Below are 57,671 nucleotides of genomic sequence, written 5' to 3' on the forward strand. Positions count from 1 at the left end.
GGGGCGAAGGAGACATCCTCATAGGGAGGATATCGTTTCCCGCCGGAATATATGGAGAGTATAGGCGAATAGCAAGCTAACAATAGAGGATGCTGTCCGGGGGCATTACTGCCAGGACGGCATGACAGGAGGGTACACGATGAAGAGCAAACCGGAGCTGCTGGCGACGGCCGCTTCCCTTACGGAAGCAGCCGCGCTGCTGGATGCCGGAGCCGACGCGCTGCTCATCGGCGACGATCGGTTCGGTATGCGGCTGGCGGGACATTTCAGCCTGGAAGATACGGCGGCAGCCGTGGAGATGGCCCATGCGCGCGGCCGCAAAGTATATGCCGGGCTCGGAGGACTGATGCCGAACCGGCTGCTGGACGAGCTTCCGGCTTATATCAAGGCCATCGCGGAGATCGGCGTGGATGCGGCCGAGTTCGGCGATCCGGCCGTGCTGGCCGCGGCCCGGCGCGAGGCGCCTGGCTTTAAGCTTCACTGGAACGCGGAGATGACGTCGACGAATTTCGCGACGGCCAATTACTGGGGGAGCAAAGGCGCTTCCCGCGTTGTTCTCGCCCGGGAGCTGAATATGGACGAGATCACGGAAATGGTGCCGAAGCTTGAGGTGGAGGCCCAGGTTCAGGTTCACGGCATGACCAATATTTATCACTCCAAGCGAAAGCTTGTAGAGAGCTATATGGCTCATCAGGGACGTCCGATCACTGGCGGAAGCCTTGGGAAGGAACGCGGCCTGTTCCTGATCGAGGCGGAACGGCCTGACGAGAAATTTCCGATTTACGAGGACGGAAACGGCACCCATATTATGAGCTCGGACGATATTTGCATTATGGAAGATTTGCATGTGCTGATGGAGGCCGGCGTACACAGCTTCAAAATAGAAGGGCTGCTGAAGCCGACGGTTTACAACGTTGCGGCAGTCAATGCTTACCGCCAGGCGATCGACGCCTATGCGGCGGACCCTGCGGGTTATACCTTCCGGGAGGAGTGGCTGGATGAAGTCCGGGCGCTTCAGGACCCGGAGCGGGAGCTGACCTTCGGCTTCTTTTACAAGGAGCAGGTTTATTGAACATCTAATTTTTTGGACAAAAGGAGAGGAGAAAAGGTATGAACACTGTGGCCAAGCCGCAATACAAAGGCAAGCGTTACCGCTTGGACAAACCGGAGCTCCTGGCTCCGGCGGGCAATCTGGAAAAATTGAAATTCGCCGTGCATTACGGCGCGGATGCGGTATATATTGGCGGGCAGAAATACGGCCTGCGCTCGAATGCGGATAACTTCAGCTTCGAGGAAATGCGCGAGGGTGTGGAATTCGCCAAAAAATACGGCGCCAAAGTATTTGTGGCGACGAATATTTACGCTCATAACGAGGATATCGCCGGGATCGAGGAGTACCTGCGCAATTTGCATGAGGTCGGCATCGCCGCCATTATTGTGGCGGACCCCGCGATTGTGGACATTGCCCTGCGGACCGTCCCCGGTCTGGAGGTGCACCTCAGCACCCAGCAGTCTACGCTGAACTGGCAGGCCGTGTCCTTCTGGAAGGAAGAGGGGCTGCCGCGCGTCGTACTGGGCCGCGAAACGAGCCTTGAGGAGATCGCGGAGATCAAGAAGCATGTCGACATCGAAATTGAGGCTTTTATTCATGGAGCGATGTGCTCCTCGTATTCCGGCCGCTGCGTGCTGTCCAACCATTTTACGGACCGCGACTCGAACCGGGGGGGCTGCTGCCAGTCCTGCCGATGGAAGTACGATTTGTTCGAGGATGCGCGCGAAGGTGAAGTCTGGGTCTCCGAAGAACAAAGCGCTGGACAGCCGCCGCAGCGCCTTGTTCCGGGCGTAACGCAGCTTCCGCTGCATCAGCCGGAGGACAATCCGTTTACGATGGGCGCCAAGGATCTGTGTATGCTGGGTAGCATTCCCGATCTGATCGAGGCGGGGATCGACAGCTTCAAAATCGAAGGGCGGATGAAGTCGATCCACTATGTAGCTACCGTGGTCAATGCCTACCGGAAGGCAATCGACGCGTATATGGCCGATCCCGAGCATTACGAGCTGAAGCCGGAATGGATGGATGAGCTGAACAAAGCCGCCAACCGTCCGCTGAACACGGGATTTTTCTACGATACGCCTGATCATGAGGATCATATATACGAGCCGGAAGAAAAGGCCGCTCCGTTTGATTTTGCCGGCCTTGTGCTGGACTATGACGCGGAGACGGGGACAGCACTGATTCAGCAGCGCAATCATTTCAAACCGGGCCAGGAAGTCGAATTCTTCGGACCGGACCGCAGCCCTTTTAAGCAGATTGTGGGCGAGCTGCGGGATGAGGAAGGCACTGTACTGGACGCCGCGCGTCATCCTTTGCAGCGCATCCGGATGAAGGTCGAGCAGCCGGTGGCTTATTTTGATATGATGCGGAAGAAGAAATAACAAAGAAAGCTTAGGCTTAGAACGGGCGGGTTTCCGGAATGCGGGAACTCGCTCTTTTTTTGAGAATATCAGAAAGTATAAGCTTCGCGCTTATCCTTAACCTGATATTTTTACGAGAAACGGATGCCTTCCTCTTCCAGAGGACGGCGAAGCCGTTTCTTCTTAAATATTACAATTTGGAAGTTGAGTAGGTCTATAGACATAAAAAAAATGTAGAAAGGTATAAGAAATATCTACCAGTCTGCCGATATATAAGATAACGCTTACATAATGTAATGCAAATTCATCAGGCAGGTGATCAGGAATGGGAGAAGCTGAAAGAGAGAGAAAACGAGTTCAACGCAAAGAAAGGTTAGCGAAAGGTCAGCGGGATGAAAGCCGGCCAGGCAAGAACCTGACGACAAGAGAGAAGCCCAGCGGCAGGTTTACGGGAACAACGTCACGCCAGATATGGAAGCGGTTTCTACCCCAATCTGCAGGGCAATTCAGAATGGTCAATCCCGCCAAGTCGGTCGGCGTAAAGCTGTTCCTTATTTTTTTATCGTCCATAATCGTCGTGGTTATGTTCCTGGGATTAATGTCTTATACGAAAGCCAAGAATACGATCAAGGATAATGTGTCCGAAGCAAACCACCAGACGATTATTCAAAATGCCGAGAAGCTCGATATTATTTTGAACCAGTACGAGACACTGGCTTTGCAGCTGTTCTTTGATCCGGAGGTTCAGGCGCAAATCTCCACTCTGAAGAACGCCAAATCATTCTATGATCAATTTGTGGCGATGGATAACATCGGCGACAAGCTGACCAATCAGACGACCGCGGATTCCAATATCATCAGCTTTTCGCTGATCCCGGACAATACTAAAGAGCAAGTCATGACAAGCGGTAACTCCAAGCTGATTGCGGAGGATATGCGTGACAAGGACTGGTACAAGCAGATTGTCGCCAATACCGAAGCCTATAAACCAACGTATGCCGGCGACTCCTTCAGTTCGAAGTTTTACTGGTTTCCGGTGAGTGATGTTGTGAAGGAAAGCACGAATATTGCCGTTGTGCGAAAGCTCCAGAATATGGGGGACACGTCGGGTTACATCGTTGTGATTGAAATTAAACAAGATGTACTTGAAAGCGCCTTCCGCAGCGTAAATTTGGGGGACGGCTCGCATATTCAGCTTGTTTCTCCGGGAGGCACCGTAATCGCTTCCTCGGTCAAAGAGGAGGACGGACAAGCGTCGGCCCATGCTTTTATCAAAGACAGCAAAGCCAATAATAGCAGCATCGAAACCCGGGACGCGAAGGGCCGTGACCTGCTGGCCGTGTTCAGCCCGCTCGCAAAAGCCGACTGGAAGCTTACGGGCATCGTTCCGACCGATGCGCTCGTGAAGGACGCGAAGCCGATCCTCTTCACCACATATATCGCCGCCGGTGCGGCAGCCCTGCTTGCGCTCTTGGTAGGAATATGGATGGTGCGCATGATTGCCCGTCCGCTCGCGCGGCTTAAGGATCTGATGGGCGAAGGCGCCAAGGGAGATTTGACGGTTCGCACGCCGTATACATCCTCGGATGAGATCGGCCAGCTGTCGGCTTCCTTTAATCTGATGATGGAACGTATTACAGAGCTAGTCTCCCAAACGACGGAAACGGCCCGTGATGTGCTGGAGACGGCAGGCGAGCTCGGGGAAGCTTCCCGGAAGACGGCGGTTTCCGCCAAGGACATTGCGACCGCAACCGAAGAGATCGCCGAGGGAGCGGGCAGTCTTGCGCTTGAAGCGGAGAAAGGAAATGCATTGACCGACGCCTTGTCGGTCCAAATGGAGGCGGTCATTCTCTCCAACCGTGAAATGGATGACAGGGCGCATATTGTCGGTGAATCCAGCGGCAAAGGGATGAAGCAGCTCGAGGAGCTGCTGAAGCAGACGGGGCGTACGGGCCAGATGACCAAGGCACTCGTCGATAAAGTGGACAACCTGAAGCAGACGGCTCTGTCCGTCCTGAAAGTGCTTGACGTGATGAAAAATATTACCCAGCAGACGAACATTCTCTCGCTGAATGCGACGATCGAAGCGGCGCGCGCAGGCGCGGCCGGCCGGGGCTTTATGGTGGTGGCGGGCGAAATACGGGCGCTTGCCGATCAATCGAAGAACTCAATCGCGCTGGTTGCGGACATAACCGACAAGATCATGACAGAAATGAACGAAACGGTGGATGTGCTGTCAGAGGTGACGCCTATGTTTGCGGAGCAGATGAATTCGGTCAAGAACACCAGTGAAATTTTTGTATCGGTCCGTGAACAGATGGATGGCTTCATTGCCAGCCTGCAATCGGTAACGGCTTCAATCGACAGTCTTAAAGCTTCGCAGACGGTATTGTCGGAAGCGATGGGAAATGTAAGCGCTGTTGCAGAGCAGTCGTCGGCAACCTCGGAGGAGGTGGCGTCGCTCAGCAGCGAGCAGCAAAATGTGAGCGATCAGCTGGTCATGCTGTCGGCCAACCTGGAAAGCGTTTCCGGTCATTTGAAGGAAAAGCTGTCGCTGTTCAAGGTTTAACAGCAGAAAAATTTATATAAGGCAGCAGTCAATGTTGATATGAAAAATAGCCAGGCCTTCGCACTAATCGTGCGGAGTTTTTTTTGAAATATCAAGAAAGTATAAGCTTCGCGCTTATCCTTAACCTGATATTTTTACGAGAGACGGATGCCTTCCTCTTCCAGAGGACGGCGAAGCCGTTTCTTCTTGAATCCTAAGCGAAAACAACCGACTGCGGGGATTCTTTTTGTGGCCGCTGGACATAATAGGGAAAAATTACGCTCCGGAGGCAGTCCGATGCTTAGTAAACGCCATCAACGAAACAAGCGAATCTATATTGCCCTGTTTCTTCTTGCCTCGGTCTTCGCTCTGCTTGCGCTGCGGCTCGCCTGGATTCAGTTCGTGATCAGCGGGCGCCGGGTTCCGGGAGGGCAGTATCCTCTCGCCAAAATGTCCAAGATTCAGAGCGAGCGGGAGGTTGTGCTTGATACCGGGCGGGGACGGCTGTACGACCGCCATGGACTGCCGCTGGCCGGAGAAACGGTCTGGACGGCGGCTTTTTATCCGCAGGAGGAAGAACAGCGCGGAGCGGATGGCTCCGGGAATGCGGATTCTCTTCGTTCTCTCCGCCGTCTGGCTGCGATTCTCGGCGTGCCCTTTAAACAGCTTCAGGAAAAAAGAGAGAAGCTTGTCCAGCCGTTCCTGTGGCCCGCGAAATCCGGCGGCGGTCCGCTTGCGCTTACGCCGGATCAGGCCGCCGAGATCGGCGGCCTTCAGATTGACGGCGTCCGGGTTATGCCGTTCGCGAGCAGACCGGGCGGCAGCCTTACCGGGCGGCAGTGGCTAGGCCATTTGTCCGAAGCCCGGCCGAAGAAGGAGAGCCGCGGGCAGGGCGGCAGAACGGCATCCCGCGGAAATGACGATTCCGGTCTGCGCGTAACGATGGAAGGAACGACAGGACTGGAGAAGACGCTGGAGCCGCTGCTGCGGGGTGTCGGACATACCGAAGTCTATGCCAGAGTCGACGCGGATGGGAAACGTCTGCCGGGCAGCGAATTGACGGTGCGGACGCCGTCCAATCCCTATTATCCGCTGTCGCTGCACACAACCGTCGATCTGAAGCTTCAGGACAAGATTGAAAGGCTGGCCGCCGGAAACGGCGTGAAGGAAGGAGCGGTCGTCGTGCTGGAAGCCGGGACGGGCGATGTGACGGCGATGGTATCGCTGCCGTTCTACGATCCCGGCAACGTGTCGCCAGAGGGAGGCGAGTGGAATAACCGCGCGCTCCAGGCGGCGGCACCCGGCTCGATCTTCAAAATCGTTACCGCCGCCGCCGCGCTGGAAGCGGGAGTAACTTCGCCTGACGAGACGTTCCACTGCCATGGAGCCTACGGCAGATACGGATTGTCCTGCCATAAGGAAGCCGGACATGGAGCGCTCACCCTGGAGCAGGGCTTTGCCCAGTCCTGCAACAACGTATTCGCTTCGCTCGCGGAGCGGCTGACCGCAGGCCAGCTCCAGTCGGCTGCGCTGGCGCTCGGCCTTGGCCGGGACATCGGCTGGCGCCAGGAGCAGGTTCTCGGCCAGCCAATGCTGCAGCCGCTCTCCGGCGAACAACGGGGGACCGTCTTTCGGACCTTATCTCCCGATGACGGGGGAGCCCGGGTGCAGACGGCCATCGGCCAGCGCGACTCCATGGTGACCCCGCTGCAGGCGGCAAACCTTGTCGTCACGCTGCTGCACGGCGGCGAGGTTCGCGCCCCGCGAATCCTGCGCGAGGTCAATTTTGCCAATGGGCAGAAACTGATGGATCTGCCCCCGCATCTGGCTCCCGCCGCGGAAGGACGCATCTCGGAGCGGACCGCTAAGCAGCTGCGGTCCTGGATGCGCCGGGTGGTGACGGAAGGCACCGGACGGTCGCTGCGCGGCGCGCGCTGGGCGCTTGCCGGCAAGTCCGGCACGGCGCAGACGCTGGTCAAGGGAGCCCGGCGCAACAATCAATGGTTCATTGGCTTCGGTCCGGCGGAGCAGCCTCAGTATGCGGTGGCGGTGCTGGTCAAGAGCGCGGCTCCGGGGAGCCCCCACACCGCCACCCGGCTGTTCGGCGAGATCATGGACCTTCTGGCGGAGCCTTCCGGTAGCTGATCTCCGCATCGCTGTCTGCGGCTGACTCTCCCGGCGCATCCCCGTTTCCATCTCCGTATGCGAACGGAGAAACGATGAATTCCTCCTGCGGCAACGAAATCCACTTCTGGAGATAGCCCTGCTGCAGCAGCTCCTTTAGCAGAATCAGTAGAATGGGCGAGAGAATCAGCCCTGCGACGCCAAAGGCGGAAGTCGACAGGATAACAAAGGACAGCATCAGGAACGCCGAAGAGACGCCGATGGAATTGCCGGTGATTTTCGGCTCCAGCAGCTGGCGGACGAGCAGCACGACAGCCAGCAGGACGAGAAGGCCGATTGCGAGCGGCGTGCTGCCTACGATGAACAAATAGACAATCCAGGGGATAAGAATCGTCGATACCCCCAGCAGCGGCAGTACGTCGAACACCGCGCAGACAAGCGCCATCGTGATTTCATTTCCGGTCCGAAGGATGAACAGGCCGACCAATACAATGACGAATGTAATTGAAATCAGGATCAGCTGAGCTTTTAAATAGTAGCCGATGGCTTTGAAGACGTTGCCCTGCAGGAAGCTATAAGCCGTCTTGAACGTCTTCGGCATTTTATCATGCGCGACCCGCCGCCAATCCTTGATCTCCATGCTCAGGAAGAACGCGAGGATGATGGCGACCCCGAAATTGGCCATAAACGAGGAGAACGTGCCCAGAAGCCGGATCATATATTTAAATAACACAATCAGCCAACCCGACAGCAGATCGGTAGCCGTTTTGAAATAGCCGTTCAGCTTGTCGGTGATGTCGGGCGGAAGATTCGCTATTTTTTGCTGAAGCCAGGTCGTCAGTTCCATAAATTGCTGCTGCACCACATATGTATAATGGGGGAGATTTTCCTGAAGCTGCAGCGCCTGCGATGCAATCAGCAGTCCGGCGCCGAACAGTGTGCCGAGCAGCAGAATCAGGAACAGCAGCACGGAGATAGCGGAAGCGAACGGCTTGGGTAGCCCCCTGCGATTCAGGAAGCGCGCCAGAGGTTCGATCAGCATAAATACGAAAAAGGACAAAAACACGGGAGCGGCCATTTGGTACAGCTTGCTGAAGGCGAACATGACTAGATAGACGGTAAGCACGAGCAGTCCGATATCGAAAAAGGTACGCCAATATTTTTTGTAAAGCGGCAGCATGGATTTAACGACTCCTTTGCGATTGGGATGGCATTCTTTCACAGACCTGATTTCCATTGTACACGATTTTACCAAAAAACCGTCTTTTTCTTTAACAGCTGTGGTAAAATGGGGAGTAACGGTTTTTAAAGAACGGCACCGCCGCTTCTTCTTGCCATATCGCCGTTTACGCGGCAGTCATCTCTACTTGGCCGTCTCCCGCCTGTCAGCTAGCAGACGAAAGAGCGGCTCTCAAGTCAACTTTAGAGAAAAGCGGGGAAGAAAAATGCAGACTTTGCTGCTCTGGTTATTCTACATCTCATCATTTTATGCTTTTATTCCCGGCATAATCAGCCGGATCTTCGGTTACCGCGTCTTTCGAAAAGGAATCGGAGTGCAGGATTTTGCCCTTACCTTCGACGACGGGCCTGACCCGCAGTACACGCCAAGGCTGCTTGATTTGCTGAACAAGTATAATGCCAAGGCTACCTTTTTTGTAGTCGGCTCCCACGCGGAGCGCTGCCCTGAACTGATCCGCCGCATGCATACGGAGGGCCACCTGGTCGGTATTCACAATTATGTCCACAAGAGCAACTGGCTAATGCGCCCCGGCACCGTCCGCAAGCAGATTCAGCTCACCGACGACATTATTTACGGAATTACCGGCGAGCGCAGCACGTACTACCGTCCGCCTTGGGGCATCGTCAATCTGTTCGATTTCTCAAAGCGCCGTCATGTCAAAATCGTGCTGTGGTCGGCCATGTTCGGCGATTGGCGCAAGAAGCTCGGAGTGGAGCGGCTGACGGAAAAAATGCTGGCCCGTCTGAATCCCGGCGAAGTGATGCTGCTGCATGACTGCGGCTTGACGCTGGGGGCCGATCCCGAGGCGCCGGAGCAAATGCTGGCGGCGCTGGAACGCACCTTGGAAGAAGCCAAGGACCGGGGGCTCAGCAGCATCCGGATCGACGATATGATCAGGGCGGCCGAGAAATCCCCGCTGGCCCGGATGTCCTTCGGCAAACGTCTGCTTGTCGGACTGTGGCTCCTTTGGGAACGGTGTTTTCACTTCCTGTTCCGCCTGCGGACCGTTACGCCGGATCTGCCTTTCCTGCATTACCGCCTGCGCCCCTACCAGGGGCATACGGTTTCGCTGGATGACGGAACGACGCTAAACAAGGGCGACCCAATCATCGAGCTTCATATCGACAACCGGCAGCTGTTCGAGCTCGGCATGCGGTCACGGTCGGCGGCCCAGCTCGCAATTCGGATGATTCGCCGGATGGATAAGGAAATGCCGTTTCTAGCGGAAATCATCGCCGAAGACGAATCTCTTTCGGAAGCCAAGGCGCTGTACGGAGTCACCATGATCAACCGGGGGCCGGAGAAATTCGGCTTTACCGTTAAGGATCTGCCGAAAGGGCTGTTTGCGAGCCTTACGAAATTCTATCTCAGCATTCTTATGAGCGTTATTCACCCGGCGGGCGGAGCGCGGCTCAAGGAACGCAGCGAAGCGCTTGTTCCCAAGATCATCCTGATGCCGGTATCGCAGCTGCTGGATGCCAACGGACAAAAATATACCGGAGCAAAGCTCCGGAGACGGCAGGATGCCGGAACGGAACTTGAAGCCGATATAGCGGAAGCCGAGTTCCCCGGCGCTCATGCGCATTGATTTAGCAATCATCCGGCGAAATAACCGATCCCTTTCTTGAAGACGTGAACAGACCCGCTTTGGCGGGATTTAACGGCGCCTGACGGAAAGGGTTTTTATTTAGTTTCGGATGGAAAGGCGCCGGCAGCGCTTTGATTTATTAGTCCATTCTCATAGACTCTTTTAAAAGGTAATATAGAAGTGTGAAAGTATTCATTATTGTCAGCCTAACGATAACAGGAGGTTCATGCTAATGAGACCCGTACAGTTTCCACAGGATTTTGCCTGGGGCGCAGCCACCGCTTCGTATCAGATCGAAGGCGCATACGATGAAGACGGCAGGGGAATGTCCATTTGGGATACGTTCGTCCGCATTCCCGGCAAAGTCGCGAACATGGACAACGGAGATGTCGCCTGCGACAGCTATCACCGGTTCCGCGAGGATATCGCCTTGATGAAGGACCTCGGTCTTAAAGCTTACCGGTTCTCCATTGCCTGGCCGCGGATTTTTCCGGAAGGCGCGGGAGAGCTCAACCCGAAGGGGCTCGCGTTCTATGAGACTTTGGTTGACGCTCTGCTAGAGAACGGAATTGAGCCTGTATGCACGCTGTACCACTGGGACCTGCCGCAATCGCTTCAGGATGCGGGGGGATGGGAGAACCGGGACACGGTCGATGCGTTTGCCGCTTACGCCGAAACGCTGTTCCGCAGCCTTGGAGGCAAGATCAAGAAATGGTTAACGGTGAACGAGCCATGGTGCGTGTCGTTTCTGTCCAATTACCTTGGACAACAAGCGCCCGGCAATAAGGATTTGCAGTTAGCTGTTACCGTCTCCCATCATCTGCTGCTGGCCCACGGACGCGCCGTTCGAACATTTCGGGAATTGGGAATCCCCGGAGAGATCGGCTATGCACCGAACGTAACATGGATGGAGCCATACAGCGGCCGGAAAAAGGATGTGGAAGCCTGTAAACGGGAGAATGGCTGGTTTGTGGAATGGTTCATGGACCCGGTGTTTAAAGGCGAGTATCCGTCTTTCCTGGTCAAATGGTTCCGGGAGAAGGGTGCGAAGGTTCCTGTACTGGAAGGCGATATGGAAATTATCCATGAGAAAATCGATATCCTGGGCATCAATTATTACACCGGATCCGTGGCGAAATACGGAGAAAGCGCGGGTCTTATGGCATGCGAACCGGTGGACATGGGCTACGACCGGACGGATATCGGCTGGCCGATTTATCCGGAAGGCTTTTACAAGGTACTGAGCTATATTAACGGCCGTTACGGCGATATACCGATCTACATTACCGAGAATGGGGCCTGCTACAACGACGGACCGGACAAGGGGATCGTGGCGGATCAGAAGCGGATCGATTATCTGTACAAGCATCTGCTTCAGCTTCACCGCAGTATCGCAAACGGCATTCCGGTCAAAGGTTATTTTGCCTGGTCGCTGCTCGATAATTTCGAATGGTCTTACGGATACAGCATGCGGTTCGGTCTGGTTCATGTGGATTACGATACGCTTGCCCGTACGCCCAAGGACAGCTTTTATTGGTATCAGGATGTAATCACAACCGGCGAGGTTTAAGGCTGAAAGGCGCATTTCATGGATCGAATCGACCGCGAAGTGTGAGCGGAGGCTGCCGGCATAAGGGAATCGGCAAAAAAATAAGCCCGGAAGGCATCGTCAATCGACGAACGCCTTCCGGGCTTATTGCTGCTTGAATTGTGGCAGTCTGTACCGCTGGCTGCGCGGGAATTAAATTTTCAGTACGCCGCCTTTGCTGGCGTTGGTAACAAGCTTGGAGTACCGGGCGAGATAGCCCGTCTTCACCTTCGGCTCGAACTCTTTCCAGTCTTCACGGCGTACCGCCAGTTCCTCATCGCTGACGAGCAGCTCGATTTTGCGGTTGTTCAGATCCAGCTCGATGATGTCGCCGTTCCGTACAAATGCGATCGGTCCGCCTTCCGCCGCCTCCGGCGAGATATGGCCGATACTGATGCCGCGGGAAGCGCCCGAGAAGCGGCCGTCCGTAATCAGACCGACCTTGGCGCCGAGTCCCATGCCGACGATCTGCGAGGTCGGGGCAAGCATTTCGGGCATACCCGGTCCGCCTTTCGGACCTTCGTAGCGGATAACGACGACGTGGCCTTCTTTGACCTTGCCGCCCGCGATGCCTTCCAGCGCTTCCTCCTGGGAGTCAAAGCAGATGGCCGGACCTTTGTGGTAGCCACCCACGGACGGGTCTACCGCTCCGACCTTGATGATGGAGCCCTCCGGAGCGAGGTTGCCGTACAGCACGGACAATCCGCCGACCTGGGAGTACGGGTTGTCAAGCGGATGGATAACGCTTGTATCCTGGATTTCATGTCCGGTGACATTCTCGGCCAGCGTCTTTCCGGTAACGGTCATGCAGTCGCCGAACAGCGTGCCCGGCTTCTTGAGCAGTTCGTTCAGTACGGCGCTGACGCCGCCCGCACGATCCACGTCCTCGATAAAGATGTCCGAAGCAGGAGCCAGCTTGGCCAGGTACGGCGTGCGGTTGGCAACTTCGTTGATCCGCTCCAGCGGGTATTCGATGTCGGCTTCCTGCGCCAGCGCGAGGGTATGCAGCACCGTGTTGGTGGAGCCGCCCATTGCCATGTCCATGGCAAATGCGTTGTCGATCGATTCTCTGGTCACGATATCGCGCGGCTTCAGGTCCAGTTTGATCAGCTCCATCAGCTGTTTGGCGGACTTCCGTACAAAATCCTTGCGTTCTTCCGCCACGGCAAGAATCGTTCCGTTGCCCGGCAGCGCGAGACCCAGTGCTTCGGCAAGACAGTTCATGGAATTGGCGGTGAACATGCCCGAACAGGAGCCGCATGTCGGACAACCGTATTGTTCCAGCTCCGTCAGTTCCGCTTCGTTGATCTTGCCGACCTGGTACGCGCCGACGCCTTCGAATACGGAGGTCAGCGAAAGCTTGCGGCCCTTGCTGTCAACGCCGGCCTTCATAGGTCCGCCGCTGACAAAGATGGTCGGGATGTTGACCCGCAGGGCTCCCATCATCATGCCCGGTGTAATCTTGTCGCAGTTCGGGATGCAGACCATGCCGTCGAACCAGTGCGCGGACACGACCGTTTCCAGAGAGTCGGCGATAATCTCGCGGCTGGGCAGCGAGTAGCGCATGCCGATATGTCCCATGGCGATACCGTCGTCAACGCCGATCGTATTGAATTCAAAAGGAACGCCGCCCGCTTCGCGGATCGCTTCCTTGACGATTTTGCCAAATTCCTGGAGATGCACATGACCCGGCACGATGTCGATATAGGAGTTGCAGACCGCGATAAACGGTTTGCCGAAATCCTCTTCTTTCACGCCGGCCGCCCGCAGCAGACTGCGGTGCGGAGCCCGGTCGAAGCCCTTCGTAATCATGTCTGAACGCATTTTCTTGGCTGCCATTTTAAACAGTTCCCCCTTTTAATCAATTGTAATTCCGTATTTTGCCGCATTAACGCGCTGCTCTCTGAAGAGCCGCGAATCCGCGGTTTATAGAAAGAACAGGGTCCAACTCTATAGAAGAGGGTGGTCGACGCTGTTTCTATAAAAATATAAAGGCTGCAGTCAGCCTGAAGGACAGGCTTTGCTTATTTATTAGTTGAGTCTATCACATAGGGCCGTTTTTTTCTACCGGGCGATGTTAAGTTTACCGCAAACGGCTGCGTAAAAATTTGCCACTCATTGCGGAGCATTGGCTTTCAAGGATAGGAACGCAGCTGATCCTTCTGGAAATATCAAAAAAGCCCGCAATGCGGGCCAAGGACCTTTAGGATCATTGATCGTTCGCTGCCGGTTTGGAGGCCGGACGGCGAAGCAGGCGGTGAAGAGGACGGTGAAGCATGCGGTGAAGGGAAAGAACCGGCTCGATTCCAGGCTCCACAAGGGGATGCAGCGCACTCTTGACGAAGGGTTGGGCGAGCAGCAGGGTAAGCAGGACGGCGGCGGCCGGAACGAGAACAGCACCGGCAGGGTTGCTCAGATAAGAATAGATGCCGGATGCCGCAGCGAAGCGGACGATCAGTCCGTGCAGCAGGAAGACGTACAGCGTGCGCCGCCCCAGGCTGGTCATCCGGCCCTCCCTAAGCGGCACCAGACCGAGAAAAGCGAGGGAGGACGCGAGCTGGAGGCCGTAGAGCGCAAGCCGGTACAGTCCGGCGTACCAATGCTCGGCCCCAAGCTGGGTGTAAGTCATGCTGCCGTACAGCCATCCGGCAGGTATATTCCCGGCAGCGCCAGTCGACAGGATAGCCAGCAGCACAGCGGAGAACAGGGCGGCGGCGATTTTTACTCCGGGTACAAACAGACGGGCGACGGCGGCGAACGAAAGGTGATAGCCTATAATAAAGAAAGGGAGATATACAAAGGTGCGGCTGATGCTGAACCAAATGCCGTCCACCGGCAAATAACCGACGGCTATGCCCGCTGCGGCGGCGAAGGCCAACTGGCAGGGCGCCTTCCATCTGCGCATACCGAGAAGCAGCAGCCGCCACATGGCGTGGCTCGCCAGAAACCAGAGCAGAAGATAGGGCGCAAAGAAGGAATGGTGAATGCCGCCCACACGGAAAACGGTTGCATCAAGCAGGGAGTAAAGGCTCTGAAAAATAAGGTATTGCATGCTGATCTGCAGCAGCAACTTTCGTCCCGCAGCGCCTGTCAGGCTGTTTTTGGCAAAATATCCGGTAACCAGTACGAACAACGGCATATGGAAGCTGAAAATCCACAAATACAGGCTGTGCAGACCACCCATTTCAGGGGTTATTGGCTCTATGGCGTTGCCGACAAAAACGGTGACAATCAGCATAAACCGAAGATTCAGAAAAAAGGTTTCTCCCCGATCCTCCAACGATTGGCCCTTCATACTTCCACCGGCTCTCATTCCATTATTTTAATTTTAAAATACGTATTTTCTCCTCAAACGGTTGTGACTTTGTTTACTATTGTGAAGCTATCGGCAAGTCCGATTGTGGCAAATTGTTGAAGGTTGTTTGCTTGTGGCGATTCCTCTATAATTTTCCTTAAGAATAAAAGCGTCGTATGCGGTATATCCGGGAGTGGACAAATTGATTGAAACTCGTACGAAGCGCGGTTTTGCACTATTGGTATTGGCGTTCATTGCGGCTGTGGCGTTGGCTCTCTGGGTCTATTTGAAGCCTTACGCCCCGATAGGCCAGGCCGAAACGGCTCTCGTCTCCGGGAAGGGAATCACTGTGGAGCTGAACGACAACTGGATTTCCCTTGAACCTTCAGCCGCGAGCGGTACAGGCGTCATTTTCTATCCCGGCGGTCTGGTGAAGGCCGAAGCTTATGCGCCGCTTGCCAGAGGATTGGCCGCAGCCGGACATCCGGTCTACATCGCCCGCATGCCGCTCAATCTCGCGTTGACCCGAAGCGATGCGGCGGAGGACATTATCCGCGTGCATCCCAAGCTGTCTTTTGTGCTGGGCGGACATTCGCTGGGTGGCGTTATGGCTGCGCGGTTTGCCGCCAAGCATCCGGACGAATTGGCCGGTGTGTTCCTTCTGGCTTCCTATCCCGACGAAAAAGGGAGCCTGAAGTCGACGACGCTGGCTGTGCTGTCGGTGCTTGGCACGGAGGACAAGGTGCTGGACCGGAAAAAGTACCGTGAGGGCAGGGCCTACCTGCCGGACAGCACCGTGTACTACTCGCTGGAAGGCGGCAACCACGCCCAGTTCGGCAGCTACGGCCCTCAAAAAGGAGACGGAGAGGCGACGATTTCCGAGAGTGAACAGCAGGGGCAGACGGTTCAGGCACTGCTTGATTGGATGAGCAATTTACGGTAATCCCGGATTTACCGTCAGCTTCGGCTGCGGCATCCGGGATGCGGGGCCGCAGTACATACGGACGAAGGGAGAAACGAAAGTGCCTCTATTGCACGTAAACGGCATTTCGGTGCCCTGCAAAGCCATCCTGTTCGACAAGGACGGCACGCTGCTGGATCTGATGGAGATGTGGGGGACATGGGCCGAATCGGTGCTTCGCGATATGGAAACTCATCTGGCCCTGGCCGGTTCGGGCTTTACGGGCGACAAAAGCCTGCTGCTCGGCACCGTTCAGGATGCTAAAGGCCGGATCACCGGCTACGATCCCGGCGGGCCTCTCCCGATGGCGACGGTGGAGCAGACCTACGGGATTCTGGCCTGGCAGTTCTATGCCGCGGGCGTTCCCTGGAATGATGCGGTAACGCGGGTAATGGGCATCGCCAAGGATGCGATGAACGGGCTGCGCGAGCGCCGCTCCGCAAGGCCTCTGCCCGGGCTGCTTCCTTTTCTAAGGCAATGTCAAGAGGTTTCACTGCGGATGGGCGTGGTCACGTCGGATGAATCGCAGACGACGGCCGAGCATCTAGAGTGGCTCGGAATTTCCGGCTATTTCGGCTCGGTGGTGACGAGGGACAGAGTGCGTAAGGGAAAGCCAGCCCCGGAAATGGCTGAAACCGCCTGCCGGGAGCTGGGCGCCCTGCCCGAGGAGACGGTCGTCATCGGCGACAGCAACGCCGACATGCAGATGGGCAGGGGAGCCGGACTTCGCCTGGCTATCGGCATATCATCGGCGGCGGGGACGGCGGAGCATTTGACGGACGCCGATATCGTCGTCCGCGATTTTACCCAGTTATCCGTTTCGCTATAACTCTATAAGAACAGAAAGGATGGTAGCAAGCTATGGATTCTTTGCAGACCTTGGCTTCCTGGATACAGGAAAGCGGCAGCATCGTCTTCTTCGGAGGGGCGGGAACGTCCACGGAAAGCGGCATTCCCGATTTTCGTTCCGCGGCGGGGCTGTACCTGACGGAGAAGCATTCGCCGTATCCGCCCGAGCAAATGCTCAGCCACAGCTTTTTCATGTCCAAGCCTGATGTCTTTTTTGATTTTTACCGTACCAAGATGCTCCATCCCGACGCGGAACCCAATGGCTCCCACCGCCTGCTGGCCCGGCTGGAAAGCGAAGGTCGGCTGAGCGCGGTCGTGACGCAGAATATCGACGGGCTTCACCAGAAGGCGGGCAGCCGGCGCGTGCTGGAGCTTCACGGGTCCGTGCACCGCAACCACTGCATGAGCTGCTCCCGCTATTACGGATTGGATGCCATTACAAGCAGCGCCGAAACCGTCCCCCGCTGTCCGGCCTGCGGCGGCATCATTAAGCCGGATGTTGTGCTTTATGAGGAACAGTTGGACGATCAGGTGCTGAATGATTCCGTCCAGGCGATTGCAAACGCAGATCTGCTTCTCATCGGCGGGACTTCGCTGACGGTTCAGCCTGCCGCAAGTCTGATCCAATATTTTCATGGCAAGCATACGGTGCTGCTCAACGGAGAATCGACGCCTTACGACTCCCGCGCAGATCTGATTATTACCGATCGAATCGGCCAGGCGATGGACAGAATAGGAGAGCTGTTGTCCTGACCGTTCGTGCTGCTCTCCGGCAACGGAGATTATGATGGCCTGCGGCAGTTTAAGAACAGGGTAGACACTAGACCGAGAGGCAGGGATACGCATGGTATATGTGGCAAGCGACGAGCGCTATGAGGCAATGAGGTACAACCGCTGCGGTAAATCCGGACTCAAGCTACCGGCCATCTCGCTTGGACTGTGGCATAATTTCGGCGGAATCGATGCTTATGAGAACGGCAGGGACATGATTACCCGGGCTTTCGATCTGGGCATCACCCATTTCGATTTAGCGAACAATTACGGTCCTCCCCCGGGTTCCGCGGAGGAACTGTTCGGCAGGGTACTCGTCAGAGATCTGGCGCCTTACCGCGACGAAATGGTGATCTCAACCAAAGCCGGCTTCTATATGTGGCCGGGACCATACGGAGAGTGGGGCTCCCGTAAATATGTGCTGTCGAGCCTGGACCAAAGCCTGAAGCGGCTCGGGCTGGATTATGTGGATATTTTTTATTCCCATCGTCCCGATCCGGAGACTCCGCTGGAAGAAACAATGGGCGCGCTGGACCAGGCCGTCCGCTCCGGCAAGGCCTTATATGTCGGATTGTCCAATTATTCCGCCGACCAGACGGAAGCCGCTATCGCCATCCTGAGGGATCTTGGCACTCCGCTGCTGATCCACCAGCCCAGATATTCCCTCCTGGACCGCTGGATCGAGAACGGGCTGCAGGATGTGCTGGAACACAATGGCGTCGGCAGCATCGCCTTTACGCCTCTGGCGCAGGGAATGCTGACGAATAAATACTTGAACGGTATTCCCGGCGATTCCAGGGCGGCCAAGCCTTCGACCGCGCTGAACGAAAGCCAGATTACGCCGGAGGCGCTGCGCAAAGTGCGGCTGCTGAATCAGATGGCCTCGGCGCGCGGCCAGAGCCTGGCGCAGTTCGCGTTGGCCTGGGTGCTGCGCAGCGGCAGAGTCTCCTCCGCGCTGATCGGCGCGAGCCGGGTCAGCCAAATCGAAGAGAATGTCGCTGCTCTGTCCAATCTGGAATTCTCGCAGGAGGAGCTGGAAAGGATCGAGGTCATTCTGGGAGCGGAGAACGGCGGTTAACCGCCAGGATGGGGCTTAGTTGTCCTGCTGCCGTGCCGTGAATATTCGGTAAGCCGTCGGCGACTGTCCGCAGAAGCGCTTGAACTGGCGCGAGAAATACAGGGCGTCGGTCAGGCCGACCGAGGCCGCCACCTGCTCCACAGACAGCTCCGGCCGTTCGCGCAGCAGCTGGCGCGACTTGTCGATCCGCAGCTTGAGCAGATAGGTAACGGGCGACAGGCCCGTCTCCTCCTTAAAAATGCGCGACAGATAAGCCCGGTTGTAGCCGAGACTCGCGCACATCTGCTCAATGGAGACGGGATGGGCGTACTGCGAGGACATGTAGTGGATCATCTGCTTGACGGTCCGTTTCACCTGCGAGTCCTTACCCTGGGGTCCCGACTCAGCCTTAAGCATTCCCGCCGCCTCGCCCAGCGTCAGATACAGCAGTCCAAGCGAGGTCAAATGACCGCTCTCCCGGCCTGCGAAGAACGTTTCCATAATGCCGGCCAGCGCTCCCGGAATGACGCTTCCTTCGCCGCAAGCCGCCACCGGCTGCTCGGGAGAGAAGCCTGCCTCGCGGACGGTACTGTCCGCCTCCTTGCCGGAAAAGGCCGCCCAGCGGTATCTCCACGGATGCTCGGAATCGGAGACATAGCTGACCAGCTGGCCGGGATGAATGAGAAAGCAGTCCCCCGGTCCAAGCTCATAAGTGCGCTGCTCCGTACGGAACACACCTGCTCCCGTTTCAATGCAGTGCAGCAGGAAATAATCGTAGATTTTTGGTCCGACCTGGTGCGTCGGGGGTGTCTGGCTTTCGCCCGCGAACAATACATGAAGGTTCTGCTCCTCGTAATACACGGGGTTGGAAGCGACGGAGTAGGATTGTTCCATCCACTGATCCCTTTCTTTCTATGCTTGGGTAAAGTCACATTTATCCATACATTACACACATGATTGCATTACAGTCATAGAACCCTTTTATTATACTATAAGCATAAAGGAACTGAATATTCAGTCTGGAAGGATAAGCGGCGAAAGGGTGGAACTTATTTATGAGCGTGCAGGAACTCAGAGCAGCATTTATTGAAAAATACGGGGAAAGCGGCTTGGAGGAGAAAGTGTTTTACGCTCCGGGCCGGGTCAATCTGATCGGCGAGCACCTCGACTATAACGGGGGATACGTGCTGCCGGCGGCGCTGGAATTCGGCACTACGCTGATCGTACGGCCTCGCGTGGATGGAAAGCTGACGTTCGCTTCAACTAATTTTCCATATGTATTATCCATCGACTATACTGATGTCGGCAAAGAGAAGACCGGTGAATGGGTGGATTATCCAATCGGCGTCATGATGGAACTTAAGGAACAAGGGCATCCCGTGTCTCGGGGGTACGACCTGTTCTTCCACGGCGATATTCCGAACGGTGCGGGCTTGTCGTCATCGGCTTCCATCGAGGTCGTTACGGCATACGCCTTCCTGACGCTTGAGGGCGGTGACGTGAATACGGTGGAAATCGCGCTGCTGTCCCAGCGCGCGGAGAACCGTTACGTCGGCGTGAATTCCGGCATCATGGACCAGTTCGCCGTCGCGGTCGGCAGACGGGACCATGCCATTTTGCTGATGTGCAACTCGCTGGAATATGATATGGTGCCTTTTATTACCGGAGCTTATAAACTGGTTATCGGCAATACGAACAAGCGCAGAGGGCTGGTGGATTCAAAATACAACGAACGCCGCCAGCAGTGCGACGAGGCGCTCGCCGCGCTGCGCGAAGAGATTCCTTCGCTCGGATTCCTGGCGCAGCTCAAACCGGACGAGTTCGGGCGGCATGCGGACAAGATCCAGGATGAGACCGTAAGACGGCGGGCGCGCCATGTGGTCGAAGAGAACCAGCGTGTGCTGGATTCCGTCCAGGTGCTGAAGAACAATGATTTGAAGCAGTTCGGCCGGTTTATGAACGACTCGCACGCTTCGCTCCGCGATCTGTATGAGGTAAGCTGCAAGGAGCTGGATGTTATGGTCGAAGAAGCTCAGCGCATTCCCGGCACGCTCGGCTCTCGTATGACAGGAGCGGGGTTTGGCGGCTGTACCGTATCGCTGGTGCATGAAGACGACATCGACCGTTTTATTTCGGAAGTTGGCAAAGCGTATGAGGAAAGAACGGGCCTTAAGGGCGAATTTTACGTATGCGGCATCGGAAACGGTGTTAATCAACTGGAAGGAGTGAAGTAAGATGGCAATTTTGGTAACAGGCGGAGCGGGGTATATCGGTTCCCATACGGTGGCGGAACTGCTGGATCGCGGCGAAGAGGTAGTGGTGCTGGACAGTCTTGTGACGGGGCATCGGGAATCCCTTCTGGGCGGCAAGCTGTATGTAGGCGATTTGCGGGACAAGGAGATACTCGCCAAGCTGTTTGCCGAGAACGACATTGAAGCGGTCATTCACTTTGCCGCAAGCTCCCTCGTCGGAGAGAGCATGAAAGACCCGGTAAAATATTACGACAACAACGTTTACGGCACGCAGTGCCTGCTGGAAGGCATGCAGAAGGCGGGAGTGGACAAAATTGTATTTTCCTCCACCGCTGCAACCTACGGAGAGCCGGAGAAGGTGCCGATTGAAGAGACGGACCGCACCCAGCCGTCCAATGTCTACGGGGAAACAAAGCTGACGATGGAGCGGATGATGTCGTGGTTCGATAAGGTGCTTGGAATCAAATACGTGGCGCTGCGCTATTTCAATGCCGCCGGGGCCCACGCAAGCGGAAAAATCGGCGAGGATCATCGTCCGGAAAGCCATCTGATCCCGCTCGTTCTCCAGACCGCGCTGAAACAGCGCGAAAACATCGCCGTATTTGGCGACGATTACCCGACCGAAGACGGCACCTGCATCCGCGACTACATCCATGTCAGCGATCTGGCGGACGCCCATATCCGGGCCGTGACCTACCTGCGAAGCGGAAGCGGAAGCAATGTGTTCAATCTCGGCAACGGCCTCGGCTTCTCCGTCAAAGAGGTGATCGAAACGGCCAAAGAAGTGACCGGTCTTGACATCCCGGTTGCCATCCAGGAACGCCGCGCGGGCGATCCCGCCGTGCTTGTGGCTTCTTCGGACAAGGCCCGCAGCGTGCTAGGCTGGAATCCTTCCCGCGCCGATCTGAAGGAAATTATCCGCAGCGCCTGGAATTGGCATTCGTCCCACCCGCAAGGGTACGGAGAAGCCTGATGAGCTCCCTTGATACGGTATCTGCAATGAAGGAGTCTAACGCCATGACCAGCGAAAATTCATCGGCCTCCTCGGCCAGCCGGGCACTGCATGCCATCGAACAACTGGTGCTGTTCACCGCCAGGCGGCGCCTGTTCGAACCCGCCGACACCGATTACAGCCGCAATCTTCTGCTGGAGCAGTTCCGCTTCAGCGAACCATATGCCGGCGAAGTCGATGAAACGGAGTTGAACGGACCGCAGGGCCCGCTGGATATTCTGATTGATTACGGCTTCGAAATTGGACTGATTCCGGAGAACAGCGATACGTACCGGGATCTGCTAGACGCTAAGATCATGGGACTGCTAATGGCGCGTCCGTCGGAAGTGAACGCGGAATTTTACCGGCTGGGCGCCGAACAGGGCGTCGCCGCCGCGACGGACCGTTTCTATCAGCTCAGCATCGATTCCAACTATATCCGCATGGACCGCATTTCCAAGAATGTCTACTGGCTGCAGCCTTCGCCTTACGGCGATCTTGAAATGACGATCAATCTGTCCAAGCCGGAAAAAAACCCGAAGGAAATCGCCGCGGCGCGGCTGCTTCCGCCTCCGGTGTATCCGAAATGTTTGCTCTGCCGGGAGAATATCGGATATGCCGGGCGGCTTAACCACCCGGCCCGCCAGAATCTGCGCGCTATTCCGATAGAGCTCAATCACGAGAAATGGTTTTTTCAATACTCGCCTTATGTGTATTACAACGAGCACTGCATCGTATTTCATCATGATCATGTTCCGATGAAACTGACGAAGGATACGCTGAAGCGGCTGCTCGGATTTGTGAGCGAGTTCCCGCACTATTTTATCGGATCGAATGCGGATCTTCCGATTGTGGGCGGCTCCATATTGACGCATGACCACTTTCAGGGAGGCCGCCATACCTTTGCGCTCCAAAAGGCGCCGATTGACCAAGCCTTCGAGCATCCAAAGTATCCGGGAGTGGGCCTGGGGCTTGTTAACTGGCCGATGTCGGTGATCCGCCTGCAAGGCGATGAGCCGGGCATCCTGCTGGAATGCGCAGACGACCTTTACGAAGCATGGAAAAGCTACAGCGACCCCGAGGCCGATGTTCTGGCCTTCACCGAATTTGAGGGCGAGCGGCAGCCTCATAACACGGTCACTCCCATTGTCCGGCGCAGTGAAAGCGGCGGCTATGAGATCGATCTGGTGCTTCGCAACAACCGGACCAGTGAAGAGCATCCCGAGGGCATTTTCCATCCGCACCGGGAGATGCACCATATTAAGAAGGAAAACATCGGCCTCATCGAGGTCATGGGCCTGGCAATTTTGCCGGGAAGGCTCAAGAAGGAGCTGGACGACATCGCCGACATTCTGGCCGGCAATACGGCGGAACTGGAAGCGGTGCGAAGCGGAGAGGACCATCCTCTGGCCCAGCATGCGGATTGGATCGCGGAGCTGGCCGGACGCTTTGGCACGGCAATGGACCGCGAAGAGGCCGTTCGGACGGTCCGGAATGAAGTCGGCATCAAGTTCGCACAGATATTGGAGCATGCAGGCGTATACAAACGCACATCCGAAGGCCGCGAAGCTTTCCGGCGTTTCGTGAAGAGCTTTGGCGCGGTTGAATAAGTCTTGCGAGCGGTAAGGCCGGTTTCTCTTTGCGGAGAAGCCGGTTTTTTTGCTCTGATCCGGTTTGCTTTGATCCATTACATGAACTTCCGCCCGTTTGAACGGCAAAAATCAGAGGGCTATAATAAAGGGATGCAGGACTAATCTAATATGCGGAGGTCTACCTATGCGTAATTTCCAATTTTATAATCCGACGAAGCTCATTTTCGGCAAAGGCACGCTGGATGCATTATCGGCCGAAGTTCCCAAATACGGAAAAAATGTGCTCCTTCTCTATGGAGGAGGCAGTATTAAACGGAGCGGCCTATATGACAAAGTAACCTCGCTGCTTCAAAGCATCGGCGCGAACGTAACGGAACTGGCCGGAGTCGAGCCGAATCCCCGCCTGTCCACTGTACATAAAGGCGTGGAATTATGCCGGAATAACGGCATTGAGCTGATTCTGGCTGTCGGCGGCGGCAGCGTGCTGGACTGCGCCAAGGCGATCGCCGTGGGCGCGAAGTACGAAGGCGATATGTGGGATTTCGTGGAGCGCAAGGCGGTTCCGCAGGGAGCCCTGCCGCTCGGCACCGTTCTGACGATGGCGGCGACAGGCTCGGAAATGAACAGCAACTCGGTAATTACGAACGAAGCGACCATGGAAAAAATAGGCTGGAGCAGCCCTCATGCTTTCCCGGCATTCTCCATTCTCGATCCCGAGTTTACCTTCTCTCTGCCGCGAGACCAGACCGTGTACGGCGTTGTGGATATGATGGTGCATGTCCTGGAGCATTATTTCCACACGGACGGCAACACGCCCGTTCAGGACGGTTTCTGTGAAGCGCTGCTGCGGACCATGATGGAAGCCGGCTCTAAACTGGTGAATGACCTTGAGAACTACGAGCTGCGCGAGACGATTCTGTACTGTGGCACGATGGCCCTGAATGGCATGGTGAGCATGGGCTTTGCCGGAGACTGGGCGACGCACAATATCGAGCATTCCGTCTCGGCCGTTTACGATATCCCGCATGGCGGAGGCCTTGCGATTCTGTTCCCGCAGTGGATGAAGTACAACCTGGACGCCGGCCCCGAGCGGTTCCGCAAGCTTGCGGTGAATGTGTTCGGCGTAGATCCTTCCGGTAAAACCGACCGCGAAGCCGGCCTGGAGGGCATCGAAGCCCTGCGCGGCTTCTGGAATTCCATCGGCGCTCCGGCCCGCCTGGCGGATTACGAGATTGACGGCAGCCATATCGATGATATGGCCGACAAGGCGGTCCGTTTCGGACCGTTCGGTAATTTCCGCAAGCTTCAGCGGGAAGATGTGGTTGAGATTTACAAAATGTCCTTGTAAGTTCTTTAGCTTTTTGAATAACAGTACTTGCCGGAAGCAGCCGCTTCCGGTTTTTTGCGCTCCTAAACAGCCGGATGCCTGACAATAAACTTTTTAGGTAAAAATTCACAACTTGTGAAACCTATGTCATGCGGTATACGTTAGTATTGGTATAGAGTCGGGAACCAAGATCGGAGGAGAAACAATGCAAACGTTATATATGGGCTGCTTGTTTCTGGGTGTGTTATTTGCCTTGGTCAGCTTGCTGGCAGGGGATTTGATCGGGCATGCGCTCGGGGGAATGCTTGATTTCCTGTCCTTCGATGCCCTGAGCCCCTCGGTTCTGGCCGGGGGAATTACCGTGTTCGGAGGCGCGGGGATTTTGCTGACAAGGTACAGCGGGCTTACGAATGAGGCCATTCTCGTCCTGTCTTTGCTGATCTCCGCTTTTTTGAGCGTGCTGCTGTATCTCGGTTTTGTGAAGCCGATGAACAAAAGCGAAATGTCGACCGGCTTCTCCATGCGCGAGCTTCCCGGCAAAATCGGCGAAATCACCGTTCCTGTTCCCGCGCAGGGTTTTGGCGAAGTGATGGTGAGATTTGGGCCTGCAAATACGCTTCATACCGCCGCAAGCTTTGACCACAGGACGCTGCCTGCCGGGACGAAAGTGGTCATTGTGGAAGTCAGTGAAGGTGTGGCGCTCGTGTCTGAACTAGAATTACCAATGAGAAGAGGAGAGGATTCATAATGTTTGGGTTGCCTGATTATTTATTAATTCCCGTAGTCGTTATCGCCGTTTTGATTGTTCTTGGCCTGGCTTTTTGGGCGCGTTACAAAACGGTGGGTCCCGATAAAGCAATGATCGTAACCGGTTCTTTTCTAGGCAACAACCATATCTCCGATGATGGCTCCGGCAGGAAAATCAAAATTGTGCGCGGCGGCGGAGCGTTTATTTTGCCGGTGTTTCAAAAGGCGGAATTTATGTCGCTGCTGTCCCACAAGCTCGATGTAACCACTCCGGAAGTTTATACCGAGCAAGGTGTTCCCGTAATCGCAGACGGCGTGGCCATCATCAAGGTGGGCAGTTCGGTGGAGGATGTCGCTACGGCCGCCGAGCAGTTCATGGGTAAGCCCATTGAATCGCTCAAGGCAGAGGCTCAGGAGGTGCTGGAAGGACATCTGCGAGCCATTCTGGGGACGATGACGGTTGAAGAAGTGTACCGCAACCGCGACCGGTTCGCCCAGGAGGTGCAGGGTGTGGCTGCGCGAGACCTTAAGAAAATGGGGCTGCAGATCGTTTCCTTCACCATCAAGGACGTGCGCGACAAGCACGGCTATCTGGAAGCGCTCGGGAAGCCGCGGATCGCCGCCGTCAAACGGGATGCGGAGGTCGCCGAAGCGGAAGCGCTGCGCGATGCAAGAATCCAGAAGGCCAACGCGGAGGAGCAGGGCCAGAAGGCCGAGCTGCTGCGCGACACGAATATTGCGGAGGCATCCCGCGACAATCAACTGCAGATCGCTTCGTTTAAGCGGGATCAGGATACGGCCAAAGCGGACGCCGACCAGGCCTACCATATCCAGGAGGCCCGCGCCAAGCAGACTGCGGTGGAGGAGCAGATGAAGGTAGAGCTGGTCCGCAAAATGCGGGAGATCGACCTTCAGGAGAAGGAAATCCAAATCCGCGAGAAGCAGTATGATGCGGAAGTGAAGAAGAAGGCCGAAGCGGACCGCTACGCGGTGGAGCAGGCGGCAGAAGCCGACAAGGCCCGGAAGATGAGGGAGGCCGACGCGCTGCAATACAGCATAGAGACGCAGGCAAGAGCGACTGCTGAGCAGAAGCGGCTGGAGGGGCAGGCCGTCGCTGACGCCGAGCGCGCCAAAGGTACGGCGGATGCCGAAGTTATCCGTCTGCGCGGCCTGGCCGAAGCGGAAGCGAAAGAGAAGCTGGCCGAGGCGTTCCAGAAGTTCGGCGAGGCCGCGGTGCTGGACATCATCGTGAAAATGCTGCCCGAGCTGGCCGGACGTATCGCTGAGCCGCTGTCCTCTATCGATAAACTGACAGTGGTTGATACAGGCAGTGGAGAGGGAGCCGCCCGGGTGAGCAATTATGTCACAGGACTGATGGCGACCGCGCCGGAAATGCTGAAGAGTGTCTCGGGTATTGATGTGGAAGGATTGATCAAGGGACTGACTAAGACCGGCGTCCGGAACAAGGATGAGGCGCCGACGGCTGTTCCGGCGCAAACTTCTCTAGCTGAATAAAGAACTTGTCCGGCGTATTTGATGTTCAGAGCCGTTTCGCAAGCAAAGTCTTTATAACCCCGCTACGGCGGAGGTAATATTTCTGGACACATTTGCTTGAAAAACGGCTCTCTTTTTTACAGATTCCTTGATGTTCCGAGCCTGCCAATAGTATAATTTAACCGTGCCGCTTCCAATTAAGCTGCTGCCAAAAGATAAGGTATTCGGAAATAAAAGAGGTGTACGTGTGAGCAGCATTACTGTGGCCAAGGTGTTGAATAACAATGTTATCATTGCAGATCATCCCCAGTACGCGGAAGTTGTCGTGATTGGAAAAGGAATCGGTTTCAATCGCAAAAGCCGCGATCAGATCAACCTGTCCGCCGTAGAGAAAATGTTCATTCTCCGCAACCAGCAGGAGCAGGAACAATATAAGCAGCTTGTGCCACAGGTCGAAGAGAAGCTGATCGAAACGATTCAGGAAATCGTCCTGTATATCATGCAGCACAGCCACAAGCCGGTCAATGAACATATCCATATTGCGCTGACCGATCACTTGTCCTTCGCCATCCGGCGGTATGAGCAAAATGTTGCCTTTCATAATCCTTTTTTGTACGAGACCAAAGAGATTTACCCCGAGGAATATGCCATGGCCGAATACGCCATCGACAAAATAAACAAGGCAATGAACGTGACGATGCCCGTCGACGAGGTTGGCTTTGTCGCCTTGCACATTCACAGCGCGCTCAGCAACAGACATATTTCGGAGCTCAAGCAGCACTCCATGCTGATCGGAGATTTGGTAAGCCTTGTCGAGAACAGTCTCGAATATCATATTCCCAGGGATTCTTTGGATTACTCGAGATTGGTGACCCACCTTAGGTTCGTGCTGGAACGGCTGCGCCGCGGGGAGGCAGTCCGGGAAACGTCCTCGCTTGACGGCTTGATGAAACGCGAGTATCCGGAAATGTATGCGCTCGCTTGGAAGCTGACCAAGGTGATGGAGCAGCGGGTGCACTTATCTGTGTATCCGGCGGAAGTCAGTTATTTGACGGTCCATTTGCAGCGTATGGCACAGAAAAAAGAGGATGAGGCCAACATTAACAAGCCGAATTAGCGCCAAGCGGTTGAGCCAATGAAGGAATGCGGTATTTTTAAGTTGTGTATTGCAAGAAAGCGCAATCTATGCTACTATTACCATAGTTAATAAGTTGCAAAACAGAATACTTACGTGTAACTGATTCGATCAGGCATGAGTGATTTACAGTAATTTGGTTGTATTCCCCCTTGTCGGGGTAATCTAACTTTAGGGTTAGGGAACAACCGGTATGCTGTATGCGCTCATGCCTTTTTTGTTCTCTATTTTGCTTGCAGTTCATAATCGTCAAAGGAAGTGACACTTCAATGTTCAAAAAGCTTTTCGGCGTTTTACAAAGAGTTGGTAAAGCGCTAATGCTTCCGGTCGCCATTCTTCCGGCGGCAGGCTTGTTGCTCGGTATCGGCAACATGCTGGTCAACCCGGACTTCCTGCAGTACGTTCCGGCTTTGGAGAACGATACGGTTCAGGCCATCGCCAACGTATTGATGAACTCGGGTCAAATCGTGTTCAGCAACCTGTCGCTATTATTCGCTGTAGGTGTAGCCATCGGGCTCGCCGGAGGCGAGGGCGTTGCGGGTCTGGCGGCGATCATCGGTTTCCTCGTCATGAATGTGACAATGGGAACGGTGCTCGGAATTAACAGCTACGTGCTGAGTAAGGGAGATTTCGCCTACTCCAGCGTGCTCGGGATTCCAACGCTGCAAACCGGGGTGTTCGGCGGTATTCTCGTCGGTATACTTGCATCGTCCATGTACAAGCGCTACTTCAAAATCGAGCTTCCTTCCTATCTTGGCTTCTTCGCCGGCAAACGCTTTGTGCCGATTATGACAGCCGTTACTTCCCTGATTTTGGGCTTGGCTCTGACTGTGATCTGGCCTCCAATCCAGCACGGACTGAACTACTTATCCGAGAATATGATTAATACGAACCTGACGCTGTCGGCGTTCATCTTCGGCCTGATTGAACGCTCGCTGATTCCGTTCGGGCTGCATCATATCTTTTATTCACCGTTCTGGTACGAGTTCGGCAGTTATGTCGACAAGGCGGGCGATCTGGTCCGGGGCGACCAGCGAATCTTTATGCAGCAGCTGCGTGACGGCGTTCCGTTTACAGCCGGTACGTTTACAACCGGTAAATATCCGTTCATGATGTTCGGACTTCCGGCTGCTGCTCTGGCGATTTACCACGAGTCGAAACCCGAGAATAAAAAAGTGGTAGGGAGCTTGATGGTATCTGCGGCCTTGACCTCATTCCTTACGGGGATTACCGAGCCGCTGGAATTCTCGTTCCTGTTCGTCGCTCCGTTGCTGTTCGCCGTTCATGTCGTTTTCGCAGGTCTGTCCTTCATGACCATGCAGATTTTGGGCGTTAAAATCGGGATGACCTTCTCCGGCGGGTTCATTGACTACACGCTGTTCGGCATCATTCCGAACCGCACCGAGTGGTGGCTCGTAATTCCGGTCGGTCTCGTACTCGCCGTCATTTACTACTTCGGATTCCGTTTCGTTATCCGCAAGTTCAATCTGAAGACGCCGGGCCGGGAAGATGTTGTAGACGATGATGCCGACGGCGCATCTTCGAACTCGGCGGCGGTTTCCACCGCGGGCGACGATTTGCCCCGCAACATTCTTTCCGCTCTCGGCGGCCAGCAGAACATTGTTCACTTGGATGCCTGCATTACCCGGCTGCGGGTCGAAGTTAAAGAGAAATCGAATGTTGACAAGAACCGGTTGAAGAAGCTGGGCGCTTCGGGTGTCCTTGAAGTGGGCAACAACGTACAGGCCATTTTCGGCACCCGTTCCGATACAATCAAGTCGCAAATTCAGGACGTCATCGCAGGCAGAACTCCGGCGGCCGCTCCTGCAGTTGCCCCTCCTGAGCCTGAAGCCGAGAAGCAGGCGGGCGAAGAGGGTCAGGCGATTATTCCTGAAGATATCGTTTCGCCGGTAAACGGTGAACTGCTGGATATCACGGAGGTTCCGGACGCCGTGTTCTCGCAGAAGATGACGGGCGACGGATTCGCGTTTCTGTCCTCCGACGGCAAGATAGCTTCCCCGGTCTACGGTAAAGTGTTCAACGTATTCCCAAGCAAGCATGCGGTCGGCATTATGTCAGACGGCGGCAAAGAAGTGCTCGTCCATATCGGCGTCAACACAGTGAAGCTGAAAGGCCAAGGCTTTACCGTACTGGTGGAAGAAGGCGAACTTGTCGCAGCAGGCCAGCCGATCATGGAAGTCGACCTGGAATATGTGAAGGCACATGCGCCTTCGGTCATTTCGCCGGTCATTTTCTCGAATCTGCCGGAAGGCTCCTCGGTTACGCTGAAGAAGCCAGGCAAAGTGTCGATCGGCGACAAAGACATCATCACCATCCAGTAAATGTGCAAACCGGCTGCGCTTCCTTTATAATAATGGAAGCGCAAGCCATTACCTTATACACTAAAAATTAGAGAAAGCGAGTTGGATAATTATGCAAAAAACATTCAGAATCATCGATGAAGACGGAATTCACGCACGCCCGGCTACTGCCCTGGTAAACACTGCAACAAAGTTCAAAGGCACTGAGGCATTTGCGGAAGCCAAAGGCAAAAAAGTAACCTTGAAATCGATCCTCGGCGTACTGTCCCTGGGACTGGAAGCCGGCGACAGCCTGACGCTGATCACCGAAGGCAGTGAAGAAACCGAAGCTCTGAGCGCGCTTCAGGAAGTGATGATTAAAGAAGGGCTGGGAGAGCTGAATGACTAAAATTTCAGGAATCGCGGCTTCGGCAGGTATTGCGGTAGCTAGAGCCTTTATCCTGGAACACCCCGACTATACCATCAAGAAGACCGTAGTAACGGATGTAGAGGCGGAAGTTGCCAAGCTGGACAAAGCGCTTGAAATATCGAGAGCGGAGCTCCAGCGGATTAAAGAGCGTACTTTGGCGGAGCTTGGCGAGAAGAAAGCGGAGATTTTCGAATCCCATCTGCTTATTCTGGATGACCCTGAGCTGATTAGCCCTGTGAAGGATAAGATCCGCGAGGAATCCGTAAATGCAGACTATGCATTGAACGAAGTGGCTGCTCAATTCATCGCCATGTTCGAGAACATGAAAAGCGCGTACCTTCAGGAACGTGCTGCCGATATGCGCGACGTGACCAAACGCGTAATGAACCATCTGCTGGGTATTCATTATGTAAGCCCTGCAGAAATCAGCGAAGAGGTTGTCGTTATCGCGGAAGACCTTACGCCGTCCGACACGGCTCAGCTGAACCGTCAATATGTCAAAGGTTTTACAACCAATATTGGCGGACGTACCTCCCACTCGGCAATTATGGCCCGTTCCCTGGAAATTCCGGCGGTTGTCGGCACCAAGAACGTGCTATCCCAAGTGAAATCGGGTGATCTCATCATTGTCGACGGTCTGAGCGGCGATGTGCTTATTAACCCGAGCGACGCCGAGGTGGCTGAATACAGCGCGAAACAGGAGGCCTATGCACTGCAAATTGCGGAGTGGAAAAAACTTCGCGACGAGCCGACGGTATCCGCCGACGGCAAGCATGTGGAACTGGCGGCCAACATTGGTACACCTAATGATGTGACGGGAGTGATTGAGAACGGCGGCGAGGCCGTAGGCCTGTACCGTACCGAATTCCTGTATATGGGCCGAGACAAGCTGCCTTCCGAGGAAATTCAGTACAATGCCTACCGGACCGTTCTGGAAAATATGAACGGCAAACCGGTTGTCGTTCGCACGCTGGATATCGGCGGGGACAAAGAGCTGCCTTATCTGGACCTGCCGAAGGAAATGAACCCGTTCCTGGGCTTCCGTGCGGTTCGTCTGTGTTTGGAACGCCAGGATATTTTCCGCACGCAGCTCCGCGCTCTGCTCAGAGCAAGCGTTCACGGCAACCTGCGCATTATGTTCCCGATGATCGCGACGCTTACGGAATTCCGCGCCGCCCGCGATCTGCTGCTTGAAGAAAAAGCCAAGCTGCAGGCGGAAGGCCAGGAAGTTTCGGACAGTATCCAGCTCGGCATTATGGTGGAGATTCCGTCCACTGCGGTGCTCGCGGATCAGTTCGCCAAAGAAGTCGATTTCTTCAGTATCGGTACGAACGACCTTATTCAATATACAATGGCTGCCGACCGTATGAACGAACGGGTATCCTACCTGTATCAACCGTACAATCCGGCAATCCTGCGCCTGATCAAGAACGTCATCGACGCGGCTCATGCCCAGGGCAAATGGACGGGTATGTGCGGCGAGATGGCCGGAGACGCAACCGCTATTCCGGTGCTGCTTGGTCTTGGGCTGGACGAGTTCAGTATGAGCGCAACTTCCATTTTGCCGGCACGCAGCCAAATTTCGAAGCTGTCGGTCGACGAAATGAAGGTACTGGCAGCTAAAGCTCTGGATCTTGGCACGGCGGAGGAGGTAGTTGCTCTGGTGCGCGGCATCGGCAACTAATCCCGCTTACCCGGGACCAATCCTTCGGGTTTACAATTAATCACTTTTCCAACTATGATTCCAGCCGGTCCATTTGGGCCGGCCTTTTTATGTGAGAAGGAAACTCCCGGAAAGCGGACTTTCTTTCGTTTTCGGCGAGATGTTCATGCAAAATGGCGAAGATGTTCGAAAATATGCCATATTTTTTAGGTATTTGCATATATTTTCTAGTGAATTGCGTTTTTGCGCAGGTTATAATCATTAAAAATTGAAGGTAATTTGGTTATTAATATACAGGAAGTAGTTATTTCAACCGATAATAAAAGTAAGTGGTTTCATGATGCAGCGAAAAACCCAAACCTGTGAACATACTGTTACATATTATATATTGGCAATGAGCTTTATTCCTTTATTCTTCATCATTTGCCATGTATAAGGCATCCGGGATTGGGGCATATATGGATTTAAAAACTTCCGGCGGCTTTTATGCACGGGAGCGATAGGATGGTGGATGCAATGAAAAGCAATTATATGAATGCGGAATCCGCAGCTGAAATATATGAAGGCAGGGATTTGGGCTTAAGCTACACTCCGGACGGCAGTATTTTTAAGGTATGGGCGCCAACGGCTTCGGCCGTGTCGCTTGTGCTGTACAACTCCGGGGGGGAAGAAAGCGGAAATGCGGAGTGGTCGGAGGACGCCCGTTTAACTTATATGCTTCGCCGGGACAGCGGGGTGTGGCAGGTAAGGATTGCAGGTGATCTGAAGGGCAAATTTTACATGTACCGCGTCGTTTATGCGGATGGAACGATCCGGGAGGCGGCCGACCCCTATTCAAATGCCGTTTCGGCGAACGGACTTCGTTCGGCCATTATCGATATAAGGGAAACCGATCCCGAAGGCTGGGAGCTTGATGTTCCCCGCTCCATGGAGCATCCGGTGGATGCGGTACTCTACGAGCTTCACGTTCGCGATTTCTCGATTCATGAAAGCTCCGGTATTAGCGTAAAAGGTAAGTATAAAGCGTTCACAGAGACAAGTCTTAGCGATTCGAAAGGCAATACGCTTGGAATTGATCATTTAAGCGAGCTTGGGATCACGCATGTTCATTTGCTTCCCGTGTTCGATTTTCAGACGGTGGATGAACTGCAGCAGAGAGACGCGGCTCCCGGAGAAAACAATTATAACTGGGGATACGATCCGCAGCATTATAATTCGCCGGAGGGCTCTTACAGTACGAATCCTTCCGACCCCGCCGTACGCGTCCATGAGTTTAAAGAGATGGTACAGGCGCTGCACCGGCAGGGGATCTCTGTCGTAATGGACGTGGTTTACAATCATACCTATTCAGTGGAAAAAGGACCTTTCGAAGCATTCGCCCCAGGTTACTTCTATCGGCATGACTATGCCGGCCGTCTATCCAACGGATCGGGTGTCGGCAATGAACTGGCCACCGAGCGGCCGATGGTGCGCAAGTTCATCAAAGATTCTCTCCGCCACTGGGCTGAGGAATATCATATCGACGGGTTCCGGTTTGACCTCATGGGTCTTATCGACACGGCAACTATGCGTGAAATCATTGAGGAACTGCGTCTGGAGGTCAATCCGAACCTGATTGTTTACGGGGAACCCTGGACCGGCGGCGATTCTCCTCTGACTTCCAAAACGCTTAAAGGCGCGCAGCGCGGAAAGGGCTATGCCGTCTTTAACGATAACTTCCGGTCGGCGCTTAAGGGCGACAGCGACGGTTGGGGAAGAGGCTATGTTACGGGAGAGATGGGCAAGGAGGGAGCGATCGCGGCCGGAATTATCGGCGCCGTTCATGACTTTGCGGACTCACCGGCAGAGACGGTCAACTATACGACTGCGCATGACAACTTAAATCTGTGGGATAAGATGCTCGCGGCGCAGGGGATGCGCCAGGATTGCCGGTTCCCCGATTTGGATAACGGCAGGCTCAAGAATGGAGGCAGTCTGGAAGAGGCGGTGGCAAACGCCGACCCGTATATCGGCATTACGGAAGAGAACCTCCTGGACAATGAGACGGTGCGCCGTTCTTTGCTGGCCGGAGGGATTGTACTGACCTCCCAGGGCATACCATTCCTGCATGCTGGAGACGAGCTGCTTCGCAGCAAATTCGGCGACCATAACAGCTACCGGAGCGGCGACGCCATCAACGCGATTCGTTGGAGCAACAAGGCCAGATTCTTGCCGGTGTTCGAATACTATAAGGGTCTAATCGCGCTGCGCAGAAATCACCCGGCCTTTCGGCTGCGCGGACGTCAGGAAATTGAACGTTCGCTGGAGTTTTTCCGCTGCGATGGGGGCGTCGTATCCTACATCCTGAAAAATCACGCCGGCGGCGACGTCTGGAAAAATATCGTCGTACTATTTAACGCCAATCCCTGGGAGGTAACGACAGTCCTGCCTTCCTGCTCGGAACAATGGAATGTGGTTGTCGATCATACCCGCGCGGAACTGGAATCTTTCCGGAAGGTGGAAGGTACGGAAGTTCAAATCGAGGGGCTATCGATGATGGTACTCTATGACGAGTGCGGTGAACCGCGCCCGCGCGCCAAAAGAGTTGAGGTTCATTATGAGCGTTCCGACGGCGATTACCGGGGCTGGAATTTATGGGTATGGGGCACCGGAATACAGGACGGCCAATGTGATTTCCGGTATATGGAGGACGGTCGGGCTGTCGCCGTGATCGAGGTGCTGCCGGAGACGCGTTCCATCGGTTATATTTTGCGGGTAAACGATTGGGAGGCCAGGGACGGAAGCACAGACCGGTTCATAGATTGCTCGAAGAGCGACCAGGAAATCAAGGTGCTGATCAGCGACAACAGCAATTCCGTTGACACGAAGCTTCCTATGACCAGTTGAACGATACAGATAGATGGATACAAAAGGCTGCTACAATCCGCCGTTATTCCCGGCGCTGTAGCAGCCTTTTTTAAAATATAAGCATGTATAAGCCGGGGGCTTAACATTTTGACTTATATTTCTACGAGAAACGTACTTGCGTCTTATAAAGACGCCGTCAAGCGTTTCTTCTTGAAGCGATCTCAATGTCTGGTGTTTTCTTGTTCCGGGTACTCCTTGTCCATTCCTTCGGCATATAGATTAGCTTCATTGCCGCCATGGCTTTTGGAACGGTACATAGCCAGATCGGCTGCCCGCAGCAGTTCGTTAATCGTTTTTCCATGCTGGGGGTACAGCGCGACGCCGATGCTTGCCGAAGTGTGGAAACTTGATCCATTATTCACCGACCACGACTTGTTGAACAGTTGGAGCAGACGGTCCAGTATCTCATTCATCATTTCAGGAGCGGAGCCGAGGTGAAGCACGACGGCGAATTCATCGCCTCCGATCCGGAATGCCTGCCCCAAGCCTTTTACGGCTTGCTGAAGCTCGCTGGATAACAGCTGCAAAAATTCATCTCCGGCCAGATGGCCCAAAGTGTCATTAAGCTGCTTGAACCTGTCACAATCCAGCAGAGCGAGCGCAAGCTTTTGCCTGCGGTCATCGGGGTGGGAAATCAGGTTTTCCATGTACATTTTAAAGTGCGCCCGATTGGGGATCGCCGTCAGGTGATCATAGAATGCCAGCTTGTGCAGCCGTTCCTCGTATTGCTTGCGCTGCGTTATTTCCCGGGAAACAAGCATGAATTTCGCCGGGATGGACAGGCTGCTTTTTACGGGAGACACTTTCGTTTCCAGCCAGATCCAGTGTCCTTCGGAGCTTCTCATTCGCAGTTCCGCCATTTTCGGCGTTGCCTGAACAACACTCTTCAATTTGGCCCAGGCAATTTCCGGCTCCCTGATGTAGAGGGAGAGCGGATCGCCTTTTTGGGGGATATAACCGAAAGCTGAGAAGTGCGACGGAGACGCATACAAAATAAGGCCGTTCGAATCCGTAAGCAGGATAAAATCGGACATCGTCTCCCCGATAAGCTGATACAGTGCCTGTTCCTCCCGCATCTCGATTTGGAGCGAGAGAATTCTGCGGCCCAGATAAATAATAACGAGAACAAGCATGAACAGCAGAAGGGAATAGAGAGCGAACACCGAGCTTTTCTGGTTGCGAAAATCATCAATAACCTGCTTCGCATAACTGCCGAGCAATTCTTCCGACCGGTCAAGATACCGGAGCGCTTCCTTCAACTGTACGCTGTCCGGCGCGGGAGTGAGGTTCTCCGGGTCTCCCCCGTCCTCCGGCGTGCCGGTTAAGAGCAGTGATCTCGCGCTCAACCGCCATTTCCCGAAAGGGCCTTCAAAACCGGCAAGCTGATACCGGATTTCATCCAGCAGCGCTTCGCTCTCTTTGTGGTTCTGGTAGGGCTCCATGGAGGCCAGCTTCTGTCCAATGGCTTCAACATTCCGCTCGGTCCGGGCCAGATTATCTTCGAATTCCTGCCGGTATTCAGATCGCTGTGCTTCAGGCAGGGAAGGGCTGAGAACCATCTGGAGAGCCTGTGAAGATTGATACAAATCGCTCTCGGCTTCCTGAATGAGATTCGTATTCCGGTTGATATCCTCATAAAGGGTATCCGTGAAACGGCTGATGGTGTGGTTCAGATACAGCAAGGAGCCGATGCTGACAACAATTAAAAGAACAGTTATAGAAGCGAACATAATGATTAATTTACGGGTTGTTTTAACTTCGGTGAACCCAGCCACTGTCTTCCTCTCCTCGCAAAGACATAATAAAATCAGACGATACGCATGCCCCGGGACCGGCTGAGATTAAGTCATCCATGTATGACTATCCAGGCAGCTGAATCAAAAAGAAAGGAGCGAAAGCGGCAGAAAATCCTGAAATCCATCTTGGCCTCTGGAGACAATGGCGGTAGCAGCGGCGATGACGGAATTGATCCAGTCAAGCCTATGAAGCTGATGTAAATGTCCTCTGAACAAATGGAGCGGGTTTCTGCGTCACGGAATTATGGGTTATGTACAATACTGTTTCGGTCCGTAGTATATCAGGATGACTTCGTAATAGCCGGCCGTTATTCAATATGTATTGAATACTGCGTGTAAAAGGGGCATTCAGAGTGAACAGCACCTCCAAGCGGCGCGCACGGCGCCTAAATATTCAGAAGACGGTTTCCATAGCTTCTTTTTTGCTGCTTCCTGTAACGCTGAATTGTTTTTCGCCGTATTTGGTTATTGACGGATTATTTCACGGCGTAATGGCCGGCGCTTTTTTCGTATGGCTTGCTTTTCTGCTTAGCGGATTATTTGCGGGCAGGGCTGCTTGCGGGTATATATGCCCTTACGGGGGCTTGCAGACAGCGTTAAACGAATGGCGGAAAAAACCCTTGAGACTTATTACCCACCTAAAGCCCGTTCGATACGTTCTTGGACTAATCTGGCTTGGGTTTATTGTTTATCCGCTTGTGGCCAATGCAAAATGGCCCGAGGTTCAGCTGTTCTATCTGACCGAAAATTATATTTCTGTTGACAACTGGGCAAAGCGGTTTTCATGGCGGTGATCGTGCTGCTGCTGTCTATTGCTCCTCTTCTTTTGGGAAAAAGGGCCACTTGTCTATATATATGCCCGATGTCCATTTTGAATACGATCGGAACCCGAGTCGGCCGGATTCTTGGGCTGCCCGGACTAAGACTTAGAGCCGATGCCGCCAAATGCGAATCCTGCGGTAGCTGTACCCGAGCATGCAGTATGAGCTTGAAAGTAACCGAAATGGTTAAGAATGAAACAATGGATCATCCGGACTGCATTCTTTGCGGTGAATGCGCATCCGTCTGCCGAAGCGGGGCGGTGGTCCGGCATTTTGGGCGTGTCGTGGCAGGCGGGACTAAGAAGCGAACCAGCCGATCGGAAACGAAAGATGTATAAATAGGCATGAAGATTCGCCAACACAATGCTTGCCGCTTGCCAAAATTGCTCGAAATCACTATAATGAAGAATGCTGTAAGAAGGAATAAAATAATGCGACGATGGAGAAGAGTACACAGCATCTAGCCCACAGGGAGGAAACGCCGGAGATTGAGAGCGTGTCCGGGAACCAGGGCTGTCGAAGTTCGCTCCGGAGCAGTTCTTTGAACATGACCCCCAGTAATGGGTGATCATTAAGTAGAGGATACCGGCCGCAGACCGTTATTTCTGCATAAAGTGAGGCAGCGTTTAATCGGCAGTCTCCCGTTCGTCGGGAAATGTCCGCAGTTGCCTAACAAGGGTGGTACCACGGTCTTTTCGTCCCTTACCGGGAGAAAAGGCTTTTTTTGTGCACAAATATTGAAGTAGAGGAGGCTGCTAAAGCCATGAAAGAAAAGCTGGAAGCATTAAAGGTTGAAGCGCTGGAGAAGCTGCGGGAGGTACAGGACCCTCAAACGCTGAATGACCTTCGGGTAAAATATCTCGGCAAAAAGGGCGAGCTTACGGAGGTTCTGCGCGGCATGGGTTCGCTGAGCGCTGAGGAGCGTCCGGTCATCGGACAGGTGGCGAATACGGTGCGGAGTGCCATAGAGGAGATTATCGTCTCGAAGCAGGAGGCTTTTCAAGAGCAGGAGACGCTGAACCGTCTGCAAGCGGAGAAAGTGGACGTTACACTGCCGGGACGTGGTCTGCCCCAGGGAGGTGTTCATCCGCTGAACCGGGTGATTCAGGAAATTGAGGATATCTTCATTGGCATGGGCTACCGTGTGGCTGAGGGTCCCGAGGTGGAGACGGATTATTACAATTTCGAGGCGCTGAACCTGCCCAAGAACCATCCGGCCCGCGACATGCAGGATTCCTTTTATTTGACGGAGGAATTGCTCATGCGCACCCAGACATCTCCGGTGCAGGTCCGAACCATGCAGGCGATGCAAGGCGAAGTTCCGGTTAAAATCATCTGCCCGGGCAAAGTGTTCCGGCGCGACGACGACGATGCGACCCACTCTTTCCAGTTCCATCAAATTGAAGGGCTGGTCATTGGGCCGAATATCCGCATGAGCGACCTGAAAGGGACGCTTCAGCAGTTCGTCAAAGAAATGTTCGGAGCGAACACGGGCATTCGCCTTCGTCCGAGCTTCTTCCCTTTCACCGAACCGAGCGTGGAAGTCGATGTAAGCTGCTTTAAATGCGGCGGACATGGCTGCAGATTGTGCAAGCAAACAGGCTGGCTGGAAATCCTGGGCGCTGGCATGGTGCATCCGAAGGTGCTGGAAATGGGCGGTTACGACCCTGAAAAATACAGCGGATTCGCCTTTGGCATGGGCGCGGAGCGGATCGCGATGCTGAAATACGGGATTGACGACATTCGCAATTTCTATTTCAACGATATGGGCTTTGTCAAGCAGTTCAGAGGCGTGTGAAAATACCCCGCAAGTATGAAAATCAACATAATATAAGGAAGTGAGCGGACATGAAAGTATCAACCGGCTGGCTGGCTGATTATATATCGCTGGATGGCGTAACTGCCGAGGAACTGGCAGATAAAATTACGGACGCGGGCATTGAAATCGACAGCGTGGAGTGCCGCAATAAAGGACTGTCCGGGATTGTCACCGGATTTGTCAAATCCAAGGAAAAGCATCCCGACGCCGACAAGCTGAATGTATGCATTGTCGACGCCGGCCAGGACGAGGACCTGCAGATCGTCTGCGGGGCGAAGAACGTGGCGGCGGGCCAAAAGGTTCCCGTGGCGCTGGTCGGCGCGAAGCTTCCGGGTCTTGAGATCAAAAAGGCCAAGCTTCGCGGCGTCGTATCCCAGGGCATGATTTGTTCCGCCAAAGAGCTGGGTATGAATGACAAGCTGCTGCCGAAAGAGCTTCAGGAAGGTATTCTTGTACTGCCTGAAGACACGGAAATCGGACAAGACATTATGACAGTGCTCGGCCTGAACGACGAGATTCTTGAATTCGATCTGACTCCGAACCGGTCGGATTGTCTCAGCATGATTGGCGCGGCTTATGAAACCAGCGCCATTCTCGGACGCGAGCTGTCTCTACCGGATCCCGGCCGGGATGTCATTGAGATCATCTCGCCTGCATCTGACAAAATAGCCGTTACTGTTGAGAATGAGGAGCATTGCAAGCATTATGCGGTCCGTTATATCTCCGGCGTGAAGCCAGCTCCCTCGCCGCTGTGGATGCAGAACCGTCTGATGGCGGCGGGAGTCCGTCCGATCAACAATATTGTGGACATCACGAATTACGTCATGCTGGAATACGGACAGCCGCTGCATGCTTTCGATGCCGACCGGCTTGAGGGAGGCGCGATTGGCGTCCGTCTTGCCCGTGAAGGCGAGATCCTGACCACTCTGGACGGACAGGAGCGCAAGCTGGAGCCGCATATGCTGGTGATCGCGGATGCCGCAAAAGCGGTGGCGCTGGCAGGAGTGATGGGCGGCCTGAATTCGGAAGTAACCGATCAGACGGTAAATATCGTACTGGAATCGGCCAGATTCGATGGTGGAACGGTCCGCAAGACATCCCGCCAGCTCGGTCTCCGCTCGGAGGCTTCCTTGCGGTTCGAGAAGGAAGTTGACCCGCGCTCCGTTATCCCTGCGCTGAACCGCGCGGCTTCGTTGCTTAGCCGCTACGCCGGCGGCTCCGTGCACGGAGGGATCGTTCAGGCCGGAACCGACGAAGTTGAGGAGAGAGTAATCAAGCTGTCGCTTGATAAGGTAAACCGCCGTCTCGGCATGGACCTCTCGCTGCTGGAAGTGAAGACGCTGTTTGCACGGCTGCATTTTTCATTCGGAGATGCGGAAGAGGGTACGATTGAAGTCAGCGTGCCCACAAGACGCGGCGATATCAGCCTGGATGTGGATCTCTTCGAGGAGATTGCCCGTCTGTACGGTTATGACAACATTCCGACTACGCTTATTGAAGGGCCGACTACGCCGGGAGGATTGACCGGACCGCAGACGCTGCGCCGCACATTGCGAAGACTGCTGGCGGACGGCGGCTATCAGGAGGTGCTCGGTTACTCCTTCATTCAGCCCGAGCGGACCGCGCTGTTCCCTGCACTGACCGAGGGTGGGCTGGCGGTCAAGCTGGCCATGCCGATGAGTGAGGACCGCAGCGTGCTGCGGACCAGTCTTTTGCCGCAGTTGCTTGATATCGCGCAGTACAACGTGAACCGCCGCCAGAGCGATCTGGCACTGTTCGAGATCGGCAGCGTCTTTATTACCGATGAGGAACAGCTGACCCGGCAGCCTCGGGAGTTTCAGACGCTGGCTCTGCTCCTGACGGGAAGCCGGGCTGCGAAGCAATGGAATGTGGCCCCAGAGTCCGTCGACTTCTTCGATCTGAAGGGGGCGCTGGAATCGGTGTTCGCTTACCTTGGTTTGGACAACGCCGTTGTTTTCGAAGGCGATTCACCGCAGGGTTATCATCCCGGTCGCTCCGCTTCGCTCTACCTGAACGTAGAGGGCGAACGGGTGAAGCTCGGCACCATGGGACAGGTCCATCCCGATCTGCAGCGCAAGCAGGATCTGGAGGATACGTATACGGCCGAGATTTTGCTTGCGCCGCTCTATGAAGCGGCGCGGACATCGCTGCAGTACAGCGAGCTTCCGCGTTTCCCGGGCATGGAACGGGATATTGCTATCGTCGTCGATTCTGAAATTCCGGCGAGCCGGCTGCTGGATGTCATCCGCGAACAGGGAGGCAGCCTACTGCAATCGGCGCAGGTATTTGACGTCTACACGGGCGGGAAAATGGAAAGCGGCAAGAAGAGCATAGCCATTTCCCTGCTGTACCGCCATACGGAGCATACGTTGACCGACGAGGAAGTCTCGGAGGTTCACTCCAAGGTGCTTGACGCGCTTCAGCAAAGTTTTGGCGCAAACTTAAGAAAGTAGCAGGAATTGTGCAAAGCCGCAGCGAATCCAATTAGAACCCCGGATTCGCTGCGGCTTTTCCCTTTTATTGGCGGTGGATTTCACGGCGGAAAAAGGAAATAGAGCTTTTTTGCCAAATGCTTGTGGATAAAGTTACAATAGTACAATAGAGACGATAAACCAGCTTAGAATCCGCATACACATAAAGGAGGGCACAACTGTGGCAATGGACCGGACTCGTGTCGCCGTGGAAATTTACGGTACTTCCTATAAACTAGTTGGAAGCAGTACTGAATATATGAAACAGATCGCCCATTATGTAGACGAGCATATGCGAGCGATTTCCAAATCCCATAGTCGGCTGGATACTCCGCGCATAGCGGTTCTTGCCGCCGTGCACATGGCGGAACAGGCGATACAAGCGCAGGATCTCAAGAATGAATTGAATATGCTGACCGGAGAGCGCAGCTTGCTGCGCGCCGAGGTCGCCCGTCTGCTGGAGGCCCAGGGGGAACAGCAGGAGGAGCAGGAACGGCTTGCCGCCGAGGCCGAGGAGGAGAAGCGTCTGCTGATTGCCGAGGCCGAGGAGGAGAAGAAACGGCTGATTGTCGAGGCCGAGGAGGAACTCAAGCGGCATCTGGAGGCTGGAGAGCAGGAGCGCAAAACGCATGCTGAGCTTCTGCGGAAGGCGGAGGAGACAGCCGCGGCGGTTCGGCAGGGACTTGAGGAAGAGCTGAAGCGGCGGGACCTGGAGCAGCAGGAGCAGCGCGAAACGCATCAACGCGAACGGGAAGAGAGCAGTGAGAGCTACCGTCTGGAGCTTGAGCAGGCCGAGGCGCTGCGCCTGAAGCAAGTGGAAGCGTTGAGCGCCGGGCACCGGGCGGAGCTGGAGGAACTCCGGGCTTCGCATATGTCGGAGCTGACGGAGATCAAGGACCGTCTGGAGCGGGAGCTTGCGGAGACGAAGGCTGCGCTCGGCAGGGAGCTTGAGGAAACGAAGAGCGCCATGACCCGCGAACGGGAAGAGGCTACCTCGGCGCTGGACAAGGAACTGAACCGGGAGCGGGAATCTTTGCAGCGCGAGCTTGCGAAGAACAAGGAGCTTCGGCAGTCCTTGGGCAATCAGGAGCACCGGCACAAGCAAACCGCGCAGGAGATGGAGAAGCAGATCGGCGAGCTGCGTGGCACAATAAGCCAACTTCAGTCGAAGCTGCGCGCCGAGGAGGCTGGCCTGAAGGCAGAACGCGAAGCCCGGTCTGCGCTGCAAAATCAGCATAACGAGACTCTTCTGCGCGAGCGGCAGCTTAGTGATGAGCTGCAGGCTGCCAGCGGCCTCGGAGACTTGCTGCAGCAGGAGCTTGCGGAGCTTCGGCAGGCCTATGAGCTGTCGAAGAGCCAGGCGGAAGAGCTGCGGAAGTCGCTGGGCGAGACGTCCGAACGGCTTCGCCGCGCCGAGGAAGAGCTTGCGCGGATAACGGCCGAGCACGACGAATGGAAGGCGACGGCAGGCAAGCGGCAGGAGGAGATTGGCGAACTGGAGGTCAGCCTGCTTGAGGCCGAGGAGAAGCTCGAAGCCGTGCAGGGAGAGCTTTACAGACTTCGGAGCGAGGCCGAGGGTCTGTCGAAGTCGCTCGAGCGGGAAGCGGCTCTCCGGCAGGAAGCCGAAAGCGCCCGAGAGACGCTGCGTGTCCGCAGCGCGGAAACGGAGAGCACTCTGGCTGGCCTCCGTGAGCGCCATGAGGAATTGATTGTGCAGTACGATGAAGTGCTGCAGAACGGAGAACGGCTTCAGGAGCGCTGCCGCCTTCTTGAAGAAGAGGCCGAGGAAGCATCGCTTCGGCTGGAAGAATTGTCCGAAGCGGGCAGAGAGGCCGCGGCTGCCGCCGAGCTGCAGCGCGAACAGCTAAGTGAATCGCAGAGCTACGGTGAATCGTGGAGAGCGAATTACGAAGAGCTGAAGCAGGCGCAGCAGGTGTGGGCCGAGACGGAGTCGAAGCTGCGCGAGGAAATCGATGTCTGGCAGCAGGAGGCCTTGGAGGGCGAACGGGTGCGCGATTCGCTGAGTCATGAGCGCAGCGACGTACTCCGGAAGCTTGAAGAGATCGGTGAAAATTACGAGCTTGTCCAGGGACAGCTTCGGCTGCTTCAAGCCGAATTCAACATGCGGCAAAGCGAACTGGACCGCGTTACGCAGGAGCATCAGAAGCTACAGGCGGAATATGCGAAGCTGCAAATTGAATATAATGAATGGATTCAACTTATCGAACAGGATAGTTAAATAACGGCGTACAAGGAGAAACGCCTGACGGCGTCCATCCAGGTTGCGGGTACGTTTCTCGCAGAATAAATTGCAACAATTAGACAAAGGGCAGCCCCCGGAGATTTCAGCGGGGGCTGCCTTTTTAAACGGTTGATTATGCGAAATTACTCCACGATGATATCGGCGCTCATTTGGCTGTGGCCGGAGCCGCAAAATACCGAGCAGGTCATCTTGAACGTGCCCGCTTGTTCGGGAACGATCACCTGTGAGTTTTGTTTGCCGTCTAATTGAAGATTGAGCTCGGGAACAAGAATGCCGTGGTTGCCACTCTCGTTCTCAAATGTAATTTTGACGGGAACCCCCTTTTTCAGATGGTACTCCTTTTGGTCAAAGCTGTAGTTGGTTGCCTTGATGACGATTTCCTCCTGCGCCGCCGCCGGACTGACTGTACTGCCGGTCCCGCTGTCCGCAGTGTTCCCGCCGCCGTCCGATTTCCCGCCGCAGGCGGAAAGAATGAGCACAAGGGCGATGGATAACAGAAACAAAGCTGTTTTTTTCATGTTGACCTCCTAAAAGTTTTGCGATGATCAACTTCCGGGCAAGGCTACAGCAAAACTGGCATCGGAAGCTCAACCCGGAATTGTAAAAACGGATGCAAAAGCGATTCAAATTTATTATAATGAAAATCATTGTACTGCGTATATATTATAATACAAAGGTTAAAAGTAGGGGATTCTCATTAGTGGAGCTGCTGTTTTACTGAATACGGAAGTCTGGCACCGAAGAATATTGAATTTATACTGGACGCTGATAGCGATTACTTTAATAGGGCAGGTTATCTATGTGCTCGTCGGCTTGAAACCAGCACCCGCTTTCACCGTTCCGGAGCAGATGGGTTATCTTATATTCCCTTGCAGTTTGTTTTTGCTGCTGATTATGATCGTGGCGGAAGTGTGGCTCCGCGCAGATTTCAGATTTCAGAAGCAAGTTGTGATCGGCTGCGGATTTTTGGTGTCTTATCTGCTGTACTTTATAGCCGAACCGTATGTCGATGGCGCCCAGATGGCGCTGATGATACCGGTAATGGCTTCGCTTGTTTATTTTGACCTCAGGATGCTGTACGGGCTTGGGGTGCTCAACCTCTTTCTGTATGCAGGCATTTATTTCGGTTTGGAGCGAAGACTGCTGGAGAAACCGCTGCCTGAATTTTTAATGGTGGAATGCATTTTTATTGTGTTTGTGGTGATGGCGCGGGGAGTTATCGGTCGGGCGTACGAAACGAACGAATATTTGGAACAGCTGACCCAATCGGAGCAGGGACTTTTGGTCGAACGGGCCGTTTCCGACAAGCTGCTGAAGATCGATGCGCTTACCGGGCTTTACAATCACAAGACCTTCCACGAATACCTGGATTCGCTGCTGGAGCAATGCGAGAAGAACGGGCTGCAACTGCAGCTTGCACTGTTCGATATAGACAATTTCAAGCGGGTAAACGATACCTATGGACATTGGATCGGAGACATTGTGTTGAAGGAAGTCGCGGCGAAGATTGGCGGCACGATCAGCCTCAACGATTTTGCCGCCAGGTACGGGGGCGAGGAGTTCGCAATCATATTTACGGATAAAAGCCTGGAGGACGCTTATGCGCTAGCGGAAGTGCTCCGGTCCGGCATAGCTGGAATGGTGCATCCTTACGCGGGAGGCAAGCCGATTACCGTCAGCATCGGCCTGTGCCCTTACCGTGCAGGGGACGGCAAGGAACTGCTGTTCCGCCGAACGGACGAAGCTCTCTACCAGGCCAAACGCAGCGGCAAAAACCGGGTCACCACTGCCGGTGAAAATCAGCTTGTGCTCGTCTGATCCATAAAAAGAAAGCCGTCCCTTCACTTATTGTGTAGGGGACGGCTTCTTTTTGAGCTGCGCGGGCCTTTGTTATTTGCCAGCTTCGAACGGCGTCGAGACAGGCAGGAACAGGTCTATAATCCCGATGACCAGAGCCGCGAGGATCGCGCCGATTATGGACACGCTAACTCCCGCGACAATGAACTGCGCGAGCCAGATAACCAGTGCGCTCACCAGAAATCCTACGATACCGCGCCCGAATGGCGTTGTTTTACGGCCGAAAATGCCTTCGGCGATCCATCCGAGCAAAGCGATCACCAAAGCAAGCATAAGGGCGCTCCAGAATCCGCCCACGCTGAAATTCGGTACAATCCAGCCAACGACGAGAAGAACCAGCGCGGACACGATGAAGCGGACAACATGACCTAAAAATCTCACTGTACAAGCCTCCTTTGCTTCAAGCTTAAGGATACGTGCAATGATTATTGTACACAGAATCATTCTCCGTTATGTTGGAGACAGGCACCCAAATAGCGGAAATGCTCCATATTCGGTATAATGATTTCTATATGAAGGGAGCTGTGACCGTAATTGGACGACAAGATTTTGCATACGCTTGAATATCGAAAGATTTTAAATAAATTGGTGCAATATACGCAGACCCCGATGGGAGAAGCGATGGCAGAAGCCCTCAAGCCGTCCGGCGATTTTGAAGCCGTTAAGCTGCTGCTGCAGGCGACGGACGAAGGAGCGACGGTCGACCGCTTGAAGGGAATACCTTCCTTCGGCGGTATAGCCGATATTAAACCGGCGCTGAAGCGGGCCGCCATCGGCGGAGCGCTGGGCACGCACGAGCTTCTGGCCGTCGGAAACACTATCGGCGGCGGACGCAGGGTCAAGCGCTTTCTGGCCGCCATGCACGAAGAAGAGAAGATCCAGATGCTCTTTGATCTAAGCGATCTGATTTCGGAGCAGAAGCCTGTGGAGGATGCTATTCGCTCCGCCATCGACGAGAATGCGGAGGTGCTTGATTCCGCCAGCGCCGAGCTGTCCACCATCCGCAGGGAACTGAGAAACGGTGAAACGAGAATCCGCGAGAAGCTGGATTCGATGATTCGTTCTTCCTCTGTGGCGAAGATGCTGCAGGATCAGCTGGTTACCATACGCGGCGACCGGTTCGTTATTCCGGTAAAAGCGGAATACCGGTCCCACTTTGGCGGCATTGTTCACGATCAGTCGGGCTCGGGAGCGACGCTGTTCATCGAGCCCGAATCGATTGTCGCGATGAACAACAAGCTCCGGGAGACGAGACTGCGCGAAGAACGGGAAATCGAAATCATCCTGCGGAAGCTGACCGCGCTTGTCGGTGATATTGCCGAGGAGACAGCGTGTGACGTCGATATTCTCGGCCAGCTTGATTTTATATTCTCCAAAGCCCGTCTGGCGAGGGAGATGAAAGCCGCGCGTCCGCGAATGAACGACCGGGGCTATTTGAAGCTGCGCAAGGGCAGACATCCGCTCATTTCGGCGGAGTCCGTAGTTCCGCTAGATGCGGAGCTTGGCAACCAGTACAGCTCCATTATCGTGACCGGCCCGAATACGGGCGGCAAGACCGTTACGCTGAAGACCATCGGGCTGCTCAGCCTGATGTCGATGTCCGGCCTCTTTATTCCGGCTGAAGAGGGAAGCCAAATGTGCGTGTTCGACGCTTTATACGCCGACATCGGAGACGAACAGAGCATCGAACAGAGCCTGAGTACGTTCTCCAGCCATATGACCAATATTATAGCCATCCTGAAGCGGATGACTCCCAAAAGCCTGGTTCTGCTCGACGAAGTCGGCGCGGGGACGGACCCGGCGGAAGGCTCGGCGCTGGCTATCGCCATTTTGGAGCATATTCACCGGACGGACTGCCGGATGGTGGCGACGACGCATTACAGCGAGCTTAAAGCTTACGCCTACGAACGCAAAGGCGTCATCAATGCCAGCATGGAATTTGATGTGCAGAGCCTCCGGCCGACGTATCGTCTGCTGATCGGCGTTCCCGGTCGAAGCAACGCCTTCGCGATTGCCGAGCGTCTGGGACTTCCGGTGGCCATTCTGGAGCATGCGCGGGGCGAAGTCAAGGAAGAGGACCTGCGCGTCGAGCATATGATCGCTTCGCTGGAAGAGAACCGGCTCGGCGCGGAGAACGAACGTGAGCGAGCGGAGAATCTGCGGCGCGAAGCAGAAGAACTGCGCGGCAAGCAGCGCCAGGAACTGGAGAAACTGGAGAACCAGCGGGACAAGTGGCTGGACAAGGCGGAGAAGGAAGCTGCAGCGATTGTCGACAAGGCCCGCAAGGAAGCCGAACAGATTATCGGCGATTTGCGGCGCCTGGCTCTGGAAGAAGGAGCGTCGGTCAAGGAGCATAAGCTGATCGAAGCCCGGCGGCGGCTCGATGAAGCGCAGCCTTCGCCCCGCAAGAAGGAGCCCGCGCGCGGCGGGAAGAACAAGCAGGCGCGCCAAATCAGCCCCGGAGATGAAGTCGCTGTGCACAGCCTGAATCAGAAAGGCCATGTAGTCGAGCTGAGCGGAAGCAAAGAAGCCGTCGTACAGCTAGGCATCATGAAAATGAAGGTGCGGCTGGACGATCTGGAGCTGCTGTCGCCCGCGAAGCCGGCAGCGCCTAAGCCGATTCGCCAGGCGACAACCGTGAAGCGGACCCGTGACGAGAATACCCGCAGCGAGCTGGATTTGCGGGGAGCGAATCTGGAAGAGGCGCTGATGGAGACGGACCGTTTTATCGATGAAGCATTTCTAGGCAATCTCGGTCAGATTTATATCATCCACGGCAAAGGTACGGGTGTCCTGCGCTCGGGAATCCAGGACTACTTGCGCAAACACAAGCATGTCAAGAGCTACCGTCTCGGTAACTACAACGAAGGCGGCGCAGGCGTAACGGTGGCGGAGCTGGAATAACGGGTGTTTCCGGCGGAAAGAGGGAGGAACCCATGGAACACACAATCGATGCTTTGCTGAGTCATCCGCTGGGAAGCTTGCTCGGCTACTTCGCGGTTGCGATTCTTGAGCTGGTTGTCTTTTTGTCCATATTCGAAATGGTGACCAAATACAACTGCTGGGAAGAAATCCGAAAGGGCAACGTGGCGGCTTCGATGGCGACGGGCGGCAAAATATTCGGCATCTGCAACGTGCTTCGCTTCAGCATCCAGGCGGAGGCCTCGATTTACGAAACGATGAAATGGTCGGCTATCGGTTTCATTCTGCTGCTGATCGCCTACTTCATGTTTGAATTTCTGACGCCCGTCTTTTCAATCGACAAGGAGATTGCGGCGGATAACCGGGCGGTCGGTTTGACGGCGATGTTGATTTCCGTGTCGTTGTCTTATGTAATCGGAGCATCGATACTGTAAGGAACGATCGGCGCAAAAGGAGATTTGAGAGCGGTATGAAAATTCTGGTGCGCGTGCTGTTTGTTTCGGCGGTCTTATTTTTGGCGGCCGGAATTATTTATTTAATGCTGAACTGACAAAGGAGACTAGAGAGATGGATACAACCGTTTGCCCTTGGTGCCATACGGAAATCGTGTGGGATGAAGAACTCGGACCGGAGGAAGCCTGCCCGCATTGCGGCAACGAACTGAGCGCTTACCGTACGGTAAACATCGGCAGGGAAGATCTGGATGAAGATCTGGAAGACGAGGAAGACGACGACGAGCATGAGCATGAACATGGCGAAGAGGATTTATGGGGGGAAGACGCACAGGAAGGCATCGTTCCCGTCTTCAACGTGCTTGACAGCTATCGTGACACTTACGATCTCGAACGCTATGACAGCGCCGTGGCGGCCGTTCTGGATGAACAGTCCGAAGTACCGGAATGTCCGCAGTGTCATGAATATATGCTGCTGACCGGTACAGTTCAGGCGCAGGATTTCAAATCTGCCGTGCCCGCCGCAGTCGGCGCGCCGCTGCTTAAAGCGCCGTTTTCACTGAATATGTATGTGTGTCCGTCATGCTTCCAGGTTCAGCACAGCCTGGCCGAAGAAGACCGTGAGCAGTGGGTGCGAAATATCGGCGGCCTCCGGAAATAAAATCTCGCCGCTAAGATCCCTTCTTTTGGGGCATGCTATCAAAGGCATGTCTCAAAGGCTAAGGGGGAGCACCATGAATGAATCGCTGCGGGGACAACCGCGGCTGCTGCTGGCAGTTAACGGGTTATTCGTGCTGTCAGGCGCGCTTGCGGGAACCTTTTTAAATGTATACTTATGGAAGAGCCGCCAGGATTACATTATGATTGGCTGGTTTACGGTTGCTCAGCAAATCGCTCTGGGTCTCAGCTTTTGGCTGGGCGGCAAATGGGTGAAGGAGTATAATAAAATGAATGCCCTGCGGCTCGGCATCGCCGTTTCGGGCCTTTTTTATCTTCTGGTGCTGTGGCTGGAGAACCGGGTGGTTTATTACGTCTGGCCGATCGGAGCTCTGCTGGGCATTGCCTTGGGCCTGTTCTGGCTTGCCTTCAACATCGTTTTTTTTGAGACTACGGGCCCCGGGAACCGGAACTCTTTTAACGGCTGGGTTGGACTGCTCGGATCGTTGGCCGGCATCGTCGGTCCCTGGCTGTCCGGGTGGCTGATTTCCGCGCTGCACGGGAACCGGGGGTACCGGATTGTGTTCATCATTTCGCTCTGCATTTACGGTGTGGCGACCGTGCTGAGTTTTTTTCTGAAAAAGCGTAAAACGGCCGGCGAGTATCAATGGCTGGAGCCGTGGCATGAGCTTCATTCCGGAGACGGAGACTGGCGTGTAATGGGAGCGGGACTTGTGTTTCAGGGGCTTCGGGAAGGCGTGTTTTCCTTTTTGATCGGCCTGCTCGTATACATAGCGGCTCAAGAGGAAAGCAAGCTGGGGCAGTTTACGCTTATTACCTCGGCGGTATCGCTTGTCTGTTACTGGGCGGCCGGCAAATGGTTAAAACCCAAATACCGGTCGGCGGGGATGTTCTGGGGCGCACTGCTGCTGGTGGCGGTCATAGTGCCCATGCTGTGGACGGTTAACTACGGCACCCTGCTGATTATGGGTATCGGAACGTCGTTATTTATTCCGCTGTATATGCTGCCCATGGTTTCGAGCAGCTTTGATCTGATGGGCGAGAGCAAGGAGAGCGCGGGCATGCGAGTCGAGTTGATCGTGCTGCGCGAGTTGTGCCTGATGACCGGCCGTCTGGCGGGGACGCTTATTTTTATCGGTGTCCTGTCGGCCAGCGCCGCCCCGCGAACCGTTACTCTGCTGCTGCTGGGCCTTGGAGCCGCGCCGCTGGGCAGCTGGCTTTGTCTGCGCCGGATGCTGCGCAAAAATATAGTGCCTGAGCGGTAATCGGAACGTTTACATGCATAAAGGCAAACCGGTCCGCCGTCCCATACGTACAGTCAAAAAGCCGCCTCCCTTGCTCATGCGGCAGGAGAGACGGCTTTTGGCATTCCTTTGTTAAGGACACATAAGTTCTATTTGTTCTTCAGCAGGTCGCGGATTTCCGTCAGCAGCAATTCTTCGCGCGTCGGTACGGGATCGGCTTTGGCCGCTTCCTCCCGTTTCCGTTTAAACCTTCCGGCAAGTCTGACCAGCAGAAACAGGGAGAAGGCAATAATAAAGAAGTCGAGCACGCTCTGCAGAAAGACACCGTATTTTAGGACGGCGTCACCGTACGTATATTGCAGACCTTTCAGATCAATTCCGCCAATCAGCAGTCCGACCACGGGCATGACTATGTCGTCGACCAGCGAGGATACGATTTTGCCGAAGGCGGCCCCGATGACGACAGCGAACGCGAGATCAAGCACATTTCCTTTTAGCGCGAAGCTTTTGAAATCTTTCCACATTATACCGAATCCATCCTTCCCGGTTTAATACCCTATTCATTATCACAAATAGGAACAAATGCTGCAATACGAAAAAAGTGTTATCGGTCACTGTGATTATCGGGAGACGGCTTGGTCGGCAGCGTCAGCGAGAACAGCTCCAGCTCCGGACGGGATTTCCCCGCCAGTGAGAACGTCACGATTTATACATATGGCACAAAGGATAAAACAGTCGCTCCGCTTGCGAAATTAAGCACATAAACGGCGGAAGCAGCGGCATACTAAGAGTGGTTGAACCATCCCAAGAAAGGAATGAATACAATGCAATCCACCCAAATGCAGCCGCTTAGCGGTAAAGAACTGGAATACATTTCCGACTCCATTTCCAACGAAGATCTGCTTATCAAGCAGTATGCCGCCACGGCTGGAACGACGCAAAACCAAACGGTCCGCCAAATTTGCGAGCAGCAAATTCAAAACCACAACCATCATATGGGAATACTGATCCAGCTGCTTCAGCAGCATCAGCAGTACGCTCCGACTCAGCCGCAATAAAAGAGCCGATCCGGATCGATTGACGCCGGTGCTTCCGAAGCCAGTTTTGTTGAAGTCAACTCAGGAAGCTGTTCATCACAAAACTTAAGTGAATGCTTCCGAAGCCAGTTTTGTTGAAGTCGACTCAGGAAGCTGTTCATCACAAAACTTTTAGGAGGTCAATTTACGTGTACGCACAAAACGGAAATGCATTTATGCAAGACGAGGACTTGCTCAACACGATTTTGGCGGATTTGAAACGGACGGTTCGCGAATACACGACAGCCGCAACCGAGTCCAATTGTCCGTCCGTTCGCCGCACCTTCAATGATCTGACCATGAATACGCTCCGCATTCAGGGCGATCTATACACGCAGATGTCGCAATTGAATATGTACCAGGCTCCTTCCAAGGCACTGCGCCAGGAGCTGGACAAACAAATTCAAAGCGCACATCAGACTCAGCAAAAATGCCAGCAGTTCGTTCAGCAAAAAATCGGCGGTCAAGGAATGTATGCCCAGGCGCCGAACGTATCACAGCATCAATCTAACGTGAATAACCCTTACTATATGTAACCCTGTCTTGTACGGGTGAAGCAGCGCCGGCGGCCTTTTTGGCCTTCCCGGCGGCACCATAAGAAGCGTCTGTTCTTCGCGGTTATCCGTGAACGAGCGGACGCTTTTCGGAGTTTCAAGAGGATTATTCCCCGTTCCTGATATGAGGGAGCTGACGCTTCTCCATGCAGTCCGCTTCAATTTCGGGACTAGTCATGATGTATTTCCCGGTTGGGCGGGCCATTTTTGTTTGCAGATACAACCTTTTCATGTCATATTATTATTAAACTCTTATGTAACAAATTCTTTCGCGGGAGGCGCCGGCAGCGGCGATACGTCCCATGCGAAGATTCCGGAGGGAAGTCATGGAACAAATGGATGAGTTGAAGAGAAAAGTGCTGGAATTGCTGAAAGAAGATGCGAGAAGAACCCCGGCGCTTATGGCAACGCTGCTTGGAGCGGATGAAGAAGAAGTGAAGACGGCGATCGCACAGATGGAGCAGGAGCACGTTATCGTGAAATACGCGACCGTGGTCAATTGGGATAAAGTGGACGACGAGCGTGTCACGGCGCTGATCGAGGTTCAGATTACGCCCGAGCGCGGACGCGGATTTGAAGGCATTGCGGAACGGATTTATCTGTATCCGCAGGTGAAGTCGGTTTATCTGATGTCCGGCGCCTATGATTTGCTGGTGGAAGTGGAAGGCCGGAATTTGCGCGAGGTCGCAAACTTCGTTTCCGAGAAGCTGTCCCCCATCGATGCCGTACTGTCGACCAAAACGAATTTCACGCTTAAAAAATATAAGCAGGACGGGATTATTTTTGAAGATCATGAAGAAGATAACCGTCTGATGATCTCCCCGTAAAGGAAGAGATGAACCTATATGATTACAAATAAAACGCAGATTGCCGGAGAACAGAACAAATCAATGACATCCTATCTGGCCCCGTTGGTTCAGCAAATTCAGCCCTCGGGCATCCGCAGATTTTTTGATCTGGCCGCTGGAAGCAAGGACATCATCTCTCTGGGGGTTGGAGAGCCGGATTTCAAGACGCCGTGGCATGTCAGGGAAGCCTGCGTCTATTCGCTGGAACGGGGATTTACCGGATATACCTCCAACGCGGGGATGCCGGAGCTTCGCGAGGGGATTGCTAGCTATCTTCATACCCGCTTTGACCTTGACTACGATCCTGCGAACCAGATTATCGCAACCGTAGGCGGCAGTGAAGCGATCGACTTGGCGCTTCGGGCGCTGATATCGCCAGGCGATGAGATTCTGATTCCGGAGCCGTGCTATATTTCTTATTCACCGATCACCTCGATCGGCGGCGGGGTTCCTGTCGGCATCGAGACATTCGGCAAGGACCGGTTCAAGCTGACAGCCGAGGGGCTGGAAGCCAAAATTACGCCGCGGTCGAAAATTCTGATCTTGTGCTACCCCAGCAATCCGACGGGAGCGATCATGAGCCGGGAAGACTGGGAGCCCATCGCCAAGGTGGTGGAGAAGCATGACCTGATCGTCATTTCCGACGAAATTTATGCGGAGCTTACCTACGGCGGCAATCATACCAGCTTTGCCTCTCTGCCGGGAATGATGGACCGGACGATTCTCGTCAGCGGCTTTTCCAAAGCGTTTGCGATGACGGGCTGGCGGCTGGGATATGCCTGCGGACATCCCGATCTGATCTCGGCTATGCTCAAAATTCACCAATACACCGTAATGTGCGCGCCTTCCATGGGCCAGGTGGCGGCGCTAGAAGCACTGACGAACGGCATGGAGGAGAAGGACCGGATGGTGGATTCTTATAACCAGCGTCGGCGTCTGATCGTCAAGGGGCTGCGCGAAGCCGGATTGGAATGCCACGAGCCCCAGGGGGCGTTTTACGCATTCCCGAGCATTGCCGGAACCGGACTGACCTCGGATGAATTCGCCCAACGTCTGCTGCGCGAATTCCGGGTGGCGGCCGTTCCGGGCAGCGTGTTCGGGCTTGGCGGCGAAGGCTATTTGCGCTGCTCCTACGCCACTTCGGTAAGCCAATTGAATGAAGCGCTGGAACGGATTGGCGCGTTCGTTGCTCTTTTGAAGAAAGAGAGAGAAAATAAGGCTTAATTCGGCAAAAAACTGATAATAATCACAGATATTGACGCTAAAGTTGAAAAAGGTATAGCAAATAACCCTGTCATATGGTATAATTTTACTCTGAATACAGATTATTTATTATGAAGTTATACATTGATAATCTGGACACCTCCTGCTCAAACATTGCTTTGCTGTTTTTAGGGAGGAAGGCTCCTTATAAAATAAACTTTGTTTCGGAGCAAGCAATACTATAGAGGTTACGCTCCGTACAGTTTTAAGGGGGGATGATGTTGCTTTGTAGCGATTACTACCTGTGGTCCTTTGGCGGGAACCGTTTCCCGGAAAGCGGGAAAGCTTCCGCGAGGGATGATGTGACCTCGCGCAGCCACTCCCTGGAAGAGGAGATCCGCATACTCCGCAATCGAATGGAGCAGTTATTTTTGCAGGAGAAATCATTCACCTCGGATAATGTGGTGGAAATCAGCAGTAAGCTGGATTTGAAGATCAACGAATATATGAAGAGGCGTTCCCGCAAGAAATAACGGGAATGGACAGCGAGGGTCCCCTTGGGCCCTCTTTTTGTTTGTGCTACGGCTTCAACAAACCGGCTGGAAAGAACAGATGGCCTCACAAGGGGAAGTTAATATGGTAAAGTAATAATATGCGGATGATATGCCGGGAGGACGGCGGTTTGTCATTAGGGAATGATGAAATGAAGCGGGAGGGATGGACAATGGCGATTTATACGCGAACGGGTGACCAGGGCGAGACTTCGGTCATTGGAGGCCGAGTCTCCAAGGATGATATCCGGGTCGAAGCTTATGGAGCGATCGACGAGCTGAACGGTTTTGTCGGGCAGGCGCGCAGCATGATGGATGACGAAATATTCGCCGATGTTCGGCAGCAGCTGCTGGAAATTCAGCATGAGCTGTTCGACTGCGGCTCCGATCTGGCGTATGTGAGCCTGGACGAAGGAAAATACAAAGTAACCCGCAACATGGCGGAGCGGCTGGAGCAATGGATCGACCGTCTTCAGGCGGAGAATCCACCGATTGAACGGTTTATTTTGCCGGGAGGAAGCGGGCTCGCTTCTGTCTTGCATGTATGCCGGACCGTATGCCGCCGCGCCGAACGCCGGACCGTTACGCTCGGGCACAGCAAGGAGATTAACGGCGAGACAGTGGCTTATCTGAACAGGCTGTCAGATTATTTCTTTGCGCTTGCACGGACGGCCAATACGCGGCTCGGGGTAACGGACGTTGAATATATCCGCGGCGCCAAGGTGTTTCGGGACTGAGATGACAACGTACTATCCGCCCATCGCCTACACCGTTTCTGCCGAAGAGGACGGCATGCTGCTCAAGACCATTCTGCAAAAGCGGATGGACGTCTCGCGCAAGCTGCTGTCCCGTCTTAAACTGACCGAGCGGGGAATTACCCTGAACGGGGAGAGAGTTTATATCAGCGTGCATGTCCGCGCCGGTGATCTCGTGGAGATCCGGATGGAGACGGAGACATCGGAGGATATTTTGCCGCAGCCGATCCCTTTCCCTATCCTTTACGAAGACGAGCATCTGCTGGTCGTCAGCAAGCCCGCGGGGATGATTGTGCATCCCACCCACGGCCATTATACCGATACGCTGGCCAATGGAGTTGTGCATTATTGGGCGCAAAAAAACGAGCGCTATCGCTTTCGTCCCGTTCATCGGCTGGATCAGGAGACGTCCGGGGTGCTCGCCATCGCAAAGAATCCGTACAGCCACCAGCACATATCGGAGCAGATGCTGGCCGGTACCGTGGACAAACGCTATATTGCGCTAGTTCACGGGGTGCCTGCGCCGGAGAGGGGAGACATCGACGGCCCGATCGACCGCGATCCTGGCGAGCCTCATCGGCGGATTGTGACGCCGGACGGTTATCCGTCGTTGACCCGCTACGAGGTGAAGGAGCGGTATCCATACGCTTCAAAGGTCGAGCTCAAGCTGCTCACCGGGCGCACACATCAAATCCGGGTGCATATGACCTCCATCGGCAATCCGCTGATCGGAGATGGGATGTATCGGCATCCGGTATACGAAGCGGCCGATTCCAGCTCGGCGTCTGCGCTTGCTGCGGAGCTGACCCGAGTGGCGGCGCTGGACGCTGCAATCGGCCGTCAAGCGCTGCACGCGGCGAGGCTGTCCTTCACGCATCCGATTTTCCGCCGCGACATGACGTTTGAAGCGCCGCTTCCTCCGGACATGGAGGAACTGGAAGCGCGGCTGAGACAGGGACAAGAGACGACGCAGAACTAAATGAAACTGATTTGGAATAAGGAGAATCGTGCAAATGAGTCAATTGACCGTATATCATTATCCGAAGTGCGGCACCTGCCGGGCGGC

General features: G+C 54.6%; 48 protein-coding genes and 1 other annotated feature (2 of these 49 only partly in view). Of the genes, 40 read left to right on the forward strand and 8 right to left on the reverse strand.

The window, feature by feature from the left end:
• The 5 genes from mltG to PUR_RS08935 all read left to right on the forward strand — a co-directional run.
• Positions 1-24, forward strand: the end of a protein-coding gene (mltG, locus tag PUR_RS08915; RefSeq protein ID WP_232101783.1) for an endolytic transglycosylase MltG. Its footprint begins 1,038 nt before the window's first position; only the last 24 of its 1,062 coding nucleotides appear in the window; the start codon falls outside the window, past its left edge; it ends in the stop codon at positions 22-24.
• Between the two features lie 115 nt (positions 25-139).
• Positions 140-1,072: a peptidase U32 family protein gene (locus tag PUR_RS08920; RefSeq protein ID WP_179034936.1), complete on the forward strand. Its 933-nt coding sequence runs from the start codon at positions 140-142 to the stop codon at positions 1,070-1,072.
• A 38-nt stretch (positions 1,073-1,110) separates the two neighbouring features.
• Positions 1,111-2,436, forward strand: a complete 1,326-nt coding sequence (locus tag PUR_RS08925; RefSeq protein ID WP_179034937.1) for a peptidase U32 family protein — start codon at positions 1,111-1,113, stop codon at positions 2,434-2,436.
• A 490-nt stretch (positions 2,437-2,926) separates the two neighbouring features.
• Positions 2,927-4,984, forward strand: a complete 2,058-nt coding sequence (locus tag PUR_RS08930) for a methyl-accepting chemotaxis protein (RefSeq protein WP_179034938.1) — start codon at positions 2,927-2,929, stop codon at positions 4,982-4,984.
• A 276-nt stretch (positions 4,985-5,260) separates the two neighbouring features.
• Positions 5,261-7,108 carry a peptidoglycan D,D-transpeptidase FtsI family protein gene (locus PUR_RS08935; protein WP_179034939.1) on the forward strand — a complete coding sequence of 616 codons (1,848 nt, stop codon included), beginning with the start codon at positions 5,261-5,263 and terminating at the stop codon, positions 7,106-7,108.
• Here the strand turns inward: PUR_RS08935 and PUR_RS08940 are convergent.
• Positions 7,074-8,267, reverse strand: coding sequence for an AI-2E family transporter (locus PUR_RS08940; RefSeq protein WP_179037825.1), 1,194 nt, complete (start codon positions 8,265-8,267; stop codon positions 7,074-7,076). The genes PUR_RS08935 and PUR_RS08940 overlap by 35 nt on opposite strands.
• A 265-nt stretch (positions 8,268-8,532) precedes the next feature.
• Between PUR_RS08940 and PUR_RS08945 the strand changes: the two genes are divergently transcribed.
• Positions 8,533-9,915, forward strand: a complete 1,383-nt coding sequence (locus PUR_RS08945; protein ID WP_179034940.1) for a polysaccharide deacetylase family protein — start codon at positions 8,533-8,535, stop codon at positions 9,913-9,915.
• A gap of 232 nt (positions 9,916-10,147) precedes the next feature.
• Positions 10,148-11,485 carry a GH1 family beta-glucosidase gene (locus PUR_RS08950; protein ID WP_179034941.1) on the forward strand — a complete coding sequence of 446 codons (1,338 nt, stop codon included), beginning with the start codon at positions 10,148-10,150 and terminating at the stop codon, positions 11,483-11,485.
• A 171-nt stretch (positions 11,486-11,656) separates the two neighbouring features.
• Here the strand turns inward: PUR_RS08950 and ilvD are convergent, their stop codons facing one another.
• Both ilvD and PUR_RS08960 read right to left on the reverse strand, forming a co-directional pair.
• Positions 11,657-13,342, reverse strand: a complete 1,686-nt coding sequence (gene ilvD, locus PUR_RS08955) for a dihydroxy-acid dehydratase (RefSeq protein WP_179034942.1) — start codon at positions 13,340-13,342, stop codon at positions 11,657-11,659.
• 370 nt (positions 13,343-13,712) lie between these two features.
• The gene (locus PUR_RS08960; protein ID WP_232101784.1) at positions 13,713-14,798 is read right to left on the reverse strand and encodes an acyltransferase family protein; all 1,086 of its coding nucleotides are present in this window, start codon (positions 14,796-14,798) and stop codon (positions 13,713-13,715) included.
• A 205-nt stretch (positions 14,799-15,003) separates the two neighbouring features.
• Here PUR_RS08960 and PUR_RS08965 point away from each other — a divergent pair, with 205 nt between their 5' ends.
• The 4 genes from PUR_RS08965 (at position 15,004) to mgrA (ending at position 18,457) form a co-directional block, all read left to right on the forward strand.
• Positions 15,004-15,741 (forward strand): alpha/beta hydrolase, encoded by a 738-nt coding sequence (locus tag PUR_RS08965; protein WP_179037826.1) that lies wholly within the window; start codon positions 15,004-15,006, stop codon positions 15,739-15,741.
• Positions 15,742-15,820: 79 nt separating this feature from the next.
• Complete coding sequence (locus PUR_RS08970) at positions 15,821-16,588, forward strand: HAD family hydrolase (protein ID WP_179034943.1); 768 nt, start codon at positions 15,821-15,823, stop codon at positions 16,586-16,588.
• A 32-nt stretch (positions 16,589-16,620) separates the two neighbouring features.
• Complete coding sequence (locus tag PUR_RS08975) at positions 16,621-17,361, forward strand: NAD-dependent protein deacylase (protein ID WP_179034944.1); 741 nt, start codon at positions 16,621-16,623, stop codon at positions 17,359-17,361.
• A 91-nt stretch (positions 17,362-17,452) separates the two neighbouring features.
• Complete coding sequence (mgrA, locus tag PUR_RS08980) at positions 17,453-18,457, forward strand: L-glyceraldehyde 3-phosphate reductase (RefSeq protein WP_179034945.1); 1,005 nt, start codon at positions 17,453-17,455, stop codon at positions 18,455-18,457.
• Between the two features lie 15 nt (positions 18,458-18,472).
• Here mgrA and PUR_RS08985 read toward each other — a convergent pair whose 3' ends face one another.
• Positions 18,473-19,330 carry an AraC family transcriptional regulator gene (locus PUR_RS08985; protein ID WP_179034946.1) on the reverse strand — a complete coding sequence of 286 codons (858 nt, stop codon included), beginning with the start codon at positions 19,328-19,330 and terminating at the stop codon, positions 18,473-18,475.
• A 161-nt stretch (positions 19,331-19,491) separates the two neighbouring features.
• On the opposite strand from PUR_RS08985, the gene PUR_RS08990 reads away from it, so the two are divergent.
• The 11 genes from PUR_RS08990 to pulA all read left to right on the forward strand — a co-directional run bounded on the left by PUR_RS08990 (position 19,492) and on the right by pulA (position 35,253).
• On the forward strand, positions 19,492-20,670 hold the full coding sequence (locus PUR_RS08990) for a galactokinase (protein ID WP_179034947.1): 1,179 nt from the start codon (positions 19,492-19,494) through the stop codon (positions 20,668-20,670).
• A 1-nt stretch (position 20,671) separates the two neighbouring features.
• The gene (gene galE, locus PUR_RS08995) at positions 20,672-21,661 is read left to right on the forward strand and encodes a UDP-glucose 4-epimerase GalE (RefSeq protein WP_179034948.1); all 990 of its coding nucleotides are present in this window, start codon (positions 20,672-20,674) and stop codon (positions 21,659-21,661) included.
• Positions 21,662-21,705: 44 nt separating this feature from the next.
• Positions 21,706-23,289, forward strand: coding sequence for a UDP-glucose--hexose-1-phosphate uridylyltransferase (locus tag PUR_RS09000; protein WP_179037827.1), 1,584 nt, complete (start codon positions 21,706-21,708; stop codon positions 23,287-23,289).
• A gap of 166 nt (positions 23,290-23,455) precedes the next feature.
• Positions 23,456-24,619, forward strand: a complete 1,164-nt coding sequence (locus PUR_RS09005) for an iron-containing alcohol dehydrogenase (protein ID WP_179034949.1) — start codon at positions 23,456-23,458, stop codon at positions 24,617-24,619.
• A 184-nt stretch (positions 24,620-24,803) separates the two neighbouring features.
• Positions 24,804-25,346 (forward strand): NfeD family protein, encoded by a 543-nt coding sequence (locus PUR_RS09010; protein WP_179034950.1) that lies wholly within the window; start codon positions 24,804-24,806, stop codon positions 25,344-25,346.
• Positions 25,346-26,860, forward strand: a complete 1,515-nt coding sequence (locus PUR_RS09015) for a flotillin lipid rafts scaffold protein FloT (protein WP_232101785.1) — start codon at positions 25,346-25,348, stop codon at positions 26,858-26,860. Before PUR_RS09010 ends, PUR_RS09015 begins: the two co-directional genes overlap by 1 nt.
• Before the next feature lie 226 nt (positions 26,861-27,086).
• On the forward strand, positions 27,087-27,956 hold the full coding sequence (gene glcT, locus PUR_RS09020) for a glucose PTS transporter transcription antiterminator GlcT (protein WP_179034951.1): 870 nt from the start codon (positions 27,087-27,089) through the stop codon (positions 27,954-27,956).
• 287 nt (positions 27,957-28,243) lie between these two features.
• Positions 28,244-30,316: a glucose-specific PTS transporter subunit IIBC gene (gene ptsG, locus PUR_RS09025; RefSeq protein WP_179034952.1), complete on the forward strand. Its 2,073-nt coding sequence runs from the start codon at positions 28,244-28,246 to the stop codon at positions 30,314-30,316.
• Between the two features lie 91 nt (positions 30,317-30,407).
• Positions 30,408-30,683, forward strand: a complete 276-nt coding sequence (locus PUR_RS09030) for an HPr family phosphocarrier protein (protein ID WP_124694758.1) — start codon at positions 30,408-30,410, stop codon at positions 30,681-30,683.
• Positions 30,676-32,388 carry a phosphoenolpyruvate--protein phosphotransferase gene (gene ptsP / locus PUR_RS09035; protein WP_179034953.1) on the forward strand — a complete coding sequence of 571 codons (1,713 nt, stop codon included), beginning with the start codon at positions 30,676-30,678 and terminating at the stop codon, positions 32,386-32,388. The genes PUR_RS09030 and ptsP overlap by 8 nt, the downstream gene beginning before the upstream one ends.
• Before the next feature lie 495 nt (positions 32,389-32,883).
• Positions 32,884-35,253: a type I pullulanase gene (gene pulA / locus PUR_RS09040; RefSeq protein WP_179034954.1), complete on the forward strand. Its 2,370-nt coding sequence runs from the start codon at positions 32,884-32,886 to the stop codon at positions 35,251-35,253.
• 182 nt (positions 35,254-35,435) lie between these two features.
• Here pulA and PUR_RS09045 read toward each other — a convergent pair whose 3' ends face one another.
• Positions 35,436-37,049 carry a diguanylate cyclase domain-containing protein gene (locus tag PUR_RS09045; RefSeq protein ID WP_179034955.1) on the reverse strand — a complete coding sequence of 538 codons (1,614 nt, stop codon included), beginning with the start codon at positions 37,047-37,049 and terminating at the stop codon, positions 35,436-35,438.
• Positions 37,050-37,561: 512 nt separating this feature from the next.
• Between PUR_RS09045 and PUR_RS26510 the strand changes: the two genes are divergently transcribed.
• From PUR_RS26510 to PUR_RS09075, 5 genes are all read left to right on the forward strand, one after another.
• Positions 37,562-37,864 carry a 4Fe-4S binding protein gene (locus PUR_RS26510; RefSeq protein WP_442953832.1) on the forward strand — a complete coding sequence of 101 codons (303 nt, stop codon included), beginning with the start codon at positions 37,562-37,564 and terminating at the stop codon, positions 37,862-37,864.
• Between the two features lie 68 nt (positions 37,865-37,932).
• Complete coding sequence (locus tag PUR_RS26515) at positions 37,933-38,229, forward strand: 4Fe-4S dicluster domain-containing protein (RefSeq protein WP_179034958.1); 297 nt, start codon at positions 37,933-37,935, stop codon at positions 38,227-38,229.
• An 89-nt stretch (positions 38,230-38,318) separates the two neighbouring features.
• Positions 38,319-38,597: a binding site (T-box leader), on the forward strand.
• A 57-nt stretch (positions 38,598-38,654) separates the two neighbouring features.
• The gene (pheS, locus tag PUR_RS09065; protein WP_179034959.1) at positions 38,655-39,689 is read left to right on the forward strand and encodes a phenylalanine--tRNA ligase subunit alpha; all 1,035 of its coding nucleotides are present in this window, start codon (positions 38,655-38,657) and stop codon (positions 39,687-39,689) included.
• A gap of 50 nt (positions 39,690-39,739) precedes the next feature.
• A complete protein-coding gene (gene pheT / locus PUR_RS09070) occupies positions 39,740-42,184 on the forward strand; it encodes a phenylalanine--tRNA ligase subunit beta (RefSeq protein WP_179034960.1) in 2,445 nt (814 codons plus the stop codon).
• Between the two features lie 205 nt (positions 42,185-42,389).
• Positions 42,390-44,441, forward strand: a complete 2,052-nt coding sequence (locus PUR_RS09075) for a hypothetical protein (RefSeq protein ID WP_442953833.1) — start codon at positions 42,390-42,392, stop codon at positions 44,439-44,441.
• A gap of 146 nt (positions 44,442-44,587) precedes the next feature.
• Here the strand turns inward: PUR_RS09075 and PUR_RS09080 are convergent, their stop codons facing one another.
• Positions 44,588-44,983, reverse strand: a complete 396-nt coding sequence (locus tag PUR_RS09080; RefSeq protein WP_179034962.1) for a cupredoxin domain-containing protein — start codon at positions 44,981-44,983, stop codon at positions 44,588-44,590.
• A 229-nt stretch (positions 44,984-45,212) separates the two neighbouring features.
• Between PUR_RS09080 and PUR_RS09085 the strand changes: the two genes are divergently transcribed.
• The gene (locus PUR_RS09085) at positions 45,213-46,283 is read left to right on the forward strand and encodes a GGDEF domain-containing protein (RefSeq protein WP_179034963.1); all 1,071 of its coding nucleotides are present in this window, start codon (positions 45,213-45,215) and stop codon (positions 46,281-46,283) included.
• A 72-nt stretch (positions 46,284-46,355) separates the two neighbouring features.
• Here PUR_RS09085 and PUR_RS09090 read toward each other — a convergent pair whose 3' ends face one another.
• A complete protein-coding gene (locus tag PUR_RS09090) occupies positions 46,356-46,703 on the reverse strand; it encodes a phage holin family protein (RefSeq protein ID WP_124694748.1) in 348 nt (115 codons plus the stop codon).
• A 153-nt stretch (positions 46,704-46,856) separates the two neighbouring features.
• On the opposite strand from PUR_RS09090, the gene PUR_RS09095 reads away from it, so the two are divergent.
• The 4 genes from PUR_RS09095 to PUR_RS09110 all read left to right on the forward strand — a co-directional run bounded on the left by PUR_RS09095 (position 46,857) and on the right by PUR_RS09110 (position 51,639).
• The gene (locus tag PUR_RS09095) at positions 46,857-49,226 is read left to right on the forward strand and encodes an endonuclease MutS2 (RefSeq protein WP_179034964.1); all 2,370 of its coding nucleotides are present in this window, start codon (positions 46,857-46,859) and stop codon (positions 49,224-49,226) included.
• 32 nt (positions 49,227-49,258) lie between these two features.
• Entirely contained in the window at positions 49,259-49,678 is a 420-nt protein-coding gene (locus tag PUR_RS09100) for a DUF350 domain-containing protein (RefSeq protein WP_179034965.1), read from the forward strand.
• A gap of 133 nt (positions 49,679-49,811) precedes the next feature.
• On the forward strand, positions 49,812-50,357 hold the full coding sequence (locus tag PUR_RS09105; protein ID WP_179034966.1) for a hypothetical protein: 546 nt from the start codon (positions 49,812-49,814) through the stop codon (positions 50,355-50,357).
• A gap of 73 nt (positions 50,358-50,430) precedes the next feature.
• Positions 50,431-51,639 carry an MFS transporter gene (locus PUR_RS09110; RefSeq protein WP_179034967.1) on the forward strand — a complete coding sequence of 403 codons (1,209 nt, stop codon included), beginning with the start codon at positions 50,431-50,433 and terminating at the stop codon, positions 51,637-51,639.
• 128 nt (positions 51,640-51,767) lie between these two features.
• On the opposite strand, the gene mscL is transcribed toward PUR_RS09110, so the two are convergent.
• Positions 51,768-52,142 (reverse strand): large-conductance mechanosensitive channel protein MscL, encoded by a 375-nt coding sequence (gene mscL, locus PUR_RS09115; protein WP_179034968.1) that lies wholly within the window; start codon positions 52,140-52,142, stop codon positions 51,768-51,770.
• A 300-nt stretch (positions 52,143-52,442) separates the two neighbouring features.
• Between mscL and PUR_RS09120 the strand changes: the two genes are divergently transcribed.
• The 8 genes from PUR_RS09120 to PUR_RS09155 all read left to right on the forward strand — a co-directional run.
• Positions 52,443-52,676 (forward strand): hypothetical protein, encoded by a 234-nt coding sequence (locus PUR_RS09120; protein ID WP_179037829.1) that lies wholly within the window; start codon positions 52,443-52,445, stop codon positions 52,674-52,676.
• A 167-nt stretch (positions 52,677-52,843) separates the two neighbouring features.
• A complete protein-coding gene (locus tag PUR_RS09125; RefSeq protein WP_179034969.1) occupies positions 52,844-53,230 on the forward strand; it encodes a spore coat protein in 387 nt (128 codons plus the stop codon).
• A 344-nt stretch (positions 53,231-53,574) separates the two neighbouring features.
• Positions 53,575-54,075, forward strand: a complete 501-nt coding sequence (locus PUR_RS09130) for an Lrp/AsnC family transcriptional regulator (protein WP_179034970.1) — start codon at positions 53,575-53,577, stop codon at positions 54,073-54,075.
• 18 nt (positions 54,076-54,093) lie between these two features.
• A complete protein-coding gene (locus PUR_RS09135) occupies positions 54,094-55,320 on the forward strand; it encodes an aminotransferase class I/II-fold pyridoxal phosphate-dependent enzyme (RefSeq protein WP_179034971.1) in 1,227 nt (408 codons plus the stop codon).
• Positions 55,321-55,574: 254 nt separating this feature from the next.
• Positions 55,575-55,832: an aspartyl-phosphate phosphatase Spo0E family protein gene (locus PUR_RS09140; RefSeq protein ID WP_442953795.1), complete on the forward strand. Its 258-nt coding sequence runs from the start codon at positions 55,575-55,577 to the stop codon at positions 55,830-55,832.
• 191 nt (positions 55,833-56,023) lie between these two features.
• Positions 56,024-56,587, forward strand: a complete 564-nt coding sequence (locus tag PUR_RS09145; protein ID WP_179034972.1) for a cob(I)yrinic acid a,c-diamide adenosyltransferase — start codon at positions 56,024-56,026, stop codon at positions 56,585-56,587.
• 1 nt (position 56,588) lies between these two features.
• A complete protein-coding gene (locus PUR_RS09150; RefSeq protein WP_179034973.1) occupies positions 56,589-57,584 on the forward strand; it encodes an RluA family pseudouridine synthase in 996 nt (331 codons plus the stop codon).
• 34 nt (positions 57,585-57,618) lie between these two features.
• On the forward strand, positions 57,619-57,671 hold the beginning of the coding sequence (locus PUR_RS09155; protein ID WP_179034974.1) for an arsenate reductase family protein. It continues 313 nt past the right edge of the window; 53 of the gene's 366 nt are visible here — the first part of the coding sequence; it begins with the start codon at positions 57,619-57,621; its stop codon lies beyond the right edge, outside the window.

The organism is Paenibacillus sp. URB8-2, assembly GCF_013393385.1.
In the GTDB taxonomy this organism is placed as follows: Bacteria; Bacillota; Bacilli; order Paenibacillales; family Paenibacillaceae; genus Paenibacillus_AQ.

Coding starts and splice junctions, on each gene's coding strand:
- PUR_RS08920 (WP_179034936.1), top strand. CDS start 140: ATGAAGAGCAAACCGGAGCTGCTGGCGACGGCCGCTTCCCTTACGGAA.
- PUR_RS08925 (WP_179034937.1), top strand. CDS start 1,111: ATGAACACTGTGGCCAAGCCGCAATACAAAGGCAAGCGTTACCGCTTG.
- PUR_RS08930 (WP_179034938.1), top strand. CDS start 2,927: ATGGTCAATCCCGCCAAGTCGGTCGGCGTAAAGCTGTTCCTTATTTTT.
- PUR_RS08935 (WP_179034939.1), top strand. CDS start 5,261: ATGCTTAGTAAACGCCATCAACGAAACAAGCGAATCTATATTGCCCTG.
- PUR_RS08940 (WP_179037825.1), bottom strand. CDS start 8,267: ATGCTGCCGCTTTACAAAAAATATTGGCGTACCTTTTTCGATATCGGA.
- PUR_RS08945 (WP_179034940.1), top strand. CDS start 8,533: ATGCAGACTTTGCTGCTCTGGTTATTCTACATCTCATCATTTTATGCT.
- PUR_RS08950 (WP_179034941.1), top strand. CDS start 10,148: ATGAGACCCGTACAGTTTCCACAGGATTTTGCCTGGGGCGCAGCCACC.
- ilvD (WP_179034942.1), bottom strand. CDS start 13,342: ATGGCAGCCAAGAAAATGCGTTCAGACATGATTACGAAGGGCTTCGAC.
- PUR_RS08960 (WP_232101784.1), bottom strand. CDS start 14,798: ATGAAGGGCCAATCGTTGGAGGATCGGGGAGAAACCTTTTTTCTGAAT.
- PUR_RS08975 (WP_179034944.1), top strand. CDS start 16,621: ATGGATTCTTTGCAGACCTTGGCTTCCTGGATACAGGAAAGCGGCAGC.
- mgrA (WP_179034945.1), top strand. CDS start 17,453: ATGGTATATGTGGCAAGCGACGAGCGCTATGAGGCAATGAGGTACAAC.
- PUR_RS08985 (WP_179034946.1), bottom strand. CDS start 19,330: ATGGAACAATCCTACTCCGTCGCTTCCAACCCCGTGTATTACGAGGAG.
- PUR_RS08990 (WP_179034947.1), top strand. CDS start 19,492: ATGAGCGTGCAGGAACTCAGAGCAGCATTTATTGAAAAATACGGGGAA.
- galE (WP_179034948.1), top strand. CDS start 20,672: ATGGCAATTTTGGTAACAGGCGGAGCGGGGTATATCGGTTCCCATACG.
- PUR_RS09000 (WP_179037827.1), top strand. CDS start 21,706: ATGACCAGCGAAAATTCATCGGCCTCCTCGGCCAGCCGGGCACTGCAT.
- PUR_RS09005 (WP_179034949.1), top strand. CDS start 23,456: ATGCGTAATTTCCAATTTTATAATCCGACGAAGCTCATTTTCGGCAAA.
- PUR_RS09010 (WP_179034950.1), top strand. CDS start 24,804: ATGCAAACGTTATATATGGGCTGCTTGTTTCTGGGTGTGTTATTTGCC.
- PUR_RS09015 (WP_232101785.1), top strand. CDS start 25,346: ATGTTTGGGTTGCCTGATTATTTATTAATTCCCGTAGTCGTTATCGCC.
- ptsG (WP_179034952.1), top strand. CDS start 28,244: ATGTTCAAAAAGCTTTTCGGCGTTTTACAAAGAGTTGGTAAAGCGCTA.
- PUR_RS09030 (WP_124694758.1), top strand. CDS start 30,408: ATGCAAAAAACATTCAGAATCATCGATGAAGACGGAATTCACGCACGC.
- ptsP (WP_179034953.1), top strand. CDS start 30,676: ATGACTAAAATTTCAGGAATCGCGGCTTCGGCAGGTATTGCGGTAGCT.
- pulA (WP_179034954.1), top strand. CDS start 32,884: ATGAAAAGCAATTATATGAATGCGGAATCCGCAGCTGAAATATATGAA.
- PUR_RS26510 (WP_442953832.1), top strand. CDS start 37,562: ATGGCCGGCGCTTTTTTCGTATGGCTTGCTTTTCTGCTTAGCGGATTA.
- PUR_RS26515 (WP_179034958.1), top strand. CDS start 37,933: ATGTCCATTTTGAATACGATCGGAACCCGAGTCGGCCGGATTCTTGGG.
- pheS (WP_179034959.1), top strand. CDS start 38,655: ATGAAAGAAAAGCTGGAAGCATTAAAGGTTGAAGCGCTGGAGAAGCTG.
- pheT (WP_179034960.1), top strand. CDS start 39,740: ATGAAAGTATCAACCGGCTGGCTGGCTGATTATATATCGCTGGATGGC.
- PUR_RS09075 (WP_442953833.1), top strand. CDS start 42,390: ATGGACCGGACTCGTGTCGCCGTGGAAATTTACGGTACTTCCTATAAA.
- PUR_RS09080 (WP_179034962.1), bottom strand. CDS start 44,983: ATGAAAAAAACAGCTTTGTTTCTGTTATCCATCGCCCTTGTGCTCATT.
- PUR_RS09100 (WP_179034965.1), top strand. CDS start 49,259: ATGGAACACACAATCGATGCTTTGCTGAGTCATCCGCTGGGAAGCTTG.
- PUR_RS09105 (WP_179034966.1), top strand. CDS start 49,812: ATGGATACAACCGTTTGCCCTTGGTGCCATACGGAAATCGTGTGGGAT.
- PUR_RS09110 (WP_179034967.1), top strand. CDS start 50,431: ATGAATGAATCGCTGCGGGGACAACCGCGGCTGCTGCTGGCAGTTAAC.
- mscL (WP_179034968.1), bottom strand. CDS start 52,142: ATGTGGAAAGATTTCAAAAGCTTCGCGCTAAAAGGAAATGTGCTTGAT.
- PUR_RS09120 (WP_179037829.1), top strand. CDS start 52,443: ATGCAATCCACCCAAATGCAGCCGCTTAGCGGTAAAGAACTGGAATAC.
- PUR_RS09130 (WP_179034970.1), top strand. CDS start 53,575: ATGGAACAAATGGATGAGTTGAAGAGAAAAGTGCTGGAATTGCTGAAA.
- PUR_RS09135 (WP_179034971.1), top strand. CDS start 54,094: ATGATTACAAATAAAACGCAGATTGCCGGAGAACAGAACAAATCAATG.
- PUR_RS09140 (WP_442953795.1), top strand. CDS start 55,575: ATGATGTTGCTTTGTAGCGATTACTACCTGTGGTCCTTTGGCGGGAAC.
- PUR_RS09145 (WP_179034972.1), top strand. CDS start 56,024: ATGGCGATTTATACGCGAACGGGTGACCAGGGCGAGACTTCGGTCATT.
- PUR_RS09150 (WP_179034973.1), top strand. CDS start 56,589: ATGACAACGTACTATCCGCCCATCGCCTACACCGTTTCTGCCGAAGAG.